The following is a 56,978-nucleotide window of genomic DNA, read 5'->3' on the forward strand; positions in this document are numbered from 1 at the left end:
AGTATCTAGCATATCTATATCTCTGACATTACCTACTGTACACATACCATGTTACTAGTTGCTGTCATTAATCAATCTCTTCGCTCCCTGATGGGTTTGCTCCCTGCTCTGCACTCTGCTGGCTACTCCGTGGCTTTAGATAGATGCCGGGGCCATCTCCGCTAAAGCTCGGTTTGTTTTGCTATTCCGTATGAAGGGGCAATTTACCCTGCGCCTGTAGAAGCTCAGCTTGTTTCGCTATTCCAGATGACAGATCAATTGATTCGTTGCCAGCTGAAGCGAGCAAACAGAGACAAAACGAGAAAGATAAGACCCGCTCGGCTGCTCAACGGAAAGACATGCCAAGGCGCAGCATTAGCCTGCTTGCCGCCGTGGCAGTGTACGATGCACCCCGGGGTGTAAGGTGCCCGTTCGCATCTAGCCAAGCCGCCAACTGAGGCAGGCTTTCAACCCCATCAAAAAGAGCTGCTTTAACTGAGCTGCGAAGCCCGTCAGCGTACACATCAGCCTTCATTTGGGCAGCTCGAACAGCAACTCCGTTGCCACGCCTGTGAGCCTCTGCGCGGCCGGCTGAGCGGCGATCTATCTTTCCCCTAGCCTCGGCATCACCCGCATCCGCTCGCGCCTTCAGCGACGCCAGAGCGTCACTGGTGCGGCGAGATATGAATTCCCGTTCTTGCTCTGCAAGTGCGGCGTACAGGTGCAGCTGGAATTTGTCGGCGTTGGGCATCGTGGCGACTTTGAAGTCCACAAGCTTGAGTAGGCCCGCAATGTGCTCAACGTCCCGGGAAAGTCGGTCAAGCTTTGCAACAACGAGCGTTGCCCCATCAGCCTTGCATCTAGCCAACGCTGCTTTACAGGCTGCTCTACGCTCAGGCGCGGTAGCACCTGACTCGTGATCTTCAAACGCAGCGATTACCGTCCAGCCACTTTGCTGGGCAGCAAGACGCACATACTCGCGCTGAGCGTCTAGCCCTAGACCACTGTGCCCCTGCCTAGCAGTAGATACACGGTAATAAGCGACGATCTTCATAGCGCCTGCGACCTTGCGAGGGGTAGAAGTTGACACCTTATCATTCCGTAGACGTTCGTCAACGGTTTGATAACGCATATTGGATGCACAAGGGGAGTGGCGTGACGGCTATATCTAAGTCGTACTCGCGCGGAGAGATATCGTTTTTAGGTCGGCTGCAGCTGTCCCTCCTAGGTCACCTTGTGACTGTTATTCCACAGACAAAACGAATAACATCGAGCGAAGCCTTCGAACTGGACTCGAGACATGAATATGGACAGGGTCGTCTCTGTTATCAGCTTGCTTATCGGCATCGGTAGTGTTGCAGTTAGCGTCTATCTCGCTAAGCCAGACAGTAACGTAACGGCTGTTTCCTTATCAGGATGGCTTGCCTCAGCAGTCATAGCATTGTCACTGAGCATCACTGCCTTCCGCGCCATTGGCGCGCTACAGCGAGAGCTCATACAGGCCAAAAATGATGCAATCAAATACAAGAACGACATGCTTGCTGAACGCAATGACTTGGTGACATACCGAAATATATCCAACTCGCTTTCATCAATGATAAACCCAGAGCCACTGCGCGAGACAATACGAAACAAGCTCGCAACGCACATGGGATCCAAACTAGACAATAGGGGTGAATAGGTGACCGGCATGTTCAAGGACAGTACTTATTTCCCGATAATTCGAACAAGGCAAGCAGAGCTAAATGGATACGCTCAGTTAAGTAATGAGGCGAAGGATAATCTCATCCCTTTGATTACGCTCGGAAAGTGGCGCAATTCTGAAGGATGCGAAAAGGCGATCGATAAGGTAAATGAATGCGCTGGAGGCCGGAGCTATATCCTAGATCTGACTATGGACATCCAGCACCAGAACGAAGCGGTGCGAGAGTTACTAAATCCGGATGCTAACTTCAGAAACTGGGTTAGATTCGTGGAGAGTAATCCACAGATCATCCCTACTGTGCAGTTTACTCCTAACGCTAAAGGGCGTGACATAGTCAGACAAGCTGTTTCCCTTGAAAAGCTAGGTCGCCCTCCAGTGTTCCGTATCAAAGATTTCAAAACCGATGTCGATAGCACACTAAAAGCTTTGTATGCGTTAGATTCCCCAGAGGACTCGCTTATCGTTATCGACGCCGGATATATTCGAGACTTCTCTACGAAGAATATAAAACCGGGAATTCTAGAAAGCGTTCTTAACACGCTCAATCTCATCGTTGAGGAGATGCCAGAAGTTCCCCGAGTACTGGCTGGTACGAGCTTCCCACGATCCGTCATCCCGTTCTTGAGCGAAGGCTCTGAAACGTCCGGCAAGATCGAGATGCTTGAGACTATGCTGTTTGATGAGATCGGATCTGACATAGTCATGTATGGCGACCATGTTTCGATTCACTCGGTCGTTTACGACGACGAAGGCGGAACGTTCTTACCAAGACTTGATGTGCCTGATGCCGGATTTTGGCATTTCGAGCGACGACCTAGAACCAAGAGCGAAGGATACATCTCTGCAGCCGAGTCGCTTTTGCGAGACCATCCCAGCCTTAAGGATAACGATTGCTGGGGAGCCGAGATGATTCGAAACACGGTAACCAGAGAGGGGCTTACTATTAATGCGCCCGTGACCGCTATAGCCGTACGGGTAAACCTCCACATGAATTATCAAATTGAGATGCTGTCTGGTCGCATCAGCAATGATGAGGAGGACGACTGGGTGTTCTAGCCGGGAATGCGGACATAACGAGGGATAGAGTCTGGAATGTTCCCATCTGGGAAAAATCTTGACAGGTTCAACTGCCTTATCGGCGGGCTTGACTTAGCGTCTCTCTGACTGAAGCGCTCTTCAAGCTCCCGCCGTTTAGTTTTAGACTTACTAAGTTTATCCAAGTCAGACGTTGAAACTTGGCCCTCACAACTAGCAAGGAACGAATCGCTTAGCACACGATATCTACCCTTAACAGTATCAATTACTGTTTGCCGGATAACCGAAAGCGGGAGCTTGCTCGTTTCATTATAAAGCACTTCTCGAGCCGCTTCTCGGGATACCTTTTTGACGCCTGCCGAGCGGATCAAACGTTCTAGATCACTCTTATGCAAGAAACTGCATAATGTTTGTTTATCAGCTACAGGCTGGATACGGCCAGCTCGCTTAACGGAAAGTACGGCATACCCATTGCGGCATTTCGCTTCCCATACTCCGACTCGCTCATCGGTCGCCAGCGCTCGTTCTACGTACTTCGAGGATACAACTAAAGTCAACTTGTCAAAGTTGGATAGGTAGTTTTCTACCTGCCCTTCCAGCCGGCTCAGCGAGTCGACATCACTTTTGATTTCGAACGCCTGAAGATGGCCGTTAGCCATCACCAAATCGGCCCGCCTATCTCGCCCACCAAAAACCATTTCGTTGACGATGACGCTGTCACCTACGGCAACACGATTACGGAGCCTATTTATCACGGCGACTTTAATATCTTGCTCATTGAGCATGCGCTCGCAACTCCTGGGGATGAATCAAATTGCAGCGATAGCGACCTATAACCTGGCGGCATCACTGCCCCGGAAGATTATCATACGCAGCTCCACTCGCAGAGAACGGTGTCGCGACAGGTACACAACGCTGGTACACTTTTTGAGGTCGATGGGGGTCTACAAACCCCTGTATTCAGGGCTTTTCAGTGCGTTGCGCAGTGTCGGCGGTTCGATTCCGTCCCTGGGCACCATCTATTAATTTCAGGTGGTGCCAAAACCACCCGAAAGCCCACAAGAAGCCCGCCTAGTGCGGGTTTTTTGTTGCCCAAAAAACTTGCCCATCCATCAGCCTTCAATCCCAGCGGCACTTGGCCTGATTCAGTTCACGGTTCGTCATTTGCGAACGTGACTCCGGCTTGCTCATGAGACATGGCTCCGGTTCGGCAACCAATCCGACTGTTACGCTCCCGCGCCCGCCCGATCCCTACGGATGCCGTCATGCTGCGCGCTTTAGTAACGTCTTTGCTCTTTTCAGCCCTGCCTGCATTTGCGGCGTCGTTCGATTGCCGAGTGACAGGTATTGCCAATGGCGACACCTTCAGCTGCCTTGATGCTTCAGGTGAGCATGTCAGGGTGAAGTTAGCCGAGATCGATACCCCGGAGCTCCAACAACCTTATGGGAGCCAGGCGCGCCAAGCACTTGCCAGTTATATCTTCGGCAAAACCGTGACGCTGACAGCTAAGGGGCGCGACGTTGCGGGACGGACATTGGCGCGTGTGAGGGCCGGTGACAGTGAGATCAATTCTGAATTGGTCAGGACTGGGAATGCTTGGGCCAACCGCGGCCACCTGGATGACCGGGCGCTTCTCAATCTGGAGGCAGTCGCGCGCGAGCTTGGGCGGGGCCTGTGGTCGTTACCCAAAGCGGATCAGCTGCCTCCGTGGGAATGGCGCGAGCAGCAACGCAGCAGCCGTTGATACGAATCGCTCATAACTGACCGGCGTAACAGCTAACGCACAACGCAAACAACTAGCAACACAATCTTAATGCAAGTCATTTGCATTTAGTTTAACTTCTCGCTCCCCACGAAAAACACCAACATCGGGAGCCTTCACGTGTTTCGCAAAACCTGTCTGTGTCTGTCTGTATCCCTAGCGACTCTTTCGTTCTCCTCGATGCCTGCGCTGGCCGATGAAGCCACCGAGCTGGAAGCTGTCACCATCAGTGCGACACGTGCCAGAAGCGAAGCTGGAAAGACGCCGCAAAAGATCACTGTGATCAATCGCGAGCAGATCGAACAGCAACTGGCGATCACCTCGGACCACGGCGCAGTACTGAGCAACCTGATTCCCTCCTACTCGCCGAGCCGTCAGAAGATGAGCAGCGCGGGCGAAACCTTTCGTGGCCGCTCGGCGCTGATCCTAATCGATGGCGTACCGCAATCGACGCCTCTGCGTGACAGTCAGCGTGACGGCTACACCATTGATCTTTCGATGGTAGAACGCATCGAGGTGATTCACGGCGCCAGTGCCGAGCATGGCCTCGGCGCCACCGGCGGCATCATCAACTACGTTACCCGTCGCCCGGAAAGCGGGACGTTGCGCCAGCACGCCGGGATGAGCTTCACCGCGCCTACCGATTACGAGTCCGAGGGGCTTGGCTACAAGCTGGACTATCGGGTCGAGGGCACACAGGGCAACTTTGACTATCTGGTTGGCACCAGCTGGCAGACCCAGGGGATGTTCTACGACGCGAATGGCGACCTGATCGGCGTCGACGATACCCAGGGCGACGTGATGGATTCGACCAGCACCGACCTGTTGGTCAAGCTCGGCTACTGGCTCGACGACAACCAGAACATCGGCCTGATGGTCAATCGCTACGAGGTCGAAGGCGAGCACGAATACGTCAATGTGCCCGGCGATGCCGACGCCGATATTCCCGCGACCTCGCGCAAGGGTGACCCTCAGGGCGAGGCGCCACAGAACGAAGTGCTGGCCACCAGCCTCTCCTACAAACATGCCGATCTGTACGGCAACGAGCTGGGCCTGCAGTTATATACCCAGCGCTTCCGCGCACGTTTCGGCGGTGGCACCAACGGCACCTTTCAGGACGCCGGCATCGCACCGGTCGGCACGCTGTTCGACCAATCACAGAACGAGTCGGACAAGATCGGCGGCAAGCTGACGCTCAGCCGTGACGGCCTGTTCGACAACCACCTGATGCTCACCGGCGGTCTCGATGTGCTGCAGGACACCACCAGCCAGCAACTGATCCTGACCGATCGCGAGTGGGTGCCGGAAACCGTTTTCCGCAACTATGCCCCCTTCCTCCAGGCGGAAATCAGGGCGCTGGAAGACCTGACCCTTTTCGCCGGGGTTCGCCACGAGTTCGCCGATCTGGATGTGGACAGCTTCAGCACCATCGCCTCAACCAGCCCAGGCCTCGGAGGTGTGGACGTTGAAGGCGGCAATCCGACCTTCGAAGAAACCCTCTACAACGCGGGTTTGGTCTGGCAGATAACCGATTGGGTCCAGCTGTTCGGCAACTACTCCGAAGGGTTCGGCATGCCGGATGTGGGCCGCGTATTGCGTGGCATCGGCACGCCGGGCACAAGCGTCGACAACTTTCTCGACCTGCAACCGGTGGTCACTGAGAACCGCGAGATCGGCTTTCGCCTGAATCATGGTCCGTTCGATGCTGAGATCAGCTACTACGAGTCCGACGCCGAGCTCGGATCGCGCCTGGATAGCGTGGGCGGGGTTTACCAGATTCGGCGTGAGCGCACCGAAATCGATGGTGTGGAACTCACAGGGGGCTGGAAAGTCAGCGATGTGCATCGCCTGAAATTGATGTATGCCCAGGTCAATGGCCGTTCCGATACCGATGGCGACGGCAAGGTCGATACCGACCTCAACGGCGCCAACATCTCACCGGACCGTTACGGCGCCAGCTGGCAGGCCAACTGGACCGACGAGCTGCATAGCCTGTTGCAGGCAAACCATTACGCCAGCCGTGATTTCGACACGCCCGGCCTGGAGTTCGAGGGCTACACGCTGGTTGATGCCTACGTGGGCTATCGTCTGCCGCTCGGCGAAGTCAGCTTAGGGGTTGAGAACCTGCTTAACCGTGACTATCTGACGTACTACTCGCAGGCCGCCAATACCGGCTCGAAAGTCACCCGCAACGGTCGCGTATTCAACGGCCGCGGGCGCACCCTCACGCTCGGATACCAAGTCAATTTCTAAGCGATGGACGCGGCGACGCAGAAGCAAAACGTGAAGACCGCCGCGGTCCGCCGGACCGGACGCGGCACCCTGATGCTACGTGTCGTCGCAGCGATTGGTGGCGGCTATGCCTGCACGGCAGCGCTGGCCTCCGCTGGCGCTCAACTGCTGGTGCTGGCCGGAGGTATGGCGCGCAGCGAAGCGGTGTTCCTGGTCGCCATGCTGGGGTTTGTCCTGTACCTCGCATTGCTGCTGTGGAGCTTTACGGAGCCTAGCGTCTGGCGGGTCTGGGCCTGGCTGTCGGTAGGCATCGTGATAGGCGCGGGGCTGTCGTACGGGCTGGCTACATCGCTGGGCGAGTACTGAGATGGCGCCAAGCAAAGGCTTTCGCCAATCGATGAGCTGGCTGCATACCTGGGCGGGCGTACTGCTCGGTAGCCTGCTGCTAGCAATCTTCTGGACCGGCTCGCTGTCAGTGTTCGATCGGGAAATCGACCGCTGGATGCAACCCGGTACTCGCCTGGCGGAGCCGCCACCGCAGTTGTCGCTCGATCGGCTGGTTCTGCCACATGCAAAAAACTTGGCCCCTGACGCGCCAGTCTGGACGATTAACCTGCCGACCCCACGCGTACCGGTGCTGCAACTCGATTATGAGGACCCGCAGCATGGGCGGGTGCGCCGTCACATCAACCCGCACACCGGCGAGTTGATTGTCGACCAAGGCAGCTGGGGCGGTACCCGCTTCATCTTCCCGTTCCATTTCAGCCTGCATCTGAACTGGCGCAGCGTCGGCTACTGGCTGGTCGGTGCCGCTGCAATGGGTATGCTGGTGCTGTTGGTGTCGGGCGTCGCAGCGCACCGAAAGCTGATTGCCGAGTTCTTCACCTTTCGCCCCCGCAAGCGACTGCAGCGCAGCCTGCTCGATCTGCACAACCTCACCGGCGTGCTGGTACTACCTTTTCATTTCATGATCAGCCTGTCCGGACTTGTCATTTTCTGCCTGATCTACTTTCCCAGCGTTGCTCAGGCCCTTTACCCGAGCGACCAGGCGCAGCTGAAGCTTGAGGCATTAGGCACCTATTTCCGCCCGCCGTCGGGCCCGTCCACTGACATCGCGTCGCTAGACACCATGCTGGACAGTGCTCAGGCGATCTGGACGAGCCAAGGCAAGCCTGGCGAGGCCTATCTGGTCCGCGTCCGGAATCCCTTTGATCGCAACGGACATGTCGAGATCCGCCGTGCTCATACCCGGGCTGTAACGATGAATGCCGACCGGCTGACCTTCGATGTGACCACCGGCGCGCTGCTTCACCAGCATTCGGCGGCGCCCATCGCCGGGGTTCAACGCTTCCTGACGGGCCTGCATTTCATCCAGTTCGATCACTGGACGCTGCGTTGGCTGTACTTCGCCGGCGGTCTGGCCGGCTGTGTGCTGATCGGTAGCGGCCTGTTGTTCTGGACCGGCTCGCGGCGGGCCAGGCACGAGCGTCAAGGACGGATGGGGGCGCGCCTGGTCGAAGCGCTGAGTGTGACGGCGGGGCCCGGGCTAATCAATGCAACCCTGACCTTTTTTGTTGCCAATCGCTTGCTGCCACTGGACGGGCCGGTAACCGGCAATCAGCGAGCAGTGCTGGAGGGTTGGGTGTTCTTCGTGAGCTGGCTCACGACCATGGCTCACGCAGCGTGGTACCCGGCCCAGGCATGGCGCCGTCAGTTGCAGGCCGTCGGCGGATTGGCCATCGCCTGCGTACTGCTGAATGGGCTCACAACCGGCGATCCTTTGCTCAATAGCCTGTGGCACGGCAAGGCAGCCATCGCCGGCATGGACCTGATGCTGCTGGCACTCGCGGGCTCCTGCCTGCTGGCGGCACGACGAATTCGCCTGACCAGTCAGGCACGCCAGTCGAACATTTCGCCTAAACCTGAGGCGCACCGGCATGCCTGACTGGCTCGGCTCGGTGCTGGCGTTCTTTCTGTGCTATCTCGCTTTCGCACTGTTAGCACTCTGTCAGCAGGCGCATCGCAAGGGAGTCGACCCCAGCGCTTGCATCCCGACTGCGGGCGGCCAACGCATGCGAGCGCTTTGCGCGACCCTGTGCTTGTTCACGGCATTGGCGCTGCTGCTAGCCGGACAGGGCGGGGGCTTCGGTACAGTCCTGTGGGTACTGCTGGCAAGCGCGGCAGCCTTTAGCCTCGCGCTGACCATTGCCTGGAAGCCCGCTTGGTTGCGCCCATTGCTTCAGGCCTGCTGCCTGCTTGGAGGGCAGGTATCGCACCAAACATAGATGCGCCGACTTAATCTCGGCTAGGCTAACAGCGACGACAGCGCAGGTCGCAAACCTGCCCCGGCTGCCACGCAGCCGCCAAGGAAAGGCCGGACACCTCGCAAGGAGCAAGCCATGCAAAGGGTTCTCTCGATTCTGCTGATCGGGTTGCTGTCGATCGCCACTCAAACCGGTGCGGCGCAGTGGCGCTTCGTGACCGAGGACTTCCCGCCCTTCACTTACCCTGCGCACGGCTCGGTCAGCTCCGCTGCAGGAGCCAATGCCGGCGGCCCGCTGGTGGAGGTGGTACAAACAGTCTGCGCCCGTTTGCAGCAGGACTGCTCAATCGCTCTATACCCCTGGCGGCGTGCATTGCGGCTGGCCGAGCAGGGACAGGCGGATGGCATTTTCACGCTGGTACGGTCACCGCAACGTGAGCAGATTTTCCACATCAGTCGGATGCTGGTCACGTCACGCTACAGCGTCTTCGCCCGCACCGACAGCAGCTTTGTCTTCAATCAACCGAGCGACTTAGCTGGCCGACTGGTCGGGGTATACGGGCCTTCCGGGACGTCCTATGTACTATCCGAGCGCCTCAAGTCGGTGCCTGACGTACGCCTGCACCTCACTGCCGATAACCGTCGCCTGCTGCGCATGTTGCAGTCCGGACGTTTCGGCAAGGAGGGTCTGGCGGTGCTCAATCAGGATGTTGCCTGGCACCTGATCGATGATGAGCAGCTTACAGGCGTGCGTGAGGCTGGCGAGATGGGCCCGATCACCTATGGCATCGGGTTGTCACGCAGCACCATAAGCGAGGCGCAGTTCAAGGCGTTCGAGCAAGCACTGGATGAGGCGATTGCCGACGGTACGGTGCCCGCGATCTTGCGCCGTCACCAGCTCGAACCCGCCTACTGAGCCAAACCCTAGCAGCTCAGCCGATGCAACAGCGTGACGTCGCAGGCGAGCCGGCCTACTACGTCGTCAGTGCTGCACTCTGCAAGACAATTCCTCCGCATGAACATGATCTGGTGAGTATTCGCCGCCAAATCGCCGTCTACCCTTCAGATAGCAGTTTCGCTTCGGGAGCCATAGCGCGTTTTCCATCCCACCCGCCAACCGGAGGCCAGCATCCTCATGGAAGCAGACAAAAAGCTACCCAGGTCCATCATTCTCTTTCCCGTGTTCATTCCAGCGGTGGTCGTCACCCTGCTACTGGTGATCGGCACGATCAGCAACCCGGACCTGGCCGGCGAGGTGTTCAGCTCGACGCTGGCCTTCATCACCACCAACTTCGGCTGGTTCTACATGCTCTCGGTGGCGTTCTTCCTGGTGTTCATCGTCGGCATCGCGATGACGCCCTGGGGCAACATCAAGCTAGGACCGGATCACGCAGAGCCGCAATACAGCTTCCCGGCGTGGTTCGCCATGCTGTTCTCCGCAGGCTACGGCATCGCGCTGCTGTTCTTCGGCGTAGCCGAGCCGGTGCTGCACTACGCCTCGCCTCCGGCTGGCGCTGCGGAAACTGTCGACTCCGCCAAGCAGGCGATGCAGATCGCATTTTTCCACTGGGGCTTCCACATCTGGGCCATCTACGGGCTGACGGGGCTGGTGCTGGCTTATTTCTCGTTCCGCCACGGCTTGCCGCTGTCCATGCGCTCGGCGCTGTACCCGATCATTGGCGAGCGAATTTATGGCCCGATCGGTCACGTGGTAGACGTGTTCGCCATTCTCGGCACCTTGTTCGGCATTGCCACGACGCTCGGCTTATCGGTCACCCAGATCAATGCAGGTATCAACTACCTTTGGCCCTCGATTCCGATCAGCATCAACGTGCAGATCATCGCCATCGCGATCATCACCGGCCTTGCGATCTGCTCGGTGGTCGCCGGTCTCGACAAGGGCGTGAAGAACCTGTCGCTGCTGAACATGATCCTGGCGATCGGCCTGATGCTGTTCGTCTTCCTGGTCGGTCCGAGCATCTTCATCCTTGAAACCTTTCTGCAGAACACCGGCAGTTACCTGAACAACATCATCGAACGCACCTTCAACCTCCAGGCCTATTCGCGAAGTGACTGGATCGGCAACTGGACCTTGTTCATCTTTGGCTGGACCATCGCCTGGTCGCCCTTCGTTGGCCTGTTCATCGCCAAGATCAGCCGCGGCCGGACCATCCGCCAGTTCGTCTTCGGCGTGATGTTCGTGCCGACCATCTTCACCTTTCTCTGGTTCTCGGTATTCGGCGATACCGCGCTGCATCTGATCATGGTCGAAGGCTATACCTCATTGATCACCGACGTGCAGGCCGATAACGCCATCGCGTTATTCAAGCTGTTCGAGCTGCTGCCGATGACGTCGATCGCTTCATTCCTGGCGGTCGTGCTGATCATTACCTTCTTCGTCACCTCGTCCGACTCCGGCTCACTGGTTATCGACTCCCTGGCGGCAGGCGGCGCCAGTCACACACCGGTCTGGCAGCGGGTGTTCTGGGCCAGTATCGAAGGCGTGGTCGCCGCTGCGCTGCTCCTGGCGGGAGGGCTCAGCGCCCTGCAGACCATGACCATTGCCAGTGCCCTGCCCTTTGCCATCATTATGATGATTGCCGCGCTGGGCATGTGGCGTGCGCTGGTGATCGAAGGGCACCATGAAACCAGTCTGCAAAACCATATGCAGAGCAGCCGACTGGCCAGCAATGCCGGTCCGGGCCTGTGGAAGAAGCGTCTGGCCGGCATGGTCAGCTTTCCCGATCGCGAGCACGTCGACGCGTTCATGAGCAGTACCGTCCTCAAGGCCATGCGCCGTGTGCAGCGTGAGCTTGGCGGCCAGGAGTGGAACGCCGAGGTGCATACCGACGAAGCCAACTCGCGGGTGTATCTGGAAGTAATCAAGGAGGACCAGGTGGACTTCGTCTATGAGATCCGCGCGGTCGGTTACGCCATGCCGGCGTTCGCCCTGTCCGAGGGACCAGACACGGACGAGCAGTACTACCGCGCCGAGGTGTTCCTGCGCCGCGGGGGTCAGCACTACGACATCTACGGCTACGATCAGGCTGACATCATCAGCGACATCCTCGATCAGTTCGAGAAGTACCTGCACTTCCTGCATATCTCGCCCGGCAGCCTGCCGTGGAAAATGGGCGAGCACGACGAGATGCTCACCGGCGATCCCGATCTGCCGAAGAGCGACCCGACCTAAAGGGTTCGAACAGCTAGTCGCCGGCCCACCAAGCAGGGGCCGGCCAGCCGTTTGTCACCCGAACCTGCCGCCGTATCAGGCGGGTGACGTCAATTTCATCTATATAGGTAAGGGCACATTGGCCTTGGCAGATACCGTGACCAGCCGGTCACTGCGCTCGGGGCCGCGCCGCGCTTGGCGCATGCCCCCTCGCATGCTAGGTTTGCGCCTCGCCAGGACGGCGAGCAGTTGGCCGGAGCGCAATTTACATAGAAACGAGCCAGGCAATGACCGGGTTCGAGAAGAGGAAGCTCTATGGCCGAGGCCATACCTGCACTGGAAATTCGTAATCTGCACAAGCGCTACGGCGATCTGGAAGTTCTCAAAGGAATCTCGCTGACCGCCCGTGATGGCGACGTCATCTCGATCCTCGGCTCGTCCGGCTCCGGGAAATCCACCTTCCTGCGCTGCATCAACCTGCTGGAAAACCCCAACGAGGGCGAGATCATCGTCGCGGGCGAGCAGCTGCGCCTCAAGCGCGCCAAAGACGGTGATCTGGTCGCTGCAGACGCCAAGCAGATCAACCAGATGCGCAGCAAGCTGGGCTTCGTGTTCCAGAATTTCAATCTCTGGCCGCACATGAGCGTGCTCGACAACATCATCGAGGCGCCGCGTCGCGTCCTGGGCCAGAGCAAGGCCGAAGCCACCGAAACGGCCGAGGCACTGCTGGCCAAGGTGGGAATAGCCGACAAGCGCCACGTTTACCCGAACCAGCTGTCCGGTGGCCAGCAGCAGCGCGCTGCGATTGCGCGCACCCTGGCGATGCAGCCCCAGGTGATCCTGTTCGACGAACCCACCTCGGCGCTCGATCCGGAAATGGTACAAGAAGTGCTTGCAGTGATCCGGTCGCTGGCCGATGAGGGCCGAACCATGCTGCTGGTCACTCATGAAATGAACTTCGCCAAGCAGGTCTCCAGTGAGGTGGTCTTCCTCCACCAGGGCCTGGTCGAGGAGCAAGGAACGCCGGAGCAGGTGTTCGACAACCCCCAATCGGCACGCTGTAAACAGTTCATGTCCAGCCATCGCTAATGGAGCAACACACCGCATGAAAAGCTATAAGAAGATTCTGCTGACTGCCGCCGCCACCCTGATGCTCGGCGCCAACGCCTTCGCCGCCGACAAGCTGCGCATCGGTACCGAGGGTGCCTACCCACCCTTCAACCTGATCGACTCCAGCGGTCAGGTGGTCGGCTTCGACCTCGACATCGCTCACGCCCTGTGCGCCAAGATGGAAGTGGAATGCGAAGTGGTCACCTCCGATTGGGACGGCATCATCCCCGCCCTGAACGCCGGCAAGTTCGATTTCCTGGCGGCTTCGATGTCCGTCACCGAGGAACGTAAGAACGCCGTCGACTTTACCGATCACTACTACACCAACAAGCTGCAGTTCGTCGCGCCGAAGTCGGTCGATTTCAAGACTGACGAAAGCTACCTGGAAGGCAAGACCATCGGCGCTCAGCGGGCCACCATCGCCGGTACCTGGCTCGAAGACAACATGGACGACGTAGTCGACATCAAGCTCTACGACACCCAGGAAAATGCCTACCTCGACCTGGCCTCGGGCCGCGTCGACGGCATCCTCGCCGACTCTTTCGTGCAGTGGGAATGGCTCAAGAGCGATGCCGGCAAAGACTTCGAGTTCAAGGGTGAGCCGGTTTTCGACAACGACAAGATCGCTATCGCCGTGCGCAAGGGCAACGATGAGCTGCGCCAAAAGCTGAACAAGGCGCTGGCTGAAATCCGGGCCGATGGCACCTACGAGAAGATCAACGCCAAGTACTTCCCTTTCAACATCTACTGATCCGTCTGAATCAAAGCCCGGCCACCAATAATGGTAGGCCGGGCTTTGGTGTTTGAGCCTATATGATTCCCGACCTTTACGGATTCGGTCCGGCGCTGATCGCCGGTACCTGGATGACCATTCAGCTGGCCGTAGCATCCCTGGCCTTGGGCCTGGTGCTCGGCTTGCTCGGCGCACTTGCAAAGACATCGCCATACGCCACCCTGCGCTGGGTGGGCGGCACTTATTCGACCATCGTTCGCGGCGTTCCCGAACTGCTCTGGGTACTGCTGATCTATTTCGGCACCATCGGCTTGGTACGCGGCATCGGTGAGCTCTTCGGCATCGAGAATCTGGTGCTCAGCCCATTCGCTGCCGGCACTATCGCCCTCGGCCTCTGCTTCGGCGCTTATGCCACCGAGGTGTTCCGTGGCGCCTTGCTGGCTATTCCCAAAGGCCATCGCGAAGCCGGTCTCGCACTGGGCCTGGGCAAACGGCGGATTTTCCTGCGACTGATCCTGCCACAAATGTGGCGCCTGGCCCTGCCCGGCCTGGGCAACCTGTTCATGATCCTGATGAAAGACACCGCGCTGGTCTCAGTCATCGGCCTGGAAGAGATCATGCGTACCTCACAAATCGCCGTAACGGCTAGTAAAGAACCCTTCGTCTTTTTCGTGGTGGCTGCCTGCATCTACCTGGGGCTGACGGTAATTGCCATGGCTGGCATGTATTTCCTTGAAAAACGCGCAGGTCGTGGCTTTATCAGGAGCGCCGCATGAGCTGGGAATTGTTCATCAAGTGGCTGCCCGACTTTATCGAAGGTGCCTGGCTGACATTGCAATTGGTTGGCGTCTCGGTGGTAGCAGGCCTGTTTCTCGCACTGCCGCTGGGCATCGCACGGTCGTCGCGCCTGCTGGCGGTGCGCGCGTTGCCCTATGGCTACATCTTCTTCTTCCGTGGCACGCCGCTGCTGGTCCAGCTGTTCCTCGTCTACTACGGCATGGCCCAATTCGAGGCCGTTCGCGAAAGCTGGATGTGGCCGTTCCTGCGCGATCCTTACTGGTGCGCGATCATCACCATGACCTTGCACACCGCCGCCTATATTGCGGAGATCCTGCGTGGGGCGATCCAGAACGTACCGGCCGGGGAAGTCGAGGCGGCCCGCGCGCTAGGCATGTCGCGCTATCAGGCTCTGCGCCATATCATCTTGCCGCGGGCAACCCGCATCGGCTTGCCCGCGTATAGCAACGAAGTGATTTTGATGCTCAAGGCCAGCGCCCTGGCGAGCACCATCACCCTGCTGGAGCTGACCGGCATGGCGCGCAAAATCGCTGCGCGCACCTACATGCACGAAGAGATGTTCCTCACCGCCGGCCTGATCTACCTCATCATTGCTTTCGTGCTGATGCAGGGCTTCAAGCTGCTGGAGCGCTGGCTGCGTGTCGACGCCTGCCAAGGGCGCTGAACCCGCAGCCCCACTCGCCTGAGCCCGCGGCCTTGCGCCGCGGGCCGGTCGGCACAGGCCCGGCCCCCTCGCTCGCCACGCTCGGCCGTTCGCGGAATCCCTGAGCCACGGCAGGGTCTCAACACACCATCCCATAGCCAACGAGACAGCCATGCCCGTCGACATTCAGCGCATCGAAAAGGACCAACTCAGCTGCTGGCGCCTTCGTCACGGAGACGCCGAAGTGATCGTCGCCGAGCAAGGCGCCCAGGTACTTAGCTATCGACAGGGCGAGGCGGCACCGATCATCTGGCTCAGCGAAGAAGCCGCGTTTCAAGCTGGACAGGCGGTGCGGGGCGGCGTGCCGGTCTGCTGGCCCTGGTTTGGCGATCTGGCGCGCAACCCGCAGTCGGTTCAAGACACCTACCAGGGGAGCCAGCCAGCGCCGGCCCACGGGCTGGTGCGCAACATCGACTGGGTGATGGCACGCAGCGATAGCAATGACGAGAGTGTCACCCTGGTATTTGCCTGCAACCGCGCGCTGCCCGGCTGGCCGCATGCCATCGAGCTGAGCCTGAAGATCTGCCTGGACAGCAAGGGCCTGCACCTGTCGCTGACCAGCCACAACCGCGGCGACACGACAATCGCGTTGTCTCAGGCCTTACACAGCTACTTCGCCATCAGCGACATCCATCAGGTGGTGGTCGAGGGGCTGGACGGGCGTCCCTATATCGAAACCCTGGACGACTGGCAGCAGCGACAGCAACAGGGCGACCTGGTATTCGGCGGCGAGACCGATCGCATCTATTTGGATCTGCCTTCCAGGCTGAGCCTGCGCGACCCGGGCCTCAAGCGACAAATCCTTCTCGAGACGCAAGGTTCACGCTCGGCCATCCTGTGGAACCCCTGGATCGCCAAGGCACAGCGGTTGTCGCAGTTTGCCGACGATGCCTGGCAACGCATGCTGTGCATCGAGACGGCCAACGTCATGGATGATGTGATCCGGCTCGAGCCCAGCGCCAGCCACACGCTGAGCGTCTCGATCAGCGCCGAAAGCATCTGACCCGACCGGCAGCGAACGGCTGGCCAAGGATCCGGGCAACGAGACGTATTGAATCTATACTCAAGCGAGCACCATCCCCACCCGGTCGACGACCGGGGGCGCTGATGCAAGCCTGCCGGCCAGTTGCAATGCTCTGGAGGACTTCTGCCATGGAAGCCACGCCGCTAAAGACGGTCCCCCGCCAGCCCGCGCCGCGTCTGCATCAGCCCTGCTCTGATGCGCTATGAACGCCGACTTCGATTTCCTACTGGCCGGCGGCGGACACAGCCATCTCGGGGTGCTGCGCCAGTGGGCCAGTCGCGACCGGCCAGCGGGCCGGATCGGACTGGTCTCGGCCGAACCCCACGCCTGGTATTCAGGCATGATGCCCGGGCTGGTTGCCGAGCATTACCAGACGCGCGACTGCCGCGTTGGGCTGCCCAAGCTGTGTGCCGCAGCCGAAGTGGAATTCATCCAGGGCACCTTGGTCGCACTGCTTCCCGAAACGCCTGAATTGCTTCTGGCGACCGGCGAGACGCTGCGCAGCACCTGGCTGTCGTTGAACCTGGGCTCCCTGCCCTGGCTGCCGGAACAGACCGATGACGGCATGGAGTTGCTCTCGGTCAAGCCATTCGCCGACTTCATCCGCCGCTGGCAACAGTGGCAGGAAATTCCCGAAGCGGTGGGTATAGTTGGCGGCGGTGCGGCGGGCATCGAGTTGGCTTTGGCCGTGGCCGGGCGTGTACCAGCGACTGATCTGTTCTGCGCAGACGAGGTGCTTGCCGGTCATCCGCCTCGCCTCAGAAGGCTGGCACTGCGGCACCTGCAAGATGCCAAGGTGTACGTTCATGAGCACACCCCGATCCAGACCGTACATGGCAGTACCCTGATCGGCGACGGCCAGGTGCGTTGGCGCGGGCGACGCCTGATCGTCGCCACAGGTCCCAGCCCGCTGGGTTGGCTGCGCGAGTCGGGCCTGCGCGTGGACGGACGTGGCTTCATCGAGATCTGCCCATCCCTGCAGAGTCGCTCACACCCCCATGTGTTCGCCAGCGGCGATTGCGCCAGCCTACCCGGCGCCGTTCATAACGGCGTACATGCGGTGCGCCAGGCGCGCGTGCTGGCCACCAACCTCGCTCGTGTGTCGATCGGCCAACCGCTGCGCCACTATCATCCGCAGGCGCACAGCCTCGCATTGCTGGCCGATGGCCAACATGGCGCGCTGCTGAGCTGGGGTGGGGTGGCGGTCGAAGGGCGGATGCTCGGTGACCTGAAGGATCATCTCGATCGCCGCTTCGTGCGCCGTCACAGCGCCGAGAACTAAGGGGTCAGCCGAGTAACTGCTGCAGACGCGCCTCCAGCAACTCTGGAAAACGCTTGAACCAGGTCAGGTTGCGTGGCGAGGGATGCGGCAGTGGATGCAGGTGAAACGTTCTCTGACCGCCCTCTTCCGCCGCCAGCTCAAGCTCGAAATGCGCTGTGAAACGATCGTCTCGCCGCCAGAACGCCTCGAGTTGCTGACGCACGTCGCGGGGCTGCTCCAGGCCAAACCAGAGAAACGCCTCACGGCCGAGCGTGATGATGTCGCGGCCCTGCCAGTGGTCGAGCAACAACTGGCGCATCAGTGGATGAAAGCGACGCTTGACCGCCATCGACCAGGCGCGATTACCCAGCGGCTTGTAAGGCACGGTGTTGATCCAGAAAAACCCGTTACCGATGGCGCGGCTGGCCTCGAAATCCGGCATTTCGCCGCCATGCACATGCCGATAGAGAGCACGGCGGACCAGCTGGCCACCGCCGCCAATGAAGGGTTCACCGTGGCGCACTTCCTCGCGCCCTGGATCACGGCCAAAGAACGCAAGGGGCGCGTCGGCCGGTCCAAGACCGATGATCGGCTCCAGTGGGTCTTTATCGAACGCCTCGTAGACCGCCTCGTCGATACCCTCGGTTTCAACTGCCAGTTCGCGAAAGGCCTGGCGCAGTGACGGATCAACGGGCAGCGGCTTGGGCATCGGCTAGAGGTCGCTTTCGTCCACCAGCTTCACCTCGGCTGCCGAGATTGCGTAGGCCGCATCGGCCAGATCATTGCTCACCGGCTCGATCCGCAGCACGCCGTCGACCCAGAGCGGCGCGTAGATATCGTCCAGCATGATCCCGGCCGGGTAGCGGACCATCACGATCTGATTGGGAGGTGGTGGTGGAACATGAATACAGGCACCCGGGTAAGGCACCAGAAAGAACTCAGTGCTGCGGCCCTGGCTGTCGGTTTCCAGCGGGACCGGGTAGCCACCCAGACGGACCTGCTTGCCGTTGAGTGACGGCACGGTTTTGGCCGAATACATCACCGCGGGCAGACCAGCCCCTTGTTTGAGACCACCCTGATCGCTGAAACCGTCGTTTTCCGGCGAGTCATGCTCGATTTCCGGCATCTCTTCCAGCGCCTGACGATCCTCAGCAGGCATCAGCTCAAGCCAGTCGAGCTCCGCCGGGGCGGCATGGGCAATGGAAGCACAGCAAAACAGGAGGGACAGAATTAAGGCGCGCATGACAACCGAGAGATGAGAGAACGGGGCCGCAGGGCACGACCCCGGGGCGAATCAGTGTTTACGGCTGGTGACCATGCCGTAGATGACCAGCAGGATGATCGCACCGACGACCGCACCGATAAAGCCTGCACCTTCTCCGGCTTTATACAGACCGAGCGCTTGTCCGCCGTAAGTGGCCAGCAGCGAACCGCCGATACCCAGCAGGATGGTCATGATCCAACCCATGCTGTCGTTGCCGGGCTTCAGGAAGCGAGCGATGAGGCCTACGATCAGGCCGATGATAATGGTTCCGATGATGCCCATGGGCAATCTCCTCAAGTCCGAAAATAAGCGTTGCGTATTCTCGGACCTGAGGCGATCCAGCCAGTTCGCCGCCAAAAGCAGCAAGCCAGACGGCCGGACGGTCAATCGCGGGCAATCAGCGACTCAACGGCTGTGATCTGCCGATCCAGCGTGGAGCGGTCCGGGCAGCGCAGCGTGGCATGGCCGACCTTGCGGCCGACCTTGAACGCCTTGCCGTAATGATGCAGGTGGCAGTCCTCGACGGCGATCACCTTGGCCACGGCGGGCACTTCACCGATGAAGTTGAGCATGGCGCTCTCGCCAACCTTGGCTGTCGAGCCGAGCGGCAAACCGCTTACCGCTCGCAGATGATTTTCAAACTGGCTGCACTCGGCGCCTTCGATGGTCCAGTGACCGGAGTTGTGCACGCGCGGCGCAATCTCATTGGCCTTGAGCCCGCCGTCGACTTCGAAGAACTCGAAGGCCAGCACGCCGACGTACTCCAGCTCTTTCAGCACGCGCCCGGCGTAATCCTCGGCCAGCGCTTGCAGCGGATGGTTGCTGCTCGCCACCGACAACCGCAGGATGCCGTTTTCATGGGTGTTGTGGACCAGCGGATAAAAGCAGGTCTCGCCGTCACGCCCGCGTACCGCGATCAGCGACACTTCTCCGGTGAAAGGCACGAAGCCTTCGAGGATGCACGGCACGCTGCCCAACTCGGCAAAGGCGGCGGTGACGTCGGATGGCTTGCGAATGACCTTCTGGCCTTTACCGTCATACCCCAGGGTGCGGGTCTTGAGCACCGCCGGCAGGCCGATGCTGGCGGCCGCTGCATCTAGATCGGCCTGGGACTGGATGTCGGCAAATTCGGGCGTCGGGATTGCCAGCGCCTTGAACATCGACTTCTCGAACCAGCGATCGCGGGCGATACGCAGCGCCTCGGCGCTTGGATAAACCGGCACGAACTGCGACAGGAAGGCGACGGTTTCAGCCGGCACGCTCTCGAACTCGAAGGTCACCAGGTCGACCTCATCGGCCAGCTGACGCAGATGATCCTGATCGCTGTAATCCGCACGCAGATGCTCGCCGAGTGCCGCGGCACAGGCGTCCGGGGCCGGGTCGAGAAACGCGAAGTTCATGCCCAGCGGGGTTCCCGCCAGGGCGAGCATGCGGCCCAGCTGGCCGCCACCGATCACGCCAATCTTCATTTACGCGTCCCTCGGGTCCGGGTTATCGAGCACGGTCTGGGTCTGCTCGTCGCGGAATTTCTTCAGCGCGGCATGATATTCAGGGAATTCGTGGCCGAGAATGCTGGCCGACAGCAGCGCGGCATTGATCGCGCCTGCCTTGCCAATAGCCAGGGTGGCGACCGGTACGCCGGCCGGCATCTGCACGATCGACAGCAGCGAATCGACACCGGAAAGCATCGAGGACTGCACCGGTACGCCGAGCACCGGAAGATGCGTCTTGGCCGCGCACATGCCCGGCAGATGGGCAGCACCGCCGGCGCCAGCGATGATTACCCGCAAACCGCGCGCTTCGGCCTGTTCGGCGTACTGGAACAGCAGGTCGGGCGTGCGGTGTGCGGACACCACGGTGACTTCGTGCGGAATGCCGAGCTTCTCCAGCATGTCTGCGGTGTGGCTCAAGGTGGACCAATCGGACTTGGAGCCCATGATCACGCCTACCAGTGCGGTCATCGTCGTGCCTCTCTTCGGCGCCTAGGCGCATCAGGAACAACGGCCGCGCTGAAAACAGCGCGGCCGTGCAGGAACAGGGTCGGAACCGGTCCGACCAAAGGCCGCGCAGTATAACGCAGGCCCCCGCCCCCAGCACCTGCGACCGGTCATCTGAAACGGCTGGCAAATGTTCCCGGATTGCCCGAGGTCAATGGCCACGACGTCTGACCGGGTGCAGACTCGGCCTTCCGATCGCAAGGAGACAGCCATGACCCAGACCATGAAAGCCGCCGTGGCCCATGCCTACGGTGAACCGCTGCGCATCGAAGAAGTAAAGGTGCCCCTACCCGGCCCAGGACAGATTTTGGTGAAGATTGAGGCGTGCGGCGTCTGCCACACCGACCTGCACGCGGTCGAGGGCGACTGGCCTGTACGCCCGCCCCTGCCGTTCATTCCAGGTCACGAAGGCGTCGGCTATGTCGCAGCAGTCGGCAGTGGGGTCAGCCGCGTCAAGGAAGGCGACCGCGTTGGCGTGCCCTGGCTGTATAGCGCCTGCGGCTGCTGCGAACACTGCCTCACGGGCTGGGAAACCCTCTGCGCCGAGCAGCAGAACACCGGCTATTCGGTCAACGGCGGTTATGCCGAGTACGTCCTGGCCGACCCCAACTATGTCGGCATCCTGCCCAAGGAAGTGGCGTTCGATGAGATCGCTCCGATCCTTTGCGCCGGCGTGACGGTCTATAAGGGCCTGAAAGTGACCAACGCCCGTCCAGGCCAGTGGGTGGTGATTTCCGGTGTCGGCGGGCTGGGCCATGTTGCGGTGCAGTACGCCAAGGCCATGGGCCTGCACGTCGCGGCGGTCGATGTCGACGACGCCAAGCTGGAACTGGCGAAGAAACTCGGCGCCAGCCTGACCATCAACGCCCGTACGGAAGATCCGGTTGAAGTCATCCAGCGCGATATTGGCGGTGCCCATGGCGTACTGGTCACGGCGGTGTCCAACAGCGCGTTTGGTCAGGCCATCGGCATGGCCCGGCGGCACGGCACCGTTGCCCTGGTCGGCCTGCCGCCGGGCGACTTCCCAACGCCGATTTTCGACGTGGTGCTCAAGGCGATCAGTATTACCGGCTCCATCGTCGGCACCCGCGCGGATCTGCAGGAAGCACTGGATTTCGCCGCCGAAGGCCTGGTCAAGGCGACCATCCACAGCGGCAAGCTGGACGACATCAACCAGATCTTCGACCAGATGCGCGCCGGCACCATCGAAGGCCGGATCGTGATGAGCATGTAGCAACGCGCTAGGCCCGCACGGCCCTAGCGCCAGCCTGTAGGAGCCCAGCTTGCTGGCGATAAACGCAACTGAGCGACCTACGATTGGGAAATCGCCGCCGTAAACATAACGCTGCCAGCGGACGGCGGCTCACTCCACCAATAACCCCTCTACACCCTGCCCCGCTCCCGCTTCCAGCTTGCGCCAAAGGAGGCGGACCGGCGCCTTGCGCACCAGTGCGCAGCGGTACAGGCGAATTTCCAGCGGCACGCGCCAGTGCTCGCCACCACAGACCACCAGCTCCCCGCGCTCCAGCTCGGCCGTCACGCTCAACCGCGGCACCCAGGCCAGGCCGAGCCGCTGCATCGCCATGCTTTTCAGGCTATCGGCCATGGCGGTTTCGTACACCGTCGAGGAGCGCAGACCGCGCTGGCGCAGCAGTAGGTTGACCGAACGTCCCAGCGAGGCACCGGCGCTGTAGGCCAGCAGCGGTACGCTCTGGCCGCTGTCCGGGTCGAACAACGGCTCGCCAGCGGCATCGACGCCACACACCGGAACGATTTCGGTGCGCCCGAGCGACAGGGAGGGGAACAGTTCGGGGTCCATCTGCAACGCGGCATCCGGATCGTAGTAGGCGAGGATCAGATCGCAGGTGCCCTCGCGTAGCGAATGCACCGCCTCGCCGACATTGGTTGCGACCAGACGGCTGTTCACCGGCACCCCATCCTGACGCAGGCGCGCGAGCCATTCTGGAAAGAAGCCTAGCGCCAGCGAATGCGCGGCGGCGATCTGCAGCACCTCGCCGCGCTGACCTTCAAGGTTGTGCAAGTACTGAACGACCTCGCCCATCTGATCGATCATGTTGCGTGCGGTGACGAGAAACAGCTGCCCCGCCTCGGTCAACTCGATCGGCGTCTTGGCGCGGTTCACCAAGGTCAGACCGAGGCAGTTCTCTAGGCTACGGATACGTCGACTGAACGCGGGCTGGGTGACGAAGCGCCGCTCTGCCGCTTGAGAAAAACTGCGCGTCGCCGCCAGGGCGACCAGATCTTCCAGCCACTTTGTTTCGATGTTCATGCCGACTCCTGACGGGCCTGGGGATGGTCCCTCACACAGCGAAATAACGCTCGGCAACGCAACCGCGTCACACCACGCCTATGCCGATTTGGCATGACCCAGTGTTTAACGGCATTGGCCGATAAAGCCGCTAAACCCCTATGGTAGCGGCCTTCGCGGCAATCACCGCTTTTCTCTCGGATGAGAACCCTCATGTCCTCCGCTGCATCGTTCCGCCTCGAAAAAGATCTGCTTGGCCCCCTTGAAGTACCCGTTGATGCCTATTACGGCATTCAGACCCTGCGCGCCGTGCGCAACTTTCACCTCTCTGGCGTGCCGCTTTCGCACTTTCCGAAACTGGTGGTGGCACTGGCCATGGTCAAACAGGCGGCGGCGGACGCCAACCGCGAGCTAGGTCATCTCAGCGATGCCAAGCACACCGCAATCAGCCAGGCCTGCGCGCACCTTATCCGCGGCGAGCATCATGACCAGTTCGTCGTCGACATGATTCAGGGCGGCGCCGGCACCTCGACCAACATGAATGCCAACGAGGTGATCGCCAACCTGGCGCTCGAATACATGGGCCATCCCAAGGGCGAGTACCGGTACCTGCACCCGAACAACGACGTCAACATGGCGCAGTCCACCAACGACGCCTACCCCACCGCTATCCGCCTTGGCCTACTCCTCGGTCACGACACCCTGCTGGCCAGCCTCGACAGCCTTGTCCAGGCCTTCTCCGGCAAATCTGCCGAATTCGCGCATATCCTCAAGATGGGCCGCACTCAGCTGCAGGACGCGGTGCCCATGACCCTCGGCCAGGAATTCCGAGCCTTCGCCACCACCCTTGGCGAGGATCTCGAACACCTGCGCCTGATCGCCCCGCAGTTGCTGGTCGAGGTCAACCTCGGTGGCACCGCCATCGGCACCGGCATCAATGCCGATCCGAACTACCAGAACCTGGCCGTGCAGCGCCTGGCGACCATCAGCGGCCATCCGCTGAAGCCCGCCGCTGATCTGATCGAAGCCACCTCCGACATGGGGGCCTTCGTCACCTTCTCCAGCATGCTCAAGCGCCTGGCGGTGAAGCTGTCGAAGATCTGCAACGACCTGCGCCTGCTTTCCAGCGGGCCGCGCACCGGCATCAACGAGATCAACCTGCCTGCGCGTCAGCCAGGCAGCTCGATCATGCCGGGCAAGGTCAATCCGGTAATTCCCGAGGCGGTCAACCAGGTCGCATTCGAAGTGATCGGCAACGACCTGGCGCTGACCATGGCCGCCGAGGCCGGGCAGCTGCAGCTCAACGTCATGGAGCCGCTGATTGCCTTCAAACTGTTCGACTCGATCCGCCTGCTACAGCGCGCCATGGATATGCTGCGCGAGCATTGCATCATTGGCATCACAGCCAACGAGGATCGCTGCCGTCAGCTGATGGAAAGCTCCATCGGACTGATCACCGCGCTGAACCCCTACATCGGCTACGAGAACGCCACCCGCATCGCCGGCCAGGCACTGCTCAGCGGCCGCGGCGTGTTGGAACTGGTGCGCGAGGAGCAACTGCTCGACGACGCCACCCTCGACGACATCCTGCGTCCGGAAAACATGATCGCGCCACGGCTGGTGCCGCTTAAGGCGTGACACCGCCAGCACTGCCTGCGCCGCCTTCGGACGAGGCGGCGCAGGCCTACCCGCCAAAGCGTGATGCGGCACAAGCCACCGTTTTCCGCCCTTGCGTAGACTCCGCCGATTTCCCGGAGGCCCCATGCGCAAACTACTCGCCATCACCCTGCTGTTCAGCTCGATCATCGGCGCGCCGCTCGCTCATGCGGAGCTCCCGCAAGGCTACGAAGTGGTACTGCAGACCGAGAACTTCCCGCCTTTCAACATGGCAGACGGTGGCAAGAACTTCGCCAAGGAAGAGCACATCCAGGGCATCAGCGCGGTAACCGTTCAGGAAATGTTCAAGCGCGCCGGCATCGCCTACTCGATGACGCTGCGCTTCCCGTGGGATCGCATCTACCAGGCGACCCTGGATTCGCCGAATCACGGCCTGTTCTCAACGTCGATGACCGATGCCCGGCGCCCACTGTTCAAATGGGTTGGTCCTATCGCCCAGTACGAAAGCGTCCTGCTTTCGGCACCCGGCTCGACCCTCAAGCTGACCAGCCTCGAACAAGCGAAGGACTACACCATCGGTGCCTACAAGAGCAGCGCGGTGAGCCAACGCGTCGAAGCGCAGGGCCTAACGCCGGTGAACTCGCTGCGTGACCAGGAAAATCTGCAGAAGCTGCTCAGCGGCAAAATCGACCTCTGGGCCACCTCCGACCCGGTCTGGCGCTACTACGCCAAGCAAGAAGGGGTGGGCGGACTGAATACCGTGCTGGTGTTCAACTCCGCACCGCTGTACCTGGCGCTGAACAAGGAGACGCCGGATGACGTGGTTACCCGCCTGCAGAACGCCCTGGACGAGATGAAGACCGAAGGCTACGGCACCTGCGTCAAGCATCCTGAACTCTGCTGAACCCAGCACCGGGTCGATGGCGCGAGGCGCGCCATCGCAGCGTGCAACATCCCACCATGCTGCTCTTCGCTCCAGATTCCGGCCGGCCTTGGATCAACCCTGATCGATCGCCAGGCAGCGCACCCCACTCTCACTCGATCTCGAACAGCCCGTCCCGCAACGATACCGCCGCCAGTCGCTCGCGGATTTCGGGGTCGATGCGCGGGTCATCCAGACCATAGAGCATCACCTGCCGATAGGCATTGACCCGGTTGATCTCACGGCCCAGGTATTCCCAGACCACCCGGGTGCAGGCCGGGGTGCGGCGGTCACCGCTGGAAACACCAGTCTTCAACCCGTTAAGACGACTGATGCGACTTTTGAAGCTGGGAATGAGGATGGTCTGGCTCATTTCATTTCCCGTCAGCGACTCGTAGTCGATGAGAAACAAACGGTCCTGAAGATAGAACGCCGCACCCAGGTAGCGGCAGCGCACGACCCAGTCCTCCTGCTTGGGATTGTCGGGGCGCGACTGCTCCTGACGTTCCTGTCGCTCGAACACGTAGCTGCCGCGATCCTCGCGCAAATGCACCAGCGACAGCAGGATCTGCCCCGGCACGGACATGCAGTTGGCGTATTCGAAGTAGTAGCCGCAGTAACGCGACAGGCTGTTGGCGTTGTCGCGCATCGGCTGGAACAGCTCGAGCAGCGGGTCGCTGGCGGCGATGCGTTCCTGGTCATGGCTGCGCATGCCGATCAGCTGGGTGAACTGGTCGCTGGGCAGGCTCAGCTCGTAGCCTTCGACCCCGAAGAAATCACAGATGCGCTTGAGGTTGTGAGGGGTGGGGCGGCTCTGGCCATTCAGGTATTTATTGAACTGAGCGCGGTTGATCGTCAGCTTGCGACAGACCTCGGCGATCGAGCGGTAATGGCTGCAGAGCAGCTTGAGATTGGCGCCGAGGTGGTCTTGCATGGTCGATCCCTGTGATGCGAGCGGCGCGATTCTAGCATCACCTCGCGCCAGGTCGCCGCGACCCGCGCAATTGCATGACCATTGAGTCTGGCCAACCATTCCGGCCCTGTGTTTCAACATTTGTCAAAACAACAAGAGAGACCCTTCCGTCATGCTCGATCTTCTCAATGATCTCATCTGGAGCAAGCTGCTCATCGTGATGCTGATTGGCCTAGGCCTGTACTTCACCATCGCCTCGCGCTTCGTCCAGTTCCGCTACTTCGGCAGCATGTTTCAGATCTTTGGCGAGGCCTTCAAACGGCAGCCGGGCCAACTCAGTTCATTCCAGGCGCTGATGCTCAGCGTCGCCGGTCGCGTCGGCGCCGGCAACATCGCGGGTGTCTCGGTCGCCATCATGCTCGGCGGGCCCGGTGCGATTTTCTGGATGTGGATCGTCGCGCTGGTCGGCATGGCCACCAGCTACTTCGAATGCTCCCTGGCCCAGCTGTACAAGCGCCGCGAGACCGACGGCGGCTATCGCGGCGGCCCGGCGTTCTACATCCAACACGGCCTCGGCCAGCGCTGGCTGGGCATCGTGGTATCGCTGCTGCTGCTGGTGACCTTCGGCTTCGGCTTCAATGCCGTGCAGTCCTACACCGTCGCCAGCTCGATGAACGACACCTTTGGCGTGCCGACCTACATCAGCGGCATCGTGCTGATGGTGGTGATCGGCCTGATCATCTTTGGTGGCATCAAGCGCATCGCCAAGTTCGCCGACGTGCTGGTGCCGATCATGGCGTTTTCCTACATCGCCATGGCCGTCTTCGTCATCGGCAGCAACGCCAGCGCCATTCCTGAAGCCTTCGGCACCATCTTCCGCAGCGCCTTCGGCCTCGAGCCGGCCTTCGCCGGCGGTATCGGTGCGGCGATCATCATGGGCGTCAAGCGCGGCCTGTTCTCTAACGAGGCCGGCCTGGGCAGCGCGCCGAACGTCGCGGCAGTTGCAGAGGTCAAGCACCCGGTGGCGCAGGGCATCGTGCAGTCGCTGAGCGTGTTCATCGACACCATCGTGCTGTGCAGCTGCACCGCGCTGATCATCATCCTCTCCGGCGTGTTCGAGCCGGGCAGCGAGATGGCCGGCGTTGTACTGACGCAAACCGCCGTCGCCGCCGTCGTCGGCGAGTGGGGCCGGGTTTTCATCAGCGTGGCACTGCTGCTGTTCGTGTTCACCACCCTGATCTACAACTACTACCTCGGCGAGAACGCACTGGGCTTCTTTACCGGCAAGCGCTGGCCGGTTCTGGTCTACCGGGTCATGGTCATTGCTCTGGTGATGTGGGGCTCTATCCAGGACCTGGGCACGGTATTCGGTTTTGCCGACGTCACCATGGGTCTGCTGGCGATCTGCAACCTGATCGCCCTGGCGCTGCTGTTCAAGGTAGGCCTGCGCCTGATGCGCGATTACGATAGCCAGCGTAAGGCAGGTGTCGAGTCACCGGTGTTCGATCCGAAGAACTTTGCCGACCTGGATCTGGACCCGAGCGTCTGGCCAGCCAGAGTGGGCGACCAATCTCCGGTCATGAACGCCACCGCTGCCAGTCAGGCACCTCAGCGTTAAGTTGGTCCGCGTCGCTTGAACAGGGGCCGCTGGCCCCTGTTTTCATATAGGAGACCCCTATGTCGGCTTCCAGAAACACCCTGGTGCTGTACACCGGCGGCACCATCGGCATGCAACAGAGCGCCGAAGGGCTGATGCCCGCTTCTGGCTTCGCCAGCAGATTGCGCGACCAGCAGGACAAGCACCCCAAACTGGCCGTGCCGGAATGGCAGTTCCGCGAACTGCTACCGCCCATCGACAGCGCCAACATGAACCAAACCCACTGGCTGGCGATGGTCGAGGCCATTCGGGCCGGCGTCGAGCAAGATGGCTGTGACGCCGTACTGGTCCTGCATGGCACCGACACCCTCGCCTACAGCGCTGCTGCCTTGAGCTTCCTGCTGTTGGGCTTCGAGGTGCCGGTAGTGCTGACCGGGGCGATGTTGCCTGCCGGTGCGCCCGATAGCGACGCCTGGGACAACCTGTTCGGTGCGATGCAGGCATTGCACGCTGGCGTCGAGCCGGGTGTGCACCTCTACTTCGCCGGCAAACTCATGCACGGCGCCCGGGTCAGCAAACTGGGTACCGCCAGCCTTGATGCGTTCGGCGTGCTGCCGCGGCTGCGTCAGGGCCAACGCGCACCCAGCATTCCCGCAGCGCTCGACTATCGCCACCCCCGTCAGCAGGTGAACCTGGCGGTGCTTCCGCTCTATCCAGGCATCCAGGCGGCGCAGCTGCAAGCACTGCTGTCCAGTGGCGTGCAGGGGGTGCTGATCGAGTGCTATGGCAGTGGCACCGGTCCCGCCGATGACACCGAGCTGCTGCAGGCGTTACAGGACGCCCATCAGCGCGGCATCGTCCTGACCGCCATCAGCCAATGCCCGCAGGGCCACGTCGAGTTCGGAATCTACGCCGCCGGCAGCAAGCTGGAAGCCAGCGGGCTGATGTCAGGCGGCGGCATGACCCGCGAGGCCGCGCTGGGCAAGTTGTTCGCCTTGCTCGGTGCCGGGCTGTCGCAGACCGAGGTCGAGCACTGGTTCGCACTCGACCTCTGCGGCGAACGCGTCGACTGATCGGTGGCTCAACCCGGGTTGAGATCGAGTTCCTGGAGACAGTCCTGGACCCGCCGGCGCAGCTCGTCGAGGTCCAGTGGCTTGCTCAGCCACCCCTGGCATTCGAGCCTGGCTTTCAACTCGCTCACCGCACTCAGCACGATCACCGGCAGGTACCGGGTAGCCGGGGCCTGACGCAGCAAACGCAGCAACTGCTCCCCGTCAAGCTCCGGCAGGTTAAGGTCCAATAACAGCAAATCCGGCGGATCGGCCAGCAGGTGCTCCAACGCCATCCGCCCATTTCCGATTACGCTGACCTCAGCCAGGTCGGCCAGCGCCTTGCGCACCAGCAGCTGGCTGGCCGGATCGTCTTCGACATAAACAATCCGAGGCCGATGGCGAAGCGGCCGTGGGCTGTGCGTGGCAAGCAGAGGCAGGGCTATCCAGAAGCGGCTGCCGATCCCGGGCGCGCTCTTCACACCGATACTGCCGCCCATCAGTTTGGCGTACTCCAGACATAGCGAAAGGCCGATTCCCGCGCCCTGAATATTCGAACTCTCACGGCCAAGCCGGCGAAACGGCTCGAACAACTGCGCCTGCAGGCCTTCGTCGATTCCGAGACCGGTATCTTCTACCACCAGCCTCACCTGCCCGGCGACCGTCTCGATCCGCAGCACAATCTGCCCGCCTGGCTTGTTGTACTTGATGGCGTTGGACAGCAGATTGAGCAGCACCTGACGTAACCTGCGTGGCTCGGCCTGCACCTCGACGGGCCCTGGCGGCAGATCGAAATCCAACCGCAACCCGTGGCGCTGAACATCAAGCGCCACCAGCTCGGCGCACTCACGCATCAAGGCGGTGACTTCGACAGGCTTAAGCGTCAGCCGGGGCCGTTCGGCCTGTAGGCTCGACCAGTCGAGAATGTCGCCGAGCAGCTGGTTCAGGTGCCGGCTGGCCAGCAGGATCTCATCGAGGTAATCAGCGGCTTCCGGCTGCGCATCCGGTGAGCAGTCCATACGCATCAGCTGGGCAAACCCGAGGATCGCATTCAGCGGCGTACGCAGCTCATGGCTGATGCTGGATATCAGGTGAGTCTTGGCCTCGTTGGCCGCGTGCGCCTGCTGGATGGCCTGGCGCAGATCGTCCTCGACCCGCTTGATCGCATCGATATCCACATGAGTACCGGCCACCAGCGTCGCTTCGCCTGTTCGAGGATCCCGCTCGAGCACGCGGCCGCGACTGAGCAGCCAGTGATACTCGCCCAATGCATCCGCGAAACGGAACTCGCTTTCATAATGCAACGCCTGGCCTTCATGCATCCGGTCCAGTTCGGCCCGCACCTGAGCAACATCGAGCGGATGGATACGCTGCAGAAACTGAGCCTCGCTCAGCTGCGCCGAAGACAACCCGAAGCGCGCAGGCAGACGGCCACGAAGCTGCATCACCCCGCGGCGCATGTCGTTTTCCCAGAGGCTCTCAGTCGCGCTTTCCAGAACCAGCTCGAGACGCTCCTGAGCCTCCGCACGCTGGGCCTCGCTGTCTTCCAGCTGGGCGCCGATGGCCTGGGTGTGCTGTGCCAGATCGTCAAGCTCGCGGATTTCTGACGAGACGGGATCTGGCCGCCACCGACCGAGACCGATCTGGCCCATCATCTGCGAGATCCCCGCGATTGGCTTCAGCAGTGCCTGGCTGAGCTGGCGCGCGCGCAGCCACATGTACCCGAAGAACAGCAGATAAAACAACACCAGCCCGGCAATCAGCAGATAACCGATCTGTTGAAAGCGACTGGCCAAAGCGTTGGTCTGGCTAAAAACGGCAGTTTCGTCGACCACCGCCAGCAGGTGCCAGCCGGTTTGCGGCACCGTTGTCCAGGCCACAAGCCGCTGTTTGCCTTTGAGCTCCAGGCTCATGACCCCTTCGCTCTGGGTAGCGAGCGCCTTTGCCAGCTCGCGTGTCTGGCCGCGACGATCAAGCCGGAAATCTTCAGGCTTGAGGGTTTCCTGGCGCACGGCGTCGTCGTAGTAGTGCTCGGTCAGCTCGTTGAGCCCGAATTCCCGTTCACCCGATTCCGGCAATGCCATGATGCTCAGGTCGCGGCTGACCAACATTGCATAGCCATCCCAGGGCACACGCAGACCGCTGATCTGATTCAGGATGCCGCTAACAGTGATATCGATACCGTTGACACCTTCCAGCATGTCACCGCGGTAAACCGGCGCCACGGCCGACATCATCCAGCCCTGTCCGGCCGGATCGAGGTAGACGTCGGTCCATACCACCCTGCGCGCCGGGTTGTGCCAGGCATTTGCCAGGTAATAGAAGTTGTAGCTGGGAATGTTCACATCCGGCGCGTACTGCCGGGCCGTGTCGAACCAGGGATAGATATGGTTGTAGCTGTCCCAACTGTTGAAATAGAGGCTGGCGATCAGCGGGTTGCTGGCGTGCAGTTCCTTCATCAGCGGGTCGAGCCGATGAAGCTTGGCAACCTTCTGCAGATCGTGGCGCTCCGGTGGTGTCAGCCCCGAGTAGAAGCTGGCGGCGCCGCCGGAGTCGCGGGGGCTATAGCGAACCCCATCGGCGTTGAGTTCAAGCGGCACCGGCGCTGCCGGGCTGTCGTCTTCCAGCGCACGAACGGTGAGGTTACGAAACAGGGTGGCCGCGTTCGCCACTTCCTGCAGCTGCTGGCTGATCACCCGAGATTCACGAGCGACCGCTGTCTGCACCTCGGACAGCGCCGTTTCGCGCAGGTGCTCGATTTGCGCATCGCGGATGGCACTGTTGGTCAGCAGGTAGGCCGCGATCAGCACGACCTCGACCAGTACCAGTGGGATCAGCGTTGTCTGAACGAAGGCACGCCAGATCCATCGGCGTATCCCAGTTGGGTTTCTCGACACAGCGCGGCTCCGGCGTTCCGATTCAAGCGCTTGGCTTGCTCACGCCCGAATCCTAGCATGGCCGTGAGCGCGGCCGATTTACCCGGAGGTCCGCGCGAATAACCAGCCTTCGGAGCGCCCTTTGGTCAACGCCTCGCCAGTTCGATCAGTTCGGCCCGCCATTCCGCGTCACAAGGTAACGCCAGGAACGAGGGATTGAGGAAGTTCTCCCGTGCTTCGTAGGTCAGCGCTGCACCGGCGATATCCAGCACCTCGCCACCAGCGCCTTCCAGTACCCCCTGGGCAGCCGCCGTGTCCCATTGAGAAGTCGGCGCCAACCGCGGGTAACAATCGGCGGCCCCCTCGGCCAACAAGCAGAACTTCAGGGAGCTGCCGACACTGGCCAACGCGAGCTCGCCAAAACGCTGCCGCAAGCCATCGAGCAAGCGTTCCTGCGCCGGGCTCGAGTGGCGACGGCTCGCAACGACGGTAAAGCCGCCCGCTGCCTGAAGCCGCACCCGCAGGGGCTGCGCTGCACCATCGGCTTCGGCACGCCAGGCACCGAACCCAGCCCCTCCGTAATAGCAGCGGCCGTTGACCGGAACCCCGACCACACCGAACAACACCTGCCCCTGCTCGATCAACGCGACATTGACGGTGAATTCTTCGCTTCCGGCGATGAACTCCTTGGTGCCGTCCAGCGGATCGACCAACCACCAGCGCGTCCAACCGGCACGCTCGGCGAGGCCCAGCGCGCAGTCTTCCTCGGACAAAACCGGAATGGCCGCATCCAGCGCGCGGAGACCATCGGCCAATAGGTGATGGGCCGCCATGTCAGCGGCGGTAACGGGCGAGGCATCGGCCTTCTCATGCACCTGCACATCGTTGCGCCAGTGCGGAAGGATCGCCTCGCCCGCAGCGCGAACCAGATCGATGACGGGTGCGAGATAGGGATGGCTCATTGATCGAACTCGCCCCGTTGGCTGAGCAGGTCACGCGCTAGGTACAGCGCTGCGAGGGCGCGTCCTTCGCTGAACTGCGGGTTCTGGATCAGGCTGGACAGTTCGCGCAAATCCACCCGATCGACGCGCATCGGCTCCGGCTCGTCCCCCGGCAGCTGCTCGGGATAGAGATCGCGCGCCAACACCACCTGAATCTTCTGGCTCATGTAGCCCGGCGACAGCGAAAGCTCGGTGAGCAGCTCTAGACTGCGCGCGCCGAAACCGGCCTCCTCCTTCAATTCCCGGTTGGCCGCGTCGAGCACGTCTTCGCCCGGCTCGATCAACCCCTTGGGCAGCGACAGTTCGTAGGTATCGGTACCGCCGCAGTATTCCTCGACTAATAACGCCCGGCCGTCGGCTTCCAGCGCGACGATCATCACCGCGCCATAACCGGTCCCCTTGCCCACTAGCCGTTCATAGGTACGCTCCACGCCATTGGAAAACCGCAGCTGCAGTTCCTCGACACGGAACAGGCGGCTGCTGGCGACGATCTCACGGGCAAGTACGGTAGGTTTCTGGCGCATGGGGATATCCTTGAAACGCGAAGGCTAATCATAACCCGGCTTTTTGTGATCGCCGCGAACGCTTTGCATCGAGCCGACCGCTGTCGCACCATTGTGCCAACCGCCGAACAAGAGCCTGCCATGATCGCTTCACTGCCCTGGTCCGATATCGACACCGTCCTGCTGGACATGGACGGCACCTTGCTGGATTTGCATTTCGACAACCATTTCTGGCTCGACTTCCTGCCGCAGCGCTACGCCGAGCTGCACGGCATCAGCCGCGCCATGGCCGAGCTGGAGCTGGCCCCCCTGTTCAACGAACACGAGGGCAAGCTCACCTGGTACTGCCTGGATTTCTGGACCCGCGAGCTGAACCTGCCAATCCGCGAAATGAAGCGTGAAATTGCTCACTTGATCGCGCTGCGGCCCGCTGCAGACGAGTTTCTCGCAGCCCTGCGCGACGCCGGCAAGCGCGTGGTGTTGATCACCAATGCCCATCGCGATTCGCTATCGCTGAAGCTCGAACGCATCGAGCTGGCCCCCTGGTTCGATCGTCTGATCAGTTCTCATGACTATGGCTTTCCCAAAGAGCAGGCCCAGTTCTGGCACGCACTGAAGACGGACCTCGATTTCGATCCGGCAACCGCCCTGTTCATCGACGACAGCTTGCCCGTCCTGCGCAGCGCGCGGGCTTACGGCGTCGCCCACCTGCTGGCTATCAGCGAACCGGACAGCCGCCGCGGCAAGAAGCAAACCGAAGAATTCACAGCTGTCGACGATTACCTCGAGCTGATTCGCAGCCTGCAGGGTTTCTCGTCCTGACCGAAAGTGGCTGGCGTGCTTAACTCAGGCCCATGTGTTTCCGCCTTAGAGAGATGGTGAGCGGATGGTAAAAAGGGCTATCCGGATGACCGATGTGCACCTTGCAAACGAACGCTACATTAAGTGCAAAACTGTGGCCCACCCGGCTCGCTCAAATGGATGAACTATGGCTTTAGACGCAGGATTCTGGCCTTCCGAACGCTGCGAAATGGGCCGGCAGATCCGCCGGCGCGATTGGAGCGCAACGGTGCTGGGCGCGATCGAGCACTGGCCGACGTCCCTGTGTGTGTTGCTCGACACCGTGCTCGATGCGCCATTGCCGATGTGCATCCTCTGGGGCGAAGCCGGCCTGCAGCTGTACAACGATGCCCATGCCGCCGCCATCGGAAATCATCATCCGGGCGCGTTAGGCATGCCGCTACAGCACACCGCGCGCGTGGCGTGGCCGGCAATGCTGGAGGCCTACCAGAAACTCGTTCGCGACGAAGCCTGCCTGCTTCGCCATCAGTATCTTCCGGGACCTGGCCAGCACGGGACAGGTCAGTGGTTCGACCTGTCGATCAGCCCCATCCGCAACGGCAGTGGCGTCGCTGGCCAGCTGTTGTGTTTGCGGCCCAGCGAAGACGAAGCACTTCGACGCCGCGAAGTCGAAATGAACATGATCACCGACGCGCTGCCGGTGCTTATCGGCTTCGTCGATAAAGACCTGCGTTACCGCTACAACAATCGCCATTACGAAGAGTGGTTCGGCCATTCCCCCGCCTGGCTGTATGGCAAACATCTGGTGGATGTTGTTGGCGAGCGCGCCTTCAACGCGCGCTCATGTGAGATCGCCAAGGCTCTCGCGGGCGAAGACGTGATCTTCGAGGCCTTCATGCCGCACCAGGATGGCAGTCAGCGGCAATCACTCATACATTACTTGCCGCGTCGCGACGACAGCGGTGACGTGCAGGGTTTCGTGGTGCTGGCTCAGGACGTCAGCGAACGCTGGGAGGCTGAGCAGGCGCTGCGCGAGCTCAACGATACCCTTGAAAGCCGCATTCAGGAGCGCACCACTGCGCTAGCCGAAGTCTACGAACGTCTGCTGACCGAGATGGCCAGCCGCGAGCAGGCTCAGGAAGCACTGCGTCAGGCACAGAAGATGGAAACCGTCGGCCAGCTCACCGGTGGCATCGCGCACGATTTCAACAACATGCTTACCGGCATCATAGGTGGGCTGGACCTCATCCAGCGTTACAACCAGTCAGGCCGTCATGGCGAGACCCAGCGCTTCATCGATGCCGCCGTCACCTCAGCCAACCGTGCCGCGGCGCTGACCCATCGCTTGCTGGCCTTCGCGCGGCGACAGCCGCTGAATCTCAAGCGAGTCGACCTCAACGAGCTGGTCGATTCGATGCGCGATCTGATCGTACGGACGCTGGGCAGCCATATTCTGGTCGATGCGCTGTTGCAGCCGGACCTGTGGCCGGCCAACAGCGATGAGAACCAGCTGGAAAGTGCCCTGCTCAATCTGGTGATCAATGCACGCGACGCCATGCCCGACGGCGGCAGCCTCTATATCGCGACGGCCAATGTGACCCTGCAGCAGGGCGAAGTGGGCGAGCTGCCAGCCGGACGTTATGTCAGTCTCAGCGTCATCGACAGCGGCTGCGGCATGACACCCAAAGTCCTGGCCGCGGCCTTCGAGCCCTTTTTCACAACCAAACCCATCGGCCAGGGCACCGGGCTTGGGCTGTCGATGATCTACGGCTTTGCGCGGCAGGCCGGTGGCCACGTCCAGCTGCGTAGCGAACCGGGCAACGGTACCGAAGTCATCCTCTATCTTCCGGCACACCATTCATTGCTCGCGACCGAGGTAGCGGTCCCGCCGCTTGCACAGACCACACAAGCGGCGCGAGGCGAAGCCGTGCTGGTGGTCGAGGATGATCCTGCTGTACGTCTGCTGGTGCTCGACGTGCTGGGCATGCTCGGCTACTGCGCACTGGAGGCGGCCGAGGCCAACGCGGCGGTCAAGCTGCTGCAGAGCGACGAGCGTATCGACTTGCTGGTATCCGATGTCGGGCTGCCGGGAATGAACGGCCGACAGCTGGCGGATATCGCCCGCGAACACCGCCCTGGGCTGCGTGTGCTGTTCATGACCGGCTACGCGGAGCAGGCGATCAGCAGCGGCTTTCTTGATGTCGGCATGGACCTGATTAGCAAACCGTTTACCATCGATCAATTGGCGGCACGGGTACGCACCATCCTCGTGGACGCTCCATCAGGCTGAAACGATGTGGCCAGGCGCGTCGGGCGCGACGTATCCGGCATTGAAAAACCGCCGGCAGCCGCGCACAGTCAATCCAGACTGAACCTCTCAGACCATGAGCCGAGCCTGTCCATGAGCGCTTCACGCCATCCTGCCCATAACCCAGCAGCTGTTGCACCCACCGCTGCCAGCGGGCGCTATCAGTTCCAGGCAATCGGCGAGACGCGGCCAGAGGCCGTGGAACTGCCTGAGGAATGCGCGCTGGCAATCGCCTACAACGGCCTCAATCAGGCGGTGATGATGGTTTCTCCTGCAGACCTGGAAGACTTCGTCATCGGTTTCAGCCTGGGCGCCGGCATCGTCGAGAGCCCGAATGAGATCTACGACATCCGTATCAGCGGTGCCGGCAGTGGTCGTCAGGCTGAGGTGGAAATCGCCAGCCGTGCCTTCTGGAAGCTCAAGGAACAGCGCCGGCAGCTACCCGGCAACGCCAGTTGCGGGCTGTGCGGCGTGGAGGCGCTGGACCAGGCGCTGCCACAACTGCCAGTGTTGCCTGTGGCGCCGCTGCCACCCATGCAATGGCTGGATAACCTGCGCCAGCGCATTGCCGAGTTCCAACCGCTCGCGCACACCTGCGGCGCGGTGCATGCCGCGCTGTTCATCGACGCACAGGGCCGGATACGTCTGGGCCGCGAAGACATCGGCCGGCACAACGCGCTGGACAAACTGATCGGCGCCTTGAGCCGTGCAGGCGAAGAGCTCGGTGGCGGTGTCGCCGTGGTCACCAGTCGCTGCAGTCTGGAGCTGATCCACAAGGTGCAGCGCGCCGGCATTCCAACCCTGGTCAGCTTCGCCTCACCAACCGGCCTGGCTGCGCAATGGGCGCAGCGGCACAACCTCAACCTCATCCATATTCCCCACCGCAGCCCGCCGCGGGTGTTCAGCCCGGCGGGCCAGACAGAAGAAGCCCAGGGATGAGCCTGCAGCCAGAAAGACCCCGCTATCGCCCCTACACCGGCGCCGCGGCAGGCTGGGGCGCGCTGCGCAGCGTTGCCAGCGCTTGGCTGGACAGCAAGCAGCCACTGAAAAACATCCGCGCCCTGCTCAAAACCAACCAGAACGGTGGCTTCGACTGCCCCGGCTGTGCCTGGGGCGATTCGCCTGAAGACGGTGCCGTGAAGTTCTGTGAAAACGGCGCCAAGGCGGTGAATTGGGAAGCCACGAAGCGGCGTGTCGATGCGGCCTTTTTCGCGCGCCACAGCGTTACCCAATTGCGCGAGCAGAGCGACTACTGGCTCGAATACCAGGGCCGCCTGACCGAACCCATGCGCTACGACAGGGCCAGTGACCACTACCAGCCCATCGGCTGGGATGACGCCTTCGCCTTGATCGCCAGGCATTTGAACACGCTGGACAGGCCCGATCAGGCCGAGTTCTACACCTCAGGCCGCACCAGCAACGAAGCCGCGTTCCTCTACCAATTGTTCGTCCGCGCCTACGGCAGCAACAACTTCCCCGATTGCTCCAATATGTGCCACGAGGCCAGCGGGGTCGCCCTCGGCGAAAGCATCGGCGTCGGCAAGGGCAGCGTTACCTTCGAAGACTTCGCCAAGGCTGATGCCATTTTCGTACTCGGACAAAACCCCGGCACCAACCACCCGCGAATGCTTGATCCGCTGCGAGAGGCGGTGGCGCGAGGCGCGCAGGTGGTGTGTTTCAATCCGCTGAAAGAGCGGGGGCTGGAGCGCTTCCAGCATCCGCAGCACGCGCTGGAAATGCTCGCCAACGGCTCGGCACCGCTCAATACCGCGTTCTTCCGACCGGCGCTGGGTGGCGACATGGCGGCCATGCGCGGTATCGCCAAACTGCTGCTGTTCTGGGAACGCGAAGCCAAGGCCAACGGCGGACCGGCCGTGCTCGACCATGCCTTCATCGAGCAGCACACCAGCGGTATCGACAGCTACCTTGCGGTCCTGGACGCCACCCGTTGGGAAACCATTGAGGAACAATCGGGCCTGGGCTTGGCCGAGCTGGAGCAGGCGGCACGGATCTTTCGCGATGCCGATCGGGTGATCATTTGCTGGGCGATGGGAATCACCCAGCACCGCCATTCGGTTGCGACGATTCAGGAAATCACCAACCTGCAACTGTTGCGCGGCAACCTGGGCAGGCCGGGCGCCGGGCTCTGTCCGGTCCGCGGCCACAGCAATGTGCAGGGCGACCGCACCATGGGCATCAACGAGAGGCCGCCGGCCGCGCTGCTCGATGCACTGGAAAAGCGCTTCGGTTTCAAGGTGCCGCGCCAAGCCGGGCACAACGTGGTGGAAGCCATCGAAGCGATGCTCGAAGGTCGCTCGAAAGTGTTCATCGGTCTCGGCGGCAACTTCGCCCAGGCCACGCCGGACAGCCTGCGCACTCACCAGGCGCTGCAGAGCTGCGCGCTGACCGTACAGATCAGTACCAAGCTCAATCGCAGCCACCTGACTGTCGGACGTGAGGCGCTGATCTTGCCGTGCCTCGGCCGTACCGACATCGATCACCAGGCCAGCGGCCCTCAGGCCGTCACGGTGGAAGACTCGTTCAGCATGATTCACGCCTCTTACGGTCAGCTGGAGCCCATCTCATCCGTGATGCGCTCGGAGCCTGCGATTGTCGCGGGCATCGCGCAAGCCACGCTTGGAGACAGGCCTTTGGACTGGCAAGCGCTGATCACCGACTACGCGCGCATCCGTCAATTGATCGCCGAAACCATCCCCGGCTTCTCCGACTTCGAAACGCGCATTCAGCATCCCGGTGGCTTTCATCTGGACAATCCCGCCGCCGGCCGACGCTGGAAGACCACCAGTGGCCGCGCCAATTTCATCACCAACCCATTGCCGACCGGCCTGTTCGGCGAAGCGCTGCGCGACAGTGTTGAACAACCGGACCTGGTACTGCAGACCCTGCGCTCGCATGATCAGTACAACACCACCATCTACGGCCTGGACGACCGCTATCGTGGCGTGAGAGGGCAGCGTCGGGTCGTCTTCGCCAATATCGAGGACATTCGCCGGCTGGGCCTGGAGCCGGGACAGAAGGTCGACATTGAGTCGCTATGGAATGATGGCTTCGCGCGCCGGGTCGAGGATTTCACCCTGCTGGCCTTCGACGTCCCGCCCGGACAGGCCGCAGCCTACTACCCGGAAACCAATCCGCTGGTGCCGCTGACCAGCGTCGGGATCGGCAGCCATACGCCGACATCCAAGTCGGTCGCGATTCGGCTGCATGCGGCGAAACCGAGCCCGACTATCGCCTGATTGTCAGACACAAAAAAGGCGCCTGAAGGCGCCTGGACAAGTGGCTTCAGACCGTTCCGCTTGCAGCTAGTTCCGCAGAAAAATCAAAGACTTATGAAAAGCGAAACGCATCACACTTTTTATCAGTGAATGCTTGCGAAAGGCGGCCTTCGGACGTGAGGATCGCCTCGCCATTTACTGAGAGGTTTCACCATGAAGTATTCCTCGATTCTGTTGTTGTCCGCGGGCCTGCTAAGTGGCGCCGCTTTTGCCGGAAGCAACACCGAAGCCGCTGTCGGCGGTGCACTGGGTGGTGCGCTCGGCTCGGTGGTCGGTGAGCACCTCGGCGGCTCGACGGGCGCCACGATCGGTGCGGGTGTCGGTGGTGCAGCGGGCGGCATGGTCGGCGCCGACAAGCGCAGCCGTACCGAAGCGGCCATCGGCGGTGGCCTGGGCGCAGCGGGCGGCAACGTCATCGGTCAGCGTGTCGGTGGCAGTACCGGTGGCCTGATTGGCGCAGCAGTGGGTGGCGGCACAGGTGGAGCTATCGGCAATGCCTACGGCGACGATGACGGCTATCGAGACGACCGCCGCTACCGGGACGACCGCCGTTATTACGGCCACCCTGGCAAGGCCAAGGGTCACTGGAAACACAAACACAAACATCACGACTAAGCAGCCGCTCCGTATCGCCGAGCGGGCCAGAACTTCTGACCCGCTCGGCCCTACGGAAATATCCGGAAGGCCTGTAGAAGCGGAGTCATTGAGCCACGACCACCAAAGCTTCCAGTGCCTGACGCAAACCACTCGGAATCGGGGTCGGTCGGTTGCTAGCGCGGTCCACGAACACGTGCACGAAGCGCCCAGCCGCACAGGCCTGCGCCTCGCCTGCCTTGAAGATCGCCAACTCGTACTGCACCGAACTGTTGCCGAGCTTGCCGACACGCAACCCTACTTCCAGCAAATCAGGAAAGGCGATCGAGGCGAAGTAGTCGCAGGACGAACTGACCACAAAGCCCACCACCTCGCCTTCATGAATATCCAAGCCACCACGTTCGATGAGGTAGGCGTTCACCGCGCTATCGAAATAGCTGTAATAGACAACGTTGTTCACATGGCCGTAAATATCGTTGTCATGCCAGCGCGTGGTGATGGGCTGGAAGTGTCGGTAGTCGGCGCGCAGGTGCTGCGGTTGTTCAGCCATTCGAAAAATCCTTGGTTTGGCAGAGCGCTGCGCCGCACGAACGCGACGCAACGCTTGGCTTAGTAAGCCGCGCGGTAGATCGCCAGGGCGTCGGCTTCGGTCACTTCGCGCGGGTTGTTGACCAAGAGGCGCTGCTGGAGCATCGCCTCCTTGGCCAGTTGCGGCAGCATGTCTTCCGGCACACCGGCGTCGCGCAGGCGGGTTGGCAGACCGACGCGGGCGCTCATCTGCTCGAACTCCTCGATCAGCTGCTCGGCGTAGGTAGAGGGATCATTTTTGCGCAAACGATCCCCAAGGATGATCGGCGCCAGCTCGCCGTAGTGTGTGGTGGCGGCGCTGACGTTGAAGCGCAGCACCTGCGGTAACACCAGCGCGTTCGACAGCCCATGGGGGATATGGAAATTGCCGCCCAGGGGATAGGCCAGCGCATGCACAGCCGCCACCGGCGCGTTGGCAAATGCCTGCCCGGCCAGGCAGGCGCCGAGCAGCATGGCCTGGCGCGCCTCGCGGTTGCTGCCGTTGTGCACCGCCTCGTCGAGGTTTGCCGCCAATAGACGCAGCGCCTCACGGGCCAGCAGGTCCGACATCGGGTTCTTTTTCAATGCACTGGTATAGGCCTCGATGGCGTGCACCATGGCGTCGATGCCGGTGGCCGCGGTGACCGCCGGGGGCAAACCGAGCGTGAGGTCGGCGTCGAGCAGCGCCAGATCAGGCAGCAGCAAGGGCGAGACCACGCCCATCTTGGTCGTCTCACCAGTGGTGATAATCGCGATCTGCGTCACCTCGGAACCGGTGCCCGCAGTGGTCGGCACCTGGATCAGCGGCAGGCGCTGACCCTTGGCGTTGCCCACACCGTAAATGTCCTGCAGCGATTGCGCGCAGGTCGGATGCGCCAGCAATGCGACCAGCTTGGCGACGTCCATCGAACTGCCGCCACCGAAGCCGATGACGAGATCCGCCTGGGTTGCCTTGGCCTGGTCCACCGCAGCCATCACAATCTTTTCCGGCGGATCGGCGACCACTTGATCGTAGACGGCGACCTGCAGCCCTTCGGTCTCGAAGCCCGGCAGCACGTCGTTGAGCAGACCGAAGCGAGTGATGCCGGGGTCGGTCACCACCAGCACCGAGCGCGCCTCGCGCTCCTTGCAGAGGCTGGCCAGCCGGCGCGACGAGCCAGGCTCGCAGATCAATTGAGCGGTTGTGGCAAAGCTGAACGGATGCATCGGTGCCTCCTGTGATCGATTAGCTCAAAACGCGAAATCGCTGTCCGGCAACGCCATCAAACACGCGGCGCCGCCCTGGATCGCTTCCCGATGCGCACTGGCCCGTGGCAACACACGGCGCAAATAGAAGTCCGCACTGGCCAGCTTGGCCTGGTAGAACGCCTCCTCCCCTGCCCCCTGCTCCAGCGCATCCTGCGCGCGAGCCGCCGCCTGCAGCCACAAGCCCGCCAACAAGACATAGGCCGAGTACTGCAGAAAATCCACCGACACCGCGCCGATCTCCTGCGGATCACGGCCGGTCGCCGCAATAATCTCGGCACTCAGCTCGCGCCATTCGCCGATGCGTGCCTGCACCTTGCTGGCCATTTCATGCAGTGCCGGGCGGTCGATCTGCCGATCACACACCTCGCTGAATTCCGCCTGCAGCGCCGACAGTTCTGCCCCGCCGTCGCCCAGCAGCTTGCGGCGGATGTAGTCCAGCGCCTGGATGCCGTTAGTGCCCTCATAGAGCTGAGTGATGCGGCTGTCGCGCATCAGCTGCTCCATGCCCCATTCGCGGATATAACCGTGGCCGCCGTAGACCTGCACGCCCAGGCTCGCGACTTCTTGGCCCATGTCGGTGAAGAAGGCTTTGACGATTGGGATCAGCAACGCAGCGCGCTTGCTCGCCGCCTTGCGGTAACTCGGCTCGGGATGGCCGTGTTCGAGATCCAGTTGCCGGGCGCAATAGGCCGCCAGCATGCGGCTGCCTTCGACCAGGGTTTTCTGCGTGAGCAGCATGCGGCGCACGTCCGGGTGAACGATGATCGGGTCAGCCACCTTGTCCGGGTGCTGCGCGCCAGCCAGTCCGCGCGATTGCAGGCGTTCGCGGGCATAGGCCAGCGATCCCTGATAGGCCTGCTCGGCGATGCCCAGGCCTTGCAGCCCGACCTGAAAACGCGCGTCATTCATCATGGTGAACATGCACGCCAGGCCCTGGTTGGGCTCGCCGACGACCCAGCCGGTGGCGCCATCGAAGTTCATCACGCAGGTGGCCGCGCCCTTGATGCCCATCTTGTGCTCGACGGCACCGCAGGACAGCGCGTTGCGAACGCCCGGCGTGCCATCGGCATTTGCGATGAACTTGGACACCAGCAGCAGGCTGATGCCTTTAACACCGGCCGGTGCATCCGGCAGGCGCGCCAGCACCAGATGCACGATGTTCTCGCTCATGTCGTGCTCGCCGCCGGAGATGAATATCTTGCTGCCGCTAACCTTGTAGCTGCCGTCCGCCTGGGGTTCGGCCCGGGTGCGCAGTAGCGCCAGGTCGGTGCCAGCCTGCGGCTCGGTGAGGCACATGGTGCCGCTCCAACTGCCGCTGACCAGTTTCTCCAGATAGGCATTTTTCAGCTCATCGCTGCCGTGCTTATACAGCGCCAGCACCGCGCCCTCGGTGAGGCCCGAGTAGATGCGGAAGGACAGCGAGGCCCCCATCAGCATCTCGTGGAAATTGCAGGCCACCAATTGCGGGAAGCCCTGGCCGCCGTACTCGGTCGGCCCGGTCATGCTCGCCCAGCCGTTGTCGACGTACTGTTTGTAGGCCTCGACGAAACCCTGCGGCGTGCGGACTTCACCGTTTTCCAGGGTCACGCCTTCTTCATCGCTGTTGCGATTGAGCGGTGCGATCTCGCCGCCAGTGTAGCGCGCCGCTTCTTCCAGCACGCCGTCGATCAGCTCGCGGTCCAGGCCGTTGCCGAGCAACTCGCAATGGCCGGTGGCGTCGAACAGCTCGTGCAGCACGAAACGCATGTCACGCAGGGGAGCCTTGTATTCCATGCTCAAGCCTCCTTCTTGTGGTCGGAGAAACGACCGCCAAGGGTAGCCAGGCTGTCGATCAGCTCGGCAGGCTTCCAATGCTCGCCGTGCTGCTCGGCCAGGGCATTCAGGCGATCACGAATGGCCGGCAGGCCCTGACTATCGGCCCAGGTCATCGGCCCGCCGACTTCAGCCGGGAAGCCGTAGCCATTGAGATAGACAGTGTCGATGTCGGTACTGGACTCGGCCATGCCTTCCTGCAGGATCTTCGCACCCTCGTTGACGAGTGCCAGCAGGCAGCGCTCGAGGATTTCCTCACTGCCAATCTCGCGACGCTCATAGCCGAGCCGCTCGGACTCACGCTGCACCAGCGCGTCGACCTCAGGATCGTGCTCGGCCTGGCGACTGCCCTCGGCGTAGCGGTAGTAGCCCATGCGTGACTTCTGGCCAAAGCGTCCGAGTTCGCAGAGGCGATTATCGACCTGTACCTCCGCCTCGTCCTGCCCTTTGCCCGCCAGTTCACGGGCGCGCCACTCCAGATCGATACCGACCACGTCATACATACGGAACGGGCCCATGGCAAAACCGAAGCCTTGCAGCGCGGCGTCCACCTGATGCGGATAGGCACCTTCGAGCAGCATCATCCGCGCCTCACGGACGTAGGTGGCGAGCATGCGGTTGCCGATGAAGCCCGGGCAGTTTCCAGCGACCACGCTTACTTTGCCCATGCGCTTGCCGAGCTCGGTGGACGCCTCCAGCACCGCTTTCGAAGTCTTCGCCCCACGGACAATTTCCAGCAGTTTCATGATGTGCGCCGGGCTGAAGAAGTGCAGCCCCACGACCTGTTCCGGGCGGCCGGTGACAGCAGCGATGGCGTCGATGTCCAGCGCTGAGGTGTTGCTGGCGAGGATGCCGGTCGGCTTCACGATGCCGTCCAGCTCGCGGAAGATCTTCTGCTTCAGCTCGAGGTTTTCGTAGACCGCCTCGATCACCAGATCCACATCAGCCAGCGCCTGATAATCGGCTGCTTTGCTGATGCAGGCTCGTCGTGCGGCCGCTTGAGCTTCGTCGATGCGACCCTGGCGCACGTTGTGCGCATAGGTATCAGCCACCACGCCCAGTGCCTGCTCGAGCATCTCGGGATTGTTGTCCAACCACAGCACCTGCACGCCGGCGTTGGCCAGGCTCATGACGATACCGCGGCCCATGGTGCCCGCGCCGATCACGGCGGCGGTCTGGATATCGAAGCGGGTTTGGCTCATTGCAGCTGTCCTCGTCGCAGGGCGGAAAAAACTGGAGACCAACCATAGACGAAGACGCTACTATTTTTGAAATTTAGTCTTGTGATGTTTCAGATTCATCAGATGAATATCTACAACTTCGATCTCAATCTCCTCCGCGTGCTAGACGCCCTGCTGCGTGAGCGCAACGTTTCCCGTGCCGCCGAGCGGCTGTCACTCAGCCAACCGGCGGTCAGTAATGCGCTCAATCGCTTGCGTGAATTGCTCGATGATCCGCTGCTGGTTCGCGTGGGCCGGGCCATGCAGCCCACCCCGCGAGCACTGAGCCTGGAAGCGCCGATTCGCGATGCGCTGCAGCAGATCGAGCACACGCTCAATGCCGGGGACTTCTTCGACCCGGCCACCAGCCGCCAGCGTTTCGTCATCGCCGTGACCGACTACGTTGAGCTGATCTGCATGCCAGCGCTGATGGCGCACCTGACCCAGGTCGCACCGGGCGTGCAGCTCGCAATCCGACACCTGACCCCGAGCCTGCCGGCCGAAGCGTTGGATAATGGCGAACTGGATCTGGTGCTGGGTCGTTTCGTTGAGGTGCCGACGCGCTTTCACACGCGTCGCTGGGCCAGCGAGACCCTGCAGGTCGCCATACGCAGGGGCCATCCGCTGGTTGGCGAGACGCTCAACCTCGATGGTTTTTTGCGCCTTCGCCACCTCTGGGTGCATGGCGGGCAAACGCGCGGAATGGTCGATCAATGGCTGGAGGAACAAGGGTTGAGCCGGGACGTTGTGTATACCACCCCGAACTACCTTCAAGCTGCGCATATCGTCGCCAACAGCGATCTGGCCGCCGTACTGCCAACGCAGCTGGCTCGCTATTTCGCGGAGCTGCTCCCGCTGCAGCTATTCGACCTTCCCTTCGATCTCGGCAGCTTTCGGTTGGATATCGTCAGCGTCGCCCAGCGTGAACGGGATGCAGCTTTGCAATGGCTGATCGAGCAGATCGTAGCGGTGGGTGAAAATCACAGCCTGCAGCGCTAAGGCAGGTCAGCGCTGTTCGAACCGGGGCCACTTAAGGCGTCGGCAGGTCTCCGTAGAAATGCCCGCCAGTTTTCATAGGCAACAAAAAACCCGCCGAAGCGGGTTTTTCCTGACCATCCGAATCCTTCCGGTTGCCGTCCTGGCGATGGTCGATCTTCCTTGATCCTGAGCGCGTCCTGCGCTTCAGAGCTGGGCATAGATTAGTCATTCGACTGAATCAGCTAAAGAGCCAAAGGCTGGGATCCTTGTAAGCATTTCGCCATTCGGGAACAAACGCATCGTTTCGAGGTATCGCCTGTCTCTGAGTTTGTCGCCTTCCCCCCACTGCCGCATTGGCGGATGCAGACGCAAATACGCAACGTGGCTTTTGTCGGACCGGGACGCCGAGCGGTCCCGTGTCATGAGTGCTCGGCGGGCCGATTACTTCCGAAGGAAGGCCAGCAGATCCTGATTCAGTCGCTCCTTGTGCGTGTCGGTCAGGCCATGCGGTGCGCCTGGATAGATGATCAGCTCGGCATCCTTGACGATGCTCGCCGAGGCGCGTGCTGAGGTATCGATCGGCACGATCTGATCATCGCCGCCGTGAATCACCAGCGTAGGGACGTCAAATTTGCGCAAGTCTTCGCGGAAATCGGTGGCCGAGAAGGCTGCGATGGAATCGTAAGTGTTCTTGTGCCCGGCCTGCATGCCCTGCACCCAGAACGACTGGATAAGACCTTGAGAAGGCGTCGCATCTGGCCGGTTGTAGCCAAAGAACGGGCCGGAGGCGATATCCAGATAAAGCTGGGAGCGATTGTCCAGCGAAGCCTGGCGAAGCCCGTCGAACACCTCCAGCGGCACCCCATCGGGGTTGCTCTCGGTCTTGAGCATCAACGGCGGCACCGAGGCGACCAGCACCGCTTTCTTTACCCGAGCCGTGCCGTGGCGACCAATATAGCGGGCCACTTCACCGCCTCCTGTTGAAAAGCCGATCAGCGTCGCGTCCTTCAGACCCAGCGCTTCGAGGACTGCCGCGAGATCATCCGCGTAATGGTCCATGTCGTTGCCGTCCCAAGGCTGGCTGGAGCGGCCGTGTCCGCGGCGGTCATGAGCGACGACGCGATAGCCCTTCGACGCCAGGAACATCATCTGCGACTCCCAGCTGTCCGAGTTCAGCGGCCAGCCGTGGCTGAAGGTAACGACCTGCCCATCACGCGGGCCCCAGTCCTTGTAGTAGAGGCTTACACCGTCTTTCGTGGTGACATAGCTTTCGGAGCGTTCGCTCCCCAGCGTTGCAGCTGAGCGGGTATCGCCAGCTTGAGCAGCTTGTGCTGTGACAGCGGTGGCCAGCGTAAGGGCGGCGAGAGTCAGTGCGCGGTTCAGTGTGCTCATGATCATTTCCTCGATAGGTTAAAGGCTTGCCCGTCCGGCGATGTGTGCCGGCCGATGAAGCTATGTTGCCCATCTGCTGAAACCGAATGGGTTCAAAAAGTCTTGGAAATGATTCAGATCGTCTAATACGAGAGATAGAGCCTGTGAAGACCGCAGGGGACGCTTGCAGAGGCCTGCTAGTCGGGGAAGGGGACGATCGCGCTACGGTGCGACTTCTCTGTAGCCTCCTTAGCAACACAGGCAGAACGCCCTGGACAGGGCTGATCGTTGCTCAGGATGCGGTCTTGGTAGATCACTCGATAATGCGAAAACCAGACGGAGCCCGGTGCATATATGCGCGCCGAAAAACCTAAAGAACGAGTGATTAATGTCGGGCTTATTTATCAAGCAGCTAGGTCAAATAATTTAGTTGGAAATGAACAAATTGCACCGACTATTCACTTCAGTTAATCAGCTGAATATCAATCTAAATAAACAAAAGCTGTACTTATATTTTTATCTGCGTATATTCGTGACCACTGCTTCGCAATTAACACTTCGACACCCGGCATGATGTTTCTCTGTTTCATCTCCTCGGTTCGTTTTGCTTCTCGCTTCTCAGTCTCGGCGCCGAACGCTTCAGCGCTGCAGCCTTAAAACACCTGGGAGATACTCATGTCTACTCGTCAAAATGGCACAGTTAAATGGTTCAACGATGAAAAAGGTTTCGGCTTCATTACGCCGACCGACGGCAGCGAAGACCTGTTCGTTCATTATCGTTCGATCGAAAGCGCAGGTTTCAAAAGCCTGAGCGAAGGCCAAGCTGTTTCTTTCATGGCTACTAAAGGCCAGAAAGGAATGCAGGCTGATCAGGTTCAAGTCTCCTAAGACGCCTGATTAAAAAAAGCCCCGCTTCGGCGGGGCTTTTTTTCGTCCGAATTATTTAATTCACGCATAGAAGTTAGTCGACCAGATATTCGTTCGATCACGCATTGTCATCTCCTGGCAGACAAAACATGAGGCAATCGGTCATCGGGACGGGACGGGACGGCGAAAGCTCCGCGCTGAAAAATCAAAAACCCGCCGAAGCGGGTTTTTTCTGGCCTGTCCGAGTCCTTGCGAGCGCCATCCGGGGCGAGAGCCGATCATCCTGATCCTGAGCGCGTCCTGCGCTTCAGAGTGAGGGCAGAATAACCGGGGACGAAGCAGTCCCTGAATAGCGATACCCCTGCGCCGGATGTAAGCCGTGACCCTAGATCAGCTTGAGACATGACCAGAGCCGCACGCTAAAAAGTGCCTTCAGATTCGTCGAAACCCACGCCACCCCTACCGTTGCGCTGTAGGCGCGTTCAACGACCGGGCGGATCGCACGCCAAGCGAGTCGTTTAGCCCGAACGGCGCGCATGTCAGCCTAAGAATTGTCGCGCCGGAGCCTGTGCATGGCATCAGTGCTTGCTCATATCGAACGCCGGTCCGATAGGCAGGCCTCGAATGCATGCCTCGAAACAGCCTAATGGTCGTAGTCTTGACCAGCTCGCGTGGCCTCGCTGCATGCGGCACATCTTTCGGATACGGGCTACGCGATAGGGCTTGCCGCTTGCTCCATCGAAACCGCCCTGTGATCGAGCGAGCCGGCGCCCCCTGGGCGGGGTGCAGAAAAGCAAAAACCCGCCGAAGCGGGTTTTTTCTGACCTTTCCGAATCCGTTCGAGCGCCTTCCTGGCCATGGTCGATCGTCCTGATCCTGAGCGCATCCTGCGCTTCAGAGTGGGCATAGATTAATTACTTCAGCCCCGAAGCTGAAGCGGCGATCTGCGCAGGTTGTTGTAAGCCTTTCGCTATTGGTGCATAACCGCTCGGACACCGAAGCCATTGCGGAGCAACCCGGCCAGATCCGACAACCGCGCTAATTGTCGCGGTTAATACTGCAAAAAAGCGCTGAATAGCAGCTATCTCTCAGCTTAACGCATCGATCAACACGCTGATTTAGCTGTGGTCTGCCTGTAAGCAACGGGTCGCTTCGAGAACCGCCCTATAGCCCTACGTTTTGCCAGTATTACTCCTATCGGCTTTCGGTTTCGCAACTCGAGGCCGACTTGCGGTATCGACTCGGATGCCAGTAACCCGACAGCAGTGGTAGCGGCGGTCCGTGCCAACCGCGGCGTCGCAGCTGCGTGGCGATTAGCGCATTCATGATCTTGTGCCCCATCAACAACACGCTGCCATGGGTTTCTGCCAGTTCGATGAGCTTGTCTGCAGCCGCACTGGCCCGTCGCTTTGATTCGCTGACCGGTTCGGTGTGACGCGCGAAACCGAGAAACCAGGCTGTCCGAAAAGTGATGCGCCAGACACGCGAAGGCATCAACGGATACGCCCAGTCGGGATAAGGCAGGTGCGCCTCGGCGAACAACGGGTCGGGCTGGTGCAGGCATTGGCAGTTCAGGTGCTCGCGCGACTCCACGCAGCGCATCAGCGAGCTGCAAACCACGGTGCCTGCCGCATCGGCGAGTCGCCGCAGGGACTCGGGCCGCTCACCAGCTACGACACTGGCGGCGTTGTACCGCTCGACCCAATCCTTCATGCCGGCCGGCGTGCTCCACGGGTCGGCACTGTGGTCAGGCCGCCCATGACGCACCAGGATGATCTGCATGACGGGGCTACCAGACGGGACGATACTTATTCGAAACGTAACGGCAAAGCCGGTTCCGGGCTGTTCAAAAGATAACGGGACCGATGCGGATACGGGTGGGAAGGCCCTGGTACAAGACCAGGGCCGGACGGCTTACTTATCGAGGGCTTCCTGTTTTTCCAGGAAATCTTCTTCGAGCATCGCATCCTTGACTGCCTGCGGTTGTTCATCAAGCAGCGGATCATTGATCTCACCCCCTGAGAGCACCTTGGTATCCAGCTTGCCCATCAGGTGTTCAAGCGCATGACGCATCTTCTCGACAGCCCCGTCGACCGCAAGCTGCAACGACTCGGCTTTGTGGGTGACCGACACGGCTTGATGCCCCTTAGGGCGCGCTTCTATCTGGCAGCGCTTGTCATCAGCGCCAGCCTTTTGTGCATTCTCGTCGCTGACGTGCACTTCGATGCGAGTGAGGAAATCGTCGAAGCGCTCCAGCCGCTCCTCTACGGTCGAACCGACCCATTCATGCAGCTCGACGCTGCCGGGGATGTGGTGGCTGTTGACTTGGACATGCATACGACTACTCCTGATTGATGACGTACCTACTAGGGTTCGAGGCGTCTGTACCGCCGAGGTTCAGCGGCTTCGTCTGTATGAATTGTCGCCAGACGTTGATTGGCCTCGCCTGACGCAGGTCAGTGAAGCGGCGCGCCGGGTACAGGCGGCGTCTCGCGCTCCTGATCATCAGCCGCTACGCCTCTGTAACTGATGTTATTCGCCCCCGGTTCGCCTGATCGGCCTGCGCACCGAGCCGCCATCCCACCGCACCCCATACCGCCGCACTCACCGCGCCGACCAGGGCAACCAGCCAGACACCGTGGCCGAGGCTGTCGAGAAGAGCTTTGGCCCAGCCGCTCAGAGCATCACCACCGCGATAAACGACCGTATCGATGAAATTCTTCGCCTTGTATTTGCTCTCGGCATCCAGCGGAGCGAAAAGCATCTCCCGACCCGGGCGGACAAAGGCATACTCGCCGACGCGGCGCACGATCATCACCGCCGCCAGCGCAGCAAAGCTCGGCGCCAGCGCCAGTCCGATGAAACCCAGGCACACCAGCGCCGGTACCGCAGTGAGCAGCACTCTGACCCCTAGACGCTGGGCGATGCGCCCGGTAATGAACAGCTGCGACAGCAACGCGCCAGCCTGGACCACGAAGTCGATTGCCCCGAAGACTCGCACCTGCTCGGCGCGGTCGGGAAACAGCTCGGCTACCAACCGCGCCTGCTCGAAATAGAGGAAGGTACTGGCGGTGGTCAGCAGCAGCACGAAAGCTGCAATGCCCAGCAGGTAGCCCGAACCGAGCACCCTTGTCAGGCCACTGAACGGATTGCCCGCCACCGGCCGTTTTGGACTTTCGGCATGCTCCGCGCCGGGCCTGCCCGCGCCCAACACCTCGCGCCAATCCATCAGGTAATGCTTGATCACCACCGCAGCCGCCAGCAGCAGCGCTGCCAACAACATCAGCCCAAACTGGCCAAGCACGCCCACCAGCAAGGCGCTCATGGCAGGCCCGACCAGCCCGCCGACACTGGCACCAGCGGCGATGAAGGCAAACAGGCGCCGCGCCTGAGGCGCGTCGAACACATCGGCCATCAGACTCCACGCCACCGACACCACGAACAGGTTGTAGACCGAGATCCACACATAGAACACCCGTGCCAGCCAGACGCTGTCGTCGAGCAGGAAGAACAGCGTGGCGAACAGCAACAGGTTGCTGCAGAAGAAGCCGTACACCCAGTCGATGTAATGGATGCGCGCCACCCGCGAGTTGATCCAGGCGAACAGCGGCACGGCGAACAGCATGGAAAAAAAAGTCGCGGTGAACAGCCATTGCAGGTTGTCGACGCCCCCCTGAATCCCCATGGACTCACGAATCGGTCGCAGCATGAAGTAGCCGGAGAACAGGCAGAAGAAAAGGCCGAACCCAGCCAGTGCCGCACTCAGCTCACCGGGACGGGCATTGATCGTAACTGCTGCGCGCGCAGCGAGCGGCTTCATTAATCAGCCTCCGCTGAAGCCTCTCCAACCGGCTTCATTGAAAGGCTTCGACGATCATTTCTCGCTGGCGCGCGTCCGGCAAACGGCCCTGCCCGGCCATGATGTTGTCGGCCATGTAACGCGGATTGGAGGTGGCGGGAATCACCGTGGTCACCGCCGGCTCAGCGAGAATGAACTTGAGCAACAGCTGTGCCCAGGAACTGGCATCGACATCCGACGCCCAAGTCGGCAGTGGCTTGCCCTTGACCCGCGAGAGCAGGTTGCCGCGGGTAAAAGGCCGGTTGATTAGCGTGGCAATGCCGTTATCAGCGCAATACGGCAGCAATCGTTTTTCGGCGTTGCGCTCGCTGACCGAATAGTTGAACTGAACGAAGTCGACCGGCTCCTGCTTGAGCACCTCGAGCAACCGATCATGGGCGGATTCGACATAGTGCGTCACGCCGATATAACGGATGCGCCCCTGTTCCTTGAGCTCGCGCAACAAGCCCAGTTGGGTACGCGTGTCCTGCAGGTTGTGCACTTGAATCAGGTCGATCATGTCGGTCTGCAGCGTCTCGAAACTCTTCTCGATCTGTGCCAAACCACGCTCACGGCCAGTGGCGGAGACCTTGGTCGCGAGGAAAACCTGATCACGCACGTCACGACGCTGGATCAGCTCGCCCACCACGCGATCGGCATTGCCGTAGCTCGGCGCGGTATCGATCACCTTTGCGCCGCCTTCGACGAAGACTCGCAGCACATCCAGCAAGGCCTGCATGTCAGGGTCGTCGACACGGATGTCATGCGTACGCGAGGTGCCCAGCCCGATCACCGTAAGCAATTCGCCGGAGGCAGGGATCGGTCGCACTCGCAACGCTTCGGCGGCTCTTCCCAGCAATGGCAACAGCGGCCCGAGGGTGGCAACAGTGGCTAACAGGGCGGAACGATAGAGCAGCTGACGGCGAGTCTGCATGAGCGGGTCTCCGGGTCGGGCGGTGGCGGCGACGTTGAGTATGGTCGACGCCGCACGACGCACCGGTAGATCCGATGACCAGAGCTTTTCTGTATGTGACAGCGCAGTGAGAGCAGGCCGCCCAAGGTTCGCAGCTTGCAAGAACAGGCAGCCCATCGGCTCGGCCGCGCAGTGGTGGCATTATGATTTCATTTAAGTTCTACTTCGCCGCGCCAAACTGGCAAGCACCGGCTCAACTCGACCCATAAGCTGCGGCTTGCTTCCTATTGAGAGAACGATGCACCCAACCCCTTCACGCCTCAGCGGGCAACCGACCAGCGCAGCGCCACTGAAACAGCGCCGCAGAAGACAGCGTCTGATCAGCCTGGCCTATGCCCTGGGGCTGCTGCTGGTGTTTCTGCTCAGTCTGTTGCTGTTACCGGACGACGCCGGGCTGGGCAAGCTGCTCTGGGGCGCACGCGGCCCCGGCTAGCCGATCGCCACGAAGCACGGGAGCGGTCAGACCTGGAAACGTCCCACCAGAGCAGCCAGACTCTGCGACAGCCCCGACAATTGCTGACTGGCCTGCATGCTTTTCGATGAATTGGCGGCCGCATCATCGGATAGATCTCGGATATCGCTGATGTTGCGGGCAATCTCCTCGGTGACGCTGCTCTGCTCCTCACAGGCCGTGGCAATCTGCGCCGCCATGTCATTGATGCGCTGAACCGACTGCGTCGTATCCGCCAGCACCTGATCGACCCCGGCAGCCCGTTCTACGCTGTCGCGCGCCTTGCTACTGCCGGCATGCATCGCCTGCACGGCCTTGGCGACTCCCCCCTGCAACCGCTCGATGCGTAGCTGAATGTCCTTAGTCGAATCCTGAGTACGGCCCGCCAAAGCTCGCACCTCGTCCGCCACCACGGCGAAACCACGACCCTGCTCGCCGGCACGGGCGGCCTCGATGGCGGCATTCAGCGCCAGCAGGTTGGTCTGCTCGGCAATACCGCGAATCACTTCAAGCACCGCACCAATGCTGGCGGTCTCTTCAGCCAGTGCCTCAATGGTCTGCGAGGTGCTTTCCACTTCCTGAGCCAGCTGACGGATCGACTGGACGGTACTGCTTACCACGGCAGCGCCCTGGCTTGATTGTTGTTGCGCATCACGTGCCGCATCCGAGGCGTTCTGTGCATTCAGCGCGACCTCGTGTACCGCAGCGCTCATTTCCGTGGCAGCCGTGCTGACCTGGTCCACTGCGGCGTGCTCGCTGTTGATCAATTGATCATTGGTCGCCGCCATCCGCGCCATGTCACGTGCAGCCGTATCGACTTCCGCCGTCACCCGACCGACTTCGGCGATCAGTGGTTGCAGCTTGTCGAGAAAGCGATTGAACGCATTGCCGAGCTGGCCCAGCTCGTCAGCCGAGCGAACGTCCAGGCGGGCGCGCAGATCGCCGTCGCCCTCGGCGATCTGCTGCACACGGTCGAGCAGCCGGCGCAGCGGCTTGAGCACCACCAGCGGCAAACCGAGCACCAGCAGCACGCAGCCCAGCAAACCGATCACCAGCAGCGTGCCCTGTTGCGCCTCGGTGCTAGCGCCCTCGGCGATCGCCGCCACGCCGATCGCGTGGGCAGCTTCATCCTCCAGATTGCCGAGCTGATCGATGGCGTCACGCATGCTGTCGAAGCGTGCCTCACTGTCGCCGAAGCTCAACGTGCTGGCCGCCTGCGGGTCAAGGTCGATCTGCTCGATGACCCGCTGCGATACCGCCGACCATTGGGCGAACCCGCGGTTGAATTGCTCGACCAGCGCCATGGCCTCAGGCCCCGGCTGCATCGCCGCATATTTCTGCACCCGGTCGTAGGCCTGCTGAAGATTTTCCGCGTGGCTGGCCTTGAGTGCATCCAGGTGATCCCCCGCATCGCTGTCGAGCAGGCTGCGTTCGGCGACGAAGGCTTGGTAGAGGTCGCGGTCGGCATTGAGCAGCAGGCTGATGGCAGGTAGATGCCGCGACGCGAGCTGCTCGCTGGAATCGGCGACGCGCTCGATGCCGCGTATGCCAAAGACTCCCATCAGCACAAGCAGGATGGCGAGCGCCGCGATGGGCAGGGTGATTTTCCAGCGGAATCCGAGATCGACGAAAAGGCGGGGCATGACAGTGCTCCTTAGCAGGCTTATCCATGGCTATCGGCCGCAATGGCTGCGACAACAGGTCGCCCGTCGACCATTGCACAGCAACCGCAACGTTCCGTTGAGCCAGGTCAACCCGCGAGACAGACGGCCCGGCATTGCCGGAGGCGTGCCACCGGCACCCATCGGTACTTTCGGATGAATGCCAAGGTTGCATGGCGATCTTTCCGCCCGCGGCCGATAACGTGTCGGACGGTGACACCGCCTAGCCGTCTGCAGGCGACCCTGCCGAAGCCGATAACCAAGACAGCCGATCAGCGTTTCGACCGGTGCGGGAGCGGGCCGATGTTCCGCTTCGTCCTACCAAGCGCGAGTAATGCCCATGTTTACGCTCTCCCGATTCAAGCCAGGCCACACGCAAACCAACGGAACGGCAAGCTTGCTCTGCTCGGCTCAGCAGCTTGCAGAGCAGCTCGCCGCCCTGCGCTTCAACCCGACCTACATTGCCGGCTTCGTCTCGCCGCATGTAAATCTCGATGAGGTGGCTCGGCAGGTATCGCAGCGCTTTCCGAACGCAACGATCAGCCTGTGTACCACGGCGGGCGAGCTGTCCAGCGAGGGCCAGCGGCTTTACTGTGCGACCGGCGCGCAGTGGGATCGGGTGGTGCTGCAGCTGTTCGACGCCAGTGTCATCGCCGCCGCCGAGATCGTCCGCGTGCCGCTGGAGTGCGAGGACATCCGCGGCGGGGGCCAGCGGCTGTCGATGGGCGAACGCATCGCGCGCCTCACGGCGTCAATCAAACGCGTGCAGGTGTCGATGAAGATCGATTACCGCGACACCTTGGCAAACATTTTCTTCGATGGTCTCTCCGCGTCTGAATCCTTCTTCATGGAAGCGCTGTACGAGTCCGGGCGTTTTCCCTGCCTGTTCGTCGGCGGCTCCGCCGGTGGCAAGCTGGATTTTCAGAAGACTCAACTGCATGACGGCAAGCGCAGCTACCAGAACCATGCGCTGATCGTCTTCCTCAAATGCGCGCCGGACGTGCGCTTCGGCGTGTTCAAGAGCCAGAACTTCGAGCCCACCCCACTCAGCCTGAGCGTGCTCAGCGCCTCCCTGGAAGATCGCTACATCAGCCAGGTGGTCGACGCTCGCGGCAACATCCGGACGATGGTGCAGGCCCTTTGCGAGGCGCTCAAATGCGCGCCGCGGGAACTGGAGCAGCGGCTCTCGGACTACTCCTTCGCCATC

50 protein-coding genes and 3 pseudogenes (1 of these 53 only partly in view) are annotated in these 56,978 nt (G+C 61.3%); 30 read left to right on the plus strand and 23 right to left on the minus strand.

Annotated features, from left to right (window positions below; all coding sequences use genetic code 11):
- Positions 1-325: 325 nt before the first annotated feature.
- Entirely contained in the window at positions 326-1,111 is a 786-nt protein-coding gene (locus tag ACQKIK_RS09835) for a recombinase family protein (protein ID WP_499135757.1), read from the minus strand.
- Between the two features lie 168 nt (positions 1,112-1,279).
- Between ACQKIK_RS09835 and ACQKIK_RS09840 the strand changes: the two genes are divergently transcribed.
- The gene (locus ACQKIK_RS09840; RefSeq protein ID WP_499135758.1) at positions 1,280-1,660 is read left to right on the plus strand and encodes a hypothetical protein; all 381 of its coding nucleotides are present in this window, start codon (positions 1,280-1,282) and stop codon (positions 1,658-1,660) included.
- 9 nt (positions 1,661-1,669) lie between these two features.
- Positions 1,670-2,740 carry a beta family protein gene (locus tag ACQKIK_RS09845; protein ID WP_499135759.1) on the plus strand — a complete coding sequence of 357 codons (1,071 nt, stop codon included), beginning with the start codon at positions 1,670-1,672 and terminating at the stop codon, positions 2,738-2,740.
- On the opposite strand, the gene ACQKIK_RS09850 is transcribed toward ACQKIK_RS09845, so the two are convergent.
- Positions 2,737-3,504: a sce7726 family protein gene (locus ACQKIK_RS09850; RefSeq protein ID WP_499135760.1), complete on the minus strand. Its 768-nt coding sequence runs from the start codon at positions 3,502-3,504 to the stop codon at positions 2,737-2,739. The genes ACQKIK_RS09845 and ACQKIK_RS09850 overlap by 4 nt on opposite strands.
- A 145-nt stretch (positions 3,505-3,649) precedes the next feature.
- On the opposite strand from ACQKIK_RS09850, the pseudogene ACQKIK_RS09855 reads away from it, so the two are divergent.
- The 14 genes and pseudogenes from ACQKIK_RS09855 to ACQKIK_RS09920 all read left to right on the plus strand — a co-directional run bounded on the left by ACQKIK_RS09855 (position 3,650) and on the right by ACQKIK_RS09920 (position 17,799).
- Positions 3,650-3,737 (plus strand): annotated as a pseudogene (locus tag ACQKIK_RS09855).
- Positions 3,738-3,984: 247 nt separating this feature from the next.
- Complete coding sequence (locus tag ACQKIK_RS09860; RefSeq protein ID WP_499135761.1) at positions 3,985-4,464, plus strand: thermonuclease family protein; 480 nt, start codon at positions 3,985-3,987, stop codon at positions 4,462-4,464.
- Between the two features lie 138 nt (positions 4,465-4,602).
- Positions 4,603-6,735, plus strand: a complete 2,133-nt coding sequence (locus ACQKIK_RS09865) for a TonB-dependent receptor (protein ID WP_499135762.1) — start codon at positions 4,603-4,605, stop codon at positions 6,733-6,735.
- A 30-nt stretch (positions 6,736-6,765) separates the two neighbouring features.
- Positions 6,766-7,080, plus strand: coding sequence for a hypothetical protein (locus ACQKIK_RS09870; protein WP_499135763.1), 315 nt, complete (start codon positions 6,766-6,768; stop codon positions 7,078-7,080).
- Position 7,081: 1 nt separating this feature from the next.
- Positions 7,082-8,659 (plus strand): PepSY-associated TM helix domain-containing protein, encoded by a 1,578-nt coding sequence (locus tag ACQKIK_RS09875; protein WP_499135764.1) that lies wholly within the window; start codon positions 7,082-7,084, stop codon positions 8,657-8,659.
- Complete coding sequence (locus ACQKIK_RS09880; RefSeq protein WP_499135765.1) at positions 8,652-8,999, plus strand: DUF3325 family protein; 348 nt, start codon at positions 8,652-8,654, stop codon at positions 8,997-8,999. The genes ACQKIK_RS09875 and ACQKIK_RS09880 overlap by 8 nt, the downstream gene beginning before the upstream one ends.
- A 114-nt stretch (positions 9,000-9,113) precedes the next feature.
- Complete coding sequence (locus ACQKIK_RS09885; protein ID WP_499135767.1) at positions 9,114-9,893, plus strand: substrate-binding periplasmic protein; 780 nt, start codon at positions 9,114-9,116, stop codon at positions 9,891-9,893.
- 219 nt (positions 9,894-10,112) lie between these two features.
- Entirely contained in the window at positions 10,113-12,170 is a 2,058-nt protein-coding gene (locus tag ACQKIK_RS09890; RefSeq protein WP_499135768.1) for a BCCT family transporter, read from the plus strand.
- Positions 12,171-12,464: 294 nt separating this feature from the next.
- Positions 12,465-13,238 carry an ABC transporter ATP-binding protein gene (locus ACQKIK_RS09895; RefSeq protein ID WP_019340445.1) on the plus strand — a complete coding sequence of 258 codons (774 nt, stop codon included), beginning with the start codon at positions 12,465-12,467 and terminating at the stop codon, positions 13,236-13,238.
- Positions 13,239-13,254: 16 nt separating this feature from the next.
- Positions 13,255-14,010: an ABC transporter substrate-binding protein gene (locus ACQKIK_RS09900; RefSeq protein WP_046161502.1), complete on the plus strand. Its 756-nt coding sequence runs from the start codon at positions 13,255-13,257 to the stop codon at positions 14,008-14,010.
- A gap of 62 nt (positions 14,011-14,072) precedes the next feature.
- Entirely contained in the window at positions 14,073-14,768 is a 696-nt protein-coding gene (locus ACQKIK_RS09905) for an ABC transporter permease (RefSeq protein ID WP_499135769.1), read from the plus strand.
- Complete coding sequence (locus ACQKIK_RS09910) at positions 14,765-15,454, plus strand: ABC transporter permease (protein WP_046161500.1); 690 nt, start codon at positions 14,765-14,767, stop codon at positions 15,452-15,454. The genes ACQKIK_RS09905 and ACQKIK_RS09910 overlap by 4 nt, the downstream gene beginning before the upstream one ends.
- 151 nt (positions 15,455-15,605) lie before the next feature.
- The gene (locus ACQKIK_RS09915) at positions 15,606-16,496 is read left to right on the plus strand and encodes a D-hexose-6-phosphate mutarotase (protein ID WP_499135770.1); all 891 of its coding nucleotides are present in this window, start codon (positions 15,606-15,608) and stop codon (positions 16,494-16,496) included.
- Positions 16,497-16,719: 223 nt separating this feature from the next.
- Positions 16,720-17,799, plus strand: a complete 1,080-nt coding sequence (locus ACQKIK_RS09920; RefSeq protein WP_045423416.1) for an FAD-dependent oxidoreductase — start codon at positions 16,720-16,722, stop codon at positions 17,797-17,799.
- A gap of 4 nt (positions 17,800-17,803) precedes the next feature.
- On the opposite strand, the gene ACQKIK_RS09925 is transcribed toward ACQKIK_RS09920, so the two are convergent.
- The 5 genes from ACQKIK_RS09925 to purE form a co-directional block, all read right to left on the minus strand.
- Positions 17,804-18,487, minus strand: a complete 684-nt coding sequence (locus tag ACQKIK_RS09925; RefSeq protein ID WP_499135771.1) for a uracil-DNA glycosylase family protein — start codon at positions 18,485-18,487, stop codon at positions 17,804-17,806.
- Between the two features lie 3 nt (positions 18,488-18,490).
- On the minus strand, positions 18,491-19,021 hold the full coding sequence (locus ACQKIK_RS09930; RefSeq protein WP_499135772.1) for a DUF3299 domain-containing protein: 531 nt from the start codon (positions 19,019-19,021) through the stop codon (positions 18,491-18,493).
- Between the two features lie 51 nt (positions 19,022-19,072).
- Positions 19,073-19,324 (minus strand): GlsB/YeaQ/YmgE family stress response membrane protein, encoded by a 252-nt coding sequence (locus tag ACQKIK_RS09935; protein WP_045423412.1) that lies wholly within the window; start codon positions 19,322-19,324, stop codon positions 19,073-19,075.
- A 101-nt stretch (positions 19,325-19,425) separates the two neighbouring features.
- Positions 19,426-20,511 carry a 5-(carboxyamino)imidazole ribonucleotide synthase gene (locus ACQKIK_RS09940; RefSeq protein ID WP_499135773.1) on the minus strand — a complete coding sequence of 362 codons (1,086 nt, stop codon included), beginning with the start codon at positions 20,509-20,511 and terminating at the stop codon, positions 19,426-19,428.
- A complete protein-coding gene (purE, locus tag ACQKIK_RS09945) occupies positions 20,512-21,003 on the minus strand; it encodes a 5-(carboxyamino)imidazole ribonucleotide mutase (protein ID WP_045423408.1) in 492 nt (163 codons plus the stop codon).
- Between the two features lie 247 nt (positions 21,004-21,250).
- On the opposite strand from purE, the gene adhP reads away from it, so the two are divergent.
- Positions 21,251-22,273, plus strand: a complete 1,023-nt coding sequence (gene adhP / locus ACQKIK_RS09950; protein WP_463309048.1) for an alcohol dehydrogenase AdhP — start codon at positions 21,251-21,253, stop codon at positions 22,271-22,273.
- Between the two features lie 129 nt (positions 22,274-22,402).
- Here adhP and ACQKIK_RS09955 read toward each other — a convergent pair whose 3' ends face one another.
- Positions 22,403-23,329 (minus strand): LysR substrate-binding domain-containing protein, encoded by a 927-nt coding sequence (locus tag ACQKIK_RS09955; protein WP_499135775.1) that lies wholly within the window; start codon positions 23,327-23,329, stop codon positions 22,403-22,405.
- A gap of 192 nt (positions 23,330-23,521) precedes the next feature.
- Here ACQKIK_RS09955 and ACQKIK_RS09960 point away from each other — a divergent pair, with 192 nt between their 5' ends.
- Together ACQKIK_RS09960 and ACQKIK_RS09965 are read left to right on the plus strand one after the other, a co-directional pair.
- Positions 23,522-24,946: an aspartate ammonia-lyase gene (locus ACQKIK_RS09960; protein ID WP_499135776.1), complete on the plus strand. Its 1,425-nt coding sequence runs from the start codon at positions 23,522-23,524 to the stop codon at positions 24,944-24,946.
- A gap of 124 nt (positions 24,947-25,070) precedes the next feature.
- Positions 25,071-25,829, plus strand: coding sequence for a substrate-binding periplasmic protein (locus ACQKIK_RS09965; RefSeq protein ID WP_499135777.1), 759 nt, complete (start codon positions 25,071-25,073; stop codon positions 25,827-25,829).
- Between the two features lie 130 nt (positions 25,830-25,959).
- Here the strand turns inward: ACQKIK_RS09965 and ACQKIK_RS09970 are convergent, their stop codons facing one another.
- Positions 25,960-26,781, minus strand: a complete 822-nt coding sequence (locus ACQKIK_RS09970; RefSeq protein WP_499135778.1) for a helix-turn-helix domain-containing protein — start codon at positions 26,779-26,781, stop codon at positions 25,960-25,962.
- Between the two features lie 151 nt (positions 26,782-26,932).
- Between ACQKIK_RS09970 and ACQKIK_RS09975 the strand changes: the two genes are divergently transcribed.
- Positions 26,933-28,378, plus strand: a complete 1,446-nt coding sequence (locus tag ACQKIK_RS09975; RefSeq protein WP_064480918.1) for an alanine/glycine:cation symporter family protein — start codon at positions 26,933-26,935, stop codon at positions 28,376-28,378.
- A 59-nt stretch (positions 28,379-28,437) separates the two neighbouring features.
- Complete coding sequence (locus ACQKIK_RS09980; RefSeq protein ID WP_499135779.1) at positions 28,438-29,430, plus strand: asparaginase; 993 nt, start codon at positions 28,438-28,440, stop codon at positions 29,428-29,430.
- An 8-nt stretch (positions 29,431-29,438) separates the two neighbouring features.
- On the opposite strand, the gene ACQKIK_RS09985 is transcribed toward ACQKIK_RS09980, so the two are convergent.
- From ACQKIK_RS09985 to nudE, 3 genes are all read right to left on the minus strand, one after another.
- A complete protein-coding gene (locus tag ACQKIK_RS09985; protein WP_499135781.1) occupies positions 29,439-32,303 on the minus strand; it encodes an ATP-binding protein in 2,865 nt (954 codons plus the stop codon).
- A gap of 125 nt (positions 32,304-32,428) precedes the next feature.
- Positions 32,429-33,244 (minus strand): 3'(2'),5'-bisphosphate nucleotidase CysQ, encoded by an 816-nt coding sequence (gene cysQ, locus ACQKIK_RS09990; RefSeq protein WP_499135782.1) that lies wholly within the window; start codon positions 33,242-33,244, stop codon positions 32,429-32,431.
- Positions 33,241-33,807, minus strand: a complete 567-nt coding sequence (nudE, locus tag ACQKIK_RS09995; RefSeq protein ID WP_045431494.1) for an ADP compounds hydrolase NudE — start codon at positions 33,805-33,807, stop codon at positions 33,241-33,243. Before nudE ends, cysQ begins: the two co-directional genes overlap by 4 nt.
- A 120-nt stretch (positions 33,808-33,927) precedes the next feature.
- Between nudE and yrfG the strand changes: the two genes are divergently transcribed.
- The 5 genes from yrfG to ACQKIK_RS10020 all read left to right on the plus strand — a co-directional run bounded on the left by yrfG (position 33,928) and on the right by ACQKIK_RS10020 (position 40,806).
- Positions 33,928-34,608: a GMP/IMP nucleotidase gene (gene yrfG, locus ACQKIK_RS10000; protein WP_045423386.1), complete on the plus strand. Its 681-nt coding sequence runs from the start codon at positions 33,928-33,930 to the stop codon at positions 34,606-34,608.
- A gap of 166 nt (positions 34,609-34,774) precedes the next feature.
- Positions 34,775-36,877 (plus strand): PAS domain-containing protein, encoded by a 2,103-nt coding sequence (locus ACQKIK_RS10005; protein WP_499135784.1) that lies wholly within the window; start codon positions 34,775-34,777, stop codon positions 36,875-36,877.
- Between the two features lie 111 nt (positions 36,878-36,988).
- Positions 36,989-37,834, plus strand: a complete 846-nt coding sequence (fdhD, locus tag ACQKIK_RS10010) for a formate dehydrogenase accessory sulfurtransferase FdhD (RefSeq protein ID WP_499135785.1) — start codon at positions 36,989-36,991, stop codon at positions 37,832-37,834.
- Positions 37,831-40,152, plus strand: a complete 2,322-nt coding sequence (locus tag ACQKIK_RS10015; protein WP_499135786.1) for an FdhF/YdeP family oxidoreductase — start codon at positions 37,831-37,833, stop codon at positions 40,150-40,152. Before fdhD ends, ACQKIK_RS10015 begins: the two co-directional genes overlap by 4 nt.
- Before the next feature lie 192 nt (positions 40,153-40,344).
- Positions 40,345-40,806, plus strand: a complete 462-nt coding sequence (locus ACQKIK_RS10020; RefSeq protein WP_499135787.1) for a YMGG-like glycine zipper-containing protein — start codon at positions 40,345-40,347, stop codon at positions 40,804-40,806.
- Between the two features lie 85 nt (positions 40,807-40,891).
- On the opposite strand, the gene ACQKIK_RS10025 is transcribed toward ACQKIK_RS10020, so the two are convergent.
- The 4 genes from ACQKIK_RS10025 to ACQKIK_RS10040 are packed head-to-tail and all read right to left on the minus strand — an operon-like array spanning position 40,892 to position 45,614.
- On the minus strand, positions 40,892-41,335 hold the full coding sequence (locus ACQKIK_RS10025) for an acyl-CoA thioesterase (RefSeq protein ID WP_064480930.1): 444 nt from the start codon (positions 41,333-41,335) through the stop codon (positions 40,892-40,894).
- Between the two features lie 59 nt (positions 41,336-41,394).
- Complete coding sequence (locus ACQKIK_RS10030) at positions 41,395-42,558, minus strand: iron-containing alcohol dehydrogenase (RefSeq protein WP_499135788.1); 1,164 nt, start codon at positions 42,556-42,558, stop codon at positions 41,395-41,397.
- A gap of 24 nt (positions 42,559-42,582) precedes the next feature.
- The gene (locus ACQKIK_RS10035) at positions 42,583-44,373 is read right to left on the minus strand and encodes an acyl-CoA dehydrogenase C-terminal domain-containing protein (RefSeq protein ID WP_499135789.1); all 1,791 of its coding nucleotides are present in this window, start codon (positions 44,371-44,373) and stop codon (positions 42,583-42,585) included.
- A gap of 2 nt (positions 44,374-44,375) precedes the next feature.
- On the minus strand, positions 44,376-45,614 hold the full coding sequence (locus ACQKIK_RS10040) for a 3-hydroxyacyl-CoA dehydrogenase (protein ID WP_499135790.1): 1,239 nt from the start codon (positions 45,612-45,614) through the stop codon (positions 44,376-44,378).
- 102 nt (positions 45,615-45,716) lie between these two features.
- Between ACQKIK_RS10040 and ACQKIK_RS10045 the strand changes: the two genes are divergently transcribed.
- Positions 45,717-46,631: a LysR family transcriptional regulator gene (locus ACQKIK_RS10045; RefSeq protein ID WP_499135792.1), complete on the plus strand. Its 915-nt coding sequence runs from the start codon at positions 45,717-45,719 to the stop codon at positions 46,629-46,631.
- A gap of 420 nt (positions 46,632-47,051) precedes the next feature.
- On the opposite strand, the gene ACQKIK_RS10050 is transcribed toward ACQKIK_RS10045, so the two are convergent.
- Positions 47,052-48,002: an alpha/beta fold hydrolase gene (locus ACQKIK_RS10050; RefSeq protein WP_499135793.1), complete on the minus strand. Its 951-nt coding sequence runs from the start codon at positions 48,000-48,002 to the stop codon at positions 47,052-47,054.
- A gap of 654 nt (positions 48,003-48,656) precedes the next feature.
- Here ACQKIK_RS10050 and ACQKIK_RS10055 point away from each other — a divergent pair.
- Positions 48,657-48,869, plus strand: a complete 213-nt coding sequence (locus ACQKIK_RS10055) for a cold-shock protein (protein ID WP_003281102.1) — start codon at positions 48,657-48,659, stop codon at positions 48,867-48,869.
- A 1,173-nt stretch (positions 48,870-50,042) separates the two neighbouring features.
- Here ACQKIK_RS10055 and ACQKIK_RS10060 read toward each other — a convergent pair.
- From ACQKIK_RS10060 to ACQKIK_RS10075, 4 genes are all read right to left on the minus strand, one after another.
- Positions 50,043-50,630, minus strand: a complete 588-nt coding sequence (locus tag ACQKIK_RS10060; RefSeq protein WP_499135794.1) for a histidine phosphatase family protein — start codon at positions 50,628-50,630, stop codon at positions 50,043-50,045.
- A gap of 132 nt (positions 50,631-50,762) precedes the next feature.
- Positions 50,763-51,185 (minus strand): HPF/RaiA family ribosome-associated protein, encoded by a 423-nt coding sequence (locus tag ACQKIK_RS10065; protein WP_045423360.1) that lies wholly within the window; start codon positions 51,183-51,185, stop codon positions 50,763-50,765.
- Between the two features lie 175 nt (positions 51,186-51,360).
- Positions 51,361-52,668: an NTP/NDP exchange transporter gene (locus tag ACQKIK_RS10070; protein WP_499135795.1), complete on the minus strand. Its 1,308-nt coding sequence runs from the start codon at positions 52,666-52,668 to the stop codon at positions 51,361-51,363.
- A 34-nt stretch (positions 52,669-52,702) separates the two neighbouring features.
- On the minus strand, positions 52,703-53,620 hold the full coding sequence (locus tag ACQKIK_RS10075; RefSeq protein ID WP_499135797.1) for an aldo/keto reductase: 918 nt from the start codon (positions 53,618-53,620) through the stop codon (positions 52,703-52,705).
- Positions 53,621-53,897: 277 nt separating this feature from the next.
- On the opposite strand from ACQKIK_RS10075, the gene ACQKIK_RS10080 reads away from it, so the two are divergent.
- Positions 53,898-54,092, plus strand: coding sequence for a hypothetical protein (locus ACQKIK_RS10080; RefSeq protein ID WP_128119842.1), 195 nt, complete (start codon positions 53,898-53,900; stop codon positions 54,090-54,092).
- A gap of 26 nt (positions 54,093-54,118) precedes the next feature.
- On the opposite strand, the gene ACQKIK_RS10085 is transcribed toward ACQKIK_RS10080, so the two are convergent.
- Both ACQKIK_RS10085 and ACQKIK_RS10090 read right to left on the minus strand, forming a co-directional pair.
- Entirely contained in the window at positions 54,119-54,907 is a 789-nt protein-coding gene (locus ACQKIK_RS10085) for a methyl-accepting chemotaxis protein (protein WP_499135905.1), read from the minus strand.
- 69 nt (positions 54,908-54,976) lie between these two features.
- Positions 54,977-55,753 (minus strand): annotated as a pseudogene (locus ACQKIK_RS10090) (MCP four helix bundle domain-containing protein); the annotation flags it as partial.
- Between the two features lie 358 nt (positions 55,754-56,111).
- Between ACQKIK_RS10090 and ACQKIK_RS10095 the strand changes: the two are divergent.
- A pseudogene (locus tag ACQKIK_RS10095) lies at positions 56,112-56,978 on the plus strand (FIST signal transduction protein) (its annotated part continues 288 nt past the right edge of the window); the annotation flags it as partial.

This window comes from Pseudomonas sp. NPDC047961 (genome assembly GCF_050272435.1).
Classification (GTDB): Bacteria; Pseudomonadota; Gammaproteobacteria; order Pseudomonadales; family Pseudomonadaceae; genus Stutzerimonas.

Excerpts from the sequence above, each read along its gene's own strand:
- ACQKIK_RS09835 (WP_499135757.1), bottom strand. The coding sequence starts at position 1,111 with ATGCGTTATCAAACCGTTGACGAACGTCTACGGAATGATAAGGTGTCA.
- ACQKIK_RS09840 (WP_499135758.1), top strand. The coding sequence starts at position 1,280 with ATGAATATGGACAGGGTCGTCTCTGTTATCAGCTTGCTTATCGGCATC.
- ACQKIK_RS09845 (WP_499135759.1), top strand. The coding sequence starts at position 1,670 with ATGTTCAAGGACAGTACTTATTTCCCGATAATTCGAACAAGGCAAGCA.
- ACQKIK_RS09850 (WP_499135760.1), bottom strand. The coding sequence starts at position 3,504 with ATGCTCAATGAGCAAGATATTAAAGTCGCCGTGATAAATAGGCTCCGT.
- ACQKIK_RS09860 (WP_499135761.1), top strand. The coding sequence starts at position 3,985 with ATGCTGCGCGCTTTAGTAACGTCTTTGCTCTTTTCAGCCCTGCCTGCA.
- ACQKIK_RS09875 (WP_499135764.1), top strand. The coding sequence starts at position 7,082 with ATGGCGCCAAGCAAAGGCTTTCGCCAATCGATGAGCTGGCTGCATACC.
- ACQKIK_RS09880 (WP_499135765.1), top strand. The coding sequence starts at position 8,652 with ATGCCTGACTGGCTCGGCTCGGTGCTGGCGTTCTTTCTGTGCTATCTC.
- ACQKIK_RS09885 (WP_499135767.1), top strand. The coding sequence starts at position 9,114 with ATGCAAAGGGTTCTCTCGATTCTGCTGATCGGGTTGCTGTCGATCGCC.
- ACQKIK_RS09890 (WP_499135768.1), top strand. The coding sequence starts at position 10,113 with ATGGAAGCAGACAAAAAGCTACCCAGGTCCATCATTCTCTTTCCCGTG.
- ACQKIK_RS09895 (WP_019340445.1), top strand. The coding sequence starts at position 12,465 with ATGGCCGAGGCCATACCTGCACTGGAAATTCGTAATCTGCACAAGCGC.
- ACQKIK_RS09900 (WP_046161502.1), top strand. The coding sequence starts at position 13,255 with ATGAAAAGCTATAAGAAGATTCTGCTGACTGCCGCCGCCACCCTGATG.
- ACQKIK_RS09905 (WP_499135769.1), top strand. The coding sequence starts at position 14,073 with ATGATTCCCGACCTTTACGGATTCGGTCCGGCGCTGATCGCCGGTACC.
- ACQKIK_RS09910 (WP_046161500.1), top strand. The coding sequence starts at position 14,765 with ATGAGCTGGGAATTGTTCATCAAGTGGCTGCCCGACTTTATCGAAGGT.
- ACQKIK_RS09915 (WP_499135770.1), top strand. The coding sequence starts at position 15,606 with ATGCCCGTCGACATTCAGCGCATCGAAAAGGACCAACTCAGCTGCTGG.
- ACQKIK_RS09920 (WP_045423416.1), top strand. The coding sequence starts at position 16,720 with ATGAACGCCGACTTCGATTTCCTACTGGCCGGCGGCGGACACAGCCAT.
- ACQKIK_RS09925 (WP_499135771.1), bottom strand. The coding sequence starts at position 18,487 with ATGCCCAAGCCGCTGCCCGTTGATCCGTCACTGCGCCAGGCCTTTCGC.
- ACQKIK_RS09930 (WP_499135772.1), bottom strand. The coding sequence starts at position 19,021 with ATGCGCGCCTTAATTCTGTCCCTCCTGTTTTGCTGTGCTTCCATTGCC.
- ACQKIK_RS09935 (WP_045423412.1), bottom strand. The coding sequence starts at position 19,324 with ATGGGCATCATCGGAACCATTATCATCGGCCTGATCGTAGGCCTCATC.
- ACQKIK_RS09940 (WP_499135773.1), bottom strand. The coding sequence starts at position 20,511 with ATGAAGATTGGCGTGATCGGTGGCGGCCAGCTGGGCCGCATGCTCGCC.
- purE (WP_045423408.1), bottom strand. The coding sequence starts at position 21,003 with ATGACCGCACTGGTAGGCGTGATCATGGGCTCCAAGTCCGATTGGTCC.
- adhP (WP_463309048.1), top strand. The coding sequence starts at position 21,251 with ATGACCCAGACCATGAAAGCCGCCGTGGCCCATGCCTACGGTGAACCG.
- ACQKIK_RS09955 (WP_499135775.1), bottom strand. The coding sequence starts at position 23,329 with ATGAACATCGAAACAAAGTGGCTGGAAGATCTGGTCGCCCTGGCGGCG.
- ACQKIK_RS09960 (WP_499135776.1), top strand. The coding sequence starts at position 23,522 with ATGTCCTCCGCTGCATCGTTCCGCCTCGAAAAAGATCTGCTTGGCCCC.
- ACQKIK_RS09965 (WP_499135777.1), top strand. The coding sequence starts at position 25,071 with ATGCGCAAACTACTCGCCATCACCCTGCTGTTCAGCTCGATCATCGGC.
- ACQKIK_RS09970 (WP_499135778.1), bottom strand. The coding sequence starts at position 26,781 with ATGCAAGACCACCTCGGCGCCAATCTCAAGCTGCTCTGCAGCCATTAC.
- ACQKIK_RS09975 (WP_064480918.1), top strand. The coding sequence starts at position 26,933 with ATGCTCGATCTTCTCAATGATCTCATCTGGAGCAAGCTGCTCATCGTG.
- ACQKIK_RS09980 (WP_499135779.1), top strand. The coding sequence starts at position 28,438 with ATGTCGGCTTCCAGAAACACCCTGGTGCTGTACACCGGCGGCACCATC.
- cysQ (WP_499135782.1), bottom strand. The coding sequence starts at position 33,244 with ATGAGCCATCCCTATCTCGCACCCGTCATCGATCTGGTTCGCGCTGCG.
- nudE (WP_045431494.1), bottom strand. The coding sequence starts at position 33,807 with ATGCGCCAGAAACCTACCGTACTTGCCCGTGAGATCGTCGCCAGCAGC.
- yrfG (WP_045423386.1), top strand. The coding sequence starts at position 33,928 with ATGATCGCTTCACTGCCCTGGTCCGATATCGACACCGTCCTGCTGGAC.
- ACQKIK_RS10005 (WP_499135784.1), top strand. The coding sequence starts at position 34,775 with ATGGCTTTAGACGCAGGATTCTGGCCTTCCGAACGCTGCGAAATGGGC.
- fdhD (WP_499135785.1), top strand. The coding sequence starts at position 36,989 with ATGAGCGCTTCACGCCATCCTGCCCATAACCCAGCAGCTGTTGCACCC.
- ACQKIK_RS10015 (WP_499135786.1), top strand. The coding sequence starts at position 37,831 with ATGAGCCTGCAGCCAGAAAGACCCCGCTATCGCCCCTACACCGGCGCC.
- ACQKIK_RS10020 (WP_499135787.1), top strand. The coding sequence starts at position 40,345 with ATGAAGTATTCCTCGATTCTGTTGTTGTCCGCGGGCCTGCTAAGTGGC.
- ACQKIK_RS10025 (WP_064480930.1), bottom strand. The coding sequence starts at position 41,335 with ATGGCTGAACAACCGCAGCACCTGCGCGCCGACTACCGACACTTCCAG.
- ACQKIK_RS10030 (WP_499135788.1), bottom strand. The coding sequence starts at position 42,558 with ATGCATCCGTTCAGCTTTGCCACAACCGCTCAATTGATCTGCGAGCCT.
- ACQKIK_RS10035 (WP_499135789.1), bottom strand. The coding sequence starts at position 44,373 with ATGGAATACAAGGCTCCCCTGCGTGACATGCGTTTCGTGCTGCACGAG.
- ACQKIK_RS10040 (WP_499135790.1), bottom strand. The coding sequence starts at position 45,614 with ATGAGCCAAACCCGCTTCGATATCCAGACCGCCGCCGTGATCGGCGCG.
- ACQKIK_RS10045 (WP_499135792.1), top strand. The coding sequence starts at position 45,717 with ATGAATATCTACAACTTCGATCTCAATCTCCTCCGCGTGCTAGACGCC.
- ACQKIK_RS10050 (WP_499135793.1), bottom strand. The coding sequence starts at position 48,002 with ATGAGCACACTGAACCGCGCACTGACTCTCGCCGCCCTTACGCTGGCC.
- ACQKIK_RS10055 (WP_003281102.1), top strand. The coding sequence starts at position 48,657 with ATGTCTACTCGTCAAAATGGCACAGTTAAATGGTTCAACGATGAAAAA.
- ACQKIK_RS10060 (WP_499135794.1), bottom strand. The coding sequence starts at position 50,630 with ATGCAGATCATCCTGGTGCGTCATGGGCGGCCTGACCACAGTGCCGAC.
- ACQKIK_RS10065 (WP_045423360.1), bottom strand. The coding sequence starts at position 51,185 with ATGCATGTCCAAGTCAACAGCCACCACATCCCCGGCAGCGTCGAGCTG.
- ACQKIK_RS10070 (WP_499135795.1), bottom strand. The coding sequence starts at position 52,668 with ATGAAGCCGCTCGCTGCGCGCGCAGCAGTTACGATCAATGCCCGTCCC.
- ACQKIK_RS10075 (WP_499135797.1), bottom strand. The coding sequence starts at position 53,620 with ATGCAGACTCGCCGTCAGCTGCTCTATCGTTCCGCCCTGTTAGCCACT.
- ACQKIK_RS10080 (WP_128119842.1), top strand. The coding sequence starts at position 53,898 with ATGCACCCAACCCCTTCACGCCTCAGCGGGCAACCGACCAGCGCAGCG.
- ACQKIK_RS10085 (WP_499135905.1), bottom strand. The coding sequence starts at position 54,907 with ATGGCGCGGATGGCGGCGACCAATGATCAATTGATCAACAGCGAGCAC.